Annotated in this window: 49 protein-coding genes, 1 other RNA gene and 1 pseudogene (1 of these 51 running past the window's edge); 32 read left to right on the top strand and 19 right to left on the bottom strand. The window is 60.1% G+C overall.

Translation table 11 applies throughout. The features are described 5' to 3' along the window. Positions 1-795: the 5' portion of an aldehyde dehydrogenase family protein gene (locus tag ASG35_RS09435; protein WP_056355885.1), read on the bottom strand. It extends 645 nt beyond the left edge of the window; 795 of the gene's 1440 nt are visible here — the first part of the coding sequence; it begins with the start codon at positions 793-795; its stop codon lies beyond the left edge, outside the window. A gap of 327 nt (positions 796-1122) precedes the next feature. Here ASG35_RS09435 and ppa point away from each other — a divergent pair, with 327 nt between their 5' ends. Further along, positions 1123-1650 carry an inorganic diphosphatase gene (ppa, locus tag ASG35_RS09430; protein ID WP_056355883.1) on the top strand — a complete coding sequence of 176 codons (528 nt, stop codon included), beginning with the start codon at positions 1123-1125 and terminating at the stop codon, positions 1648-1650. A gap of 70 nt (positions 1651-1720) precedes the next feature. Here the strand turns inward: ppa and ASG35_RS09425 are convergent, their stop codons facing one another. After that, positions 1721-2023 carry a GIY-YIG nuclease family protein gene (locus ASG35_RS09425; RefSeq protein ID WP_056355881.1) on the bottom strand — a complete coding sequence of 101 codons (303 nt, stop codon included), beginning with the start codon at positions 2021-2023 and terminating at the stop codon, positions 1721-1723. 167 nt (positions 2024-2190) lie between these two features. On the opposite strand from ASG35_RS09425, the gene ASG35_RS09420 reads away from it, so the two are divergent. The 5 genes from ASG35_RS09420 to ASG35_RS09400 all read left to right on the top strand — a co-directional run bounded on the left by ASG35_RS09420 (position 2191) and on the right by ASG35_RS09400 (position 9638). Then, on the top strand, positions 2191-3330 hold the full coding sequence (locus ASG35_RS09420) for a GNAT family N-acetyltransferase (protein ID WP_056355878.1): 1140 nt from the start codon (positions 2191-2193) through the stop codon (positions 3328-3330). Between the two features lie 174 nt (positions 3331-3504). Beyond that, the gene (locus ASG35_RS09415; RefSeq protein ID WP_056355971.1) at positions 3505-5556 is read left to right on the top strand and encodes an NAD(+) synthase; all 2052 of its coding nucleotides are present in this window, start codon (positions 3505-3507) and stop codon (positions 5554-5556) included. A gap of 194 nt (positions 5557-5750) precedes the next feature. Continuing rightward, positions 5751-6089 (top strand): P-II family nitrogen regulator, encoded by a 339-nt coding sequence (locus ASG35_RS09410; protein ID WP_056355876.1) that lies wholly within the window; start codon positions 5751-5753, stop codon positions 6087-6089. Between the two features lie 211 nt (positions 6090-6300). Continuing rightward, positions 6301-8058: a cation:proton antiporter gene (locus ASG35_RS09405; protein ID WP_056355874.1), complete on the top strand. Its 1758-nt coding sequence runs from the start codon at positions 6301-6303 to the stop codon at positions 8056-8058. Between the two features lie 122 nt (positions 8059-8180). Then, positions 8181-9638: a type 1 glutamine amidotransferase gene (locus ASG35_RS09400; protein WP_056355872.1), complete on the top strand. Its 1458-nt coding sequence runs from the start codon at positions 8181-8183 to the stop codon at positions 9636-9638. A gap of 88 nt (positions 9639-9726) precedes the next feature. On the opposite strand, the gene ASG35_RS09395 is transcribed toward ASG35_RS09400, so the two are convergent. From ASG35_RS09395 to ASG35_RS09385, 3 genes are all read right to left on the bottom strand, one after another. Beyond that, on the bottom strand, positions 9727-10275 hold the full coding sequence (locus tag ASG35_RS09395; protein ID WP_156393066.1) for a DUF2968 domain-containing protein: 549 nt from the start codon (positions 10273-10275) through the stop codon (positions 9727-9729). A gap of 256 nt (positions 10276-10531) precedes the next feature. After that, positions 10532-11782 carry a hypothetical protein gene (locus tag ASG35_RS09390; RefSeq protein WP_056355868.1) on the bottom strand — a complete coding sequence of 417 codons (1251 nt, stop codon included), beginning with the start codon at positions 11780-11782 and terminating at the stop codon, positions 10532-10534. Between the two features lie 356 nt (positions 11783-12138). Then, positions 12139-12633: a GNAT family N-acetyltransferase gene (locus tag ASG35_RS09385; RefSeq protein WP_235527497.1), complete on the bottom strand. Its 495-nt coding sequence runs from the start codon at positions 12631-12633 to the stop codon at positions 12139-12141. Between the two features lie 393 nt (positions 12634-13026). Between ASG35_RS09385 and ASG35_RS09380 the strand changes: the two genes are divergently transcribed. Next, on the top strand, positions 13027-14325 hold the full coding sequence (locus tag ASG35_RS09380) for an MFS transporter (protein WP_056355865.1): 1299 nt from the start codon (positions 13027-13029) through the stop codon (positions 14323-14325). A gap of 79 nt (positions 14326-14404) precedes the next feature. On the opposite strand, the gene ASG35_RS09375 is transcribed toward ASG35_RS09380, so the two are convergent. Then, on the bottom strand, positions 14405-16261 hold the full coding sequence (locus tag ASG35_RS09375) for a tetratricopeptide repeat protein (RefSeq protein WP_056355863.1): 1857 nt from the start codon (positions 16259-16261) through the stop codon (positions 14405-14407). 110 nt (positions 16262-16371) lie between these two features. Here ASG35_RS09375 and ASG35_RS09370 point away from each other — a divergent pair, with 110 nt between their 5' ends. The 3 genes from ASG35_RS09370 to ASG35_RS09360 all read left to right on the top strand — a co-directional run bounded on the left by ASG35_RS09370 (position 16372) and on the right by ASG35_RS09360 (position 19507). Next, positions 16372-16731, top strand: coding sequence for an ArsR/SmtB family transcription factor (locus ASG35_RS09370; RefSeq protein ID WP_056355861.1), 360 nt, complete (start codon positions 16372-16374; stop codon positions 16729-16731). Next, positions 16732-17739 carry a cation diffusion facilitator family transporter gene (locus ASG35_RS09365; RefSeq protein WP_056355859.1) on the top strand — a complete coding sequence of 336 codons (1008 nt, stop codon included), beginning with the start codon at positions 16732-16734 and terminating at the stop codon, positions 17737-17739. It begins immediately after the preceding gene. A gap of 61 nt (positions 17740-17800) precedes the next feature. Continuing rightward, entirely contained in the window at positions 17801-19507 is a 1707-nt protein-coding gene (locus tag ASG35_RS09360; RefSeq protein ID WP_056355968.1) for an FAD-dependent monooxygenase, read from the top strand. Positions 19508-19545: 38 nt separating this feature from the next. Here ASG35_RS09360 and ASG35_RS09355 read toward each other — a convergent pair whose 3' ends face one another. The 6 genes from ASG35_RS09355 to ASG35_RS09330 form a co-directional block, all read right to left on the bottom strand. Beyond that, a complete protein-coding gene (locus ASG35_RS09355) occupies positions 19546-19833 on the bottom strand; it encodes a type II toxin-antitoxin system RelE/ParE family toxin (protein WP_056355857.1) in 288 nt (95 codons plus the stop codon). Continuing rightward, a complete protein-coding gene (locus ASG35_RS09350; protein ID WP_235527498.1) occupies positions 19823-20083 on the bottom strand; it encodes a CopG family ribbon-helix-helix protein in 261 nt (86 codons plus the stop codon). The genes ASG35_RS09355 and ASG35_RS09350 overlap by 11 nt, the downstream gene beginning before the upstream one ends. A gap of 121 nt (positions 20084-20204) precedes the next feature. Beyond that, a complete protein-coding gene (locus ASG35_RS09345; RefSeq protein WP_056355854.1) occupies positions 20205-20447 on the bottom strand; it encodes a formate dehydrogenase subunit delta in 243 nt (80 codons plus the stop codon). A 2-nt stretch (positions 20448-20449) separates the two neighbouring features. Beyond that, positions 20450-23359 (bottom strand): formate dehydrogenase subunit alpha, encoded by a 2910-nt coding sequence (gene fdhF, locus ASG35_RS09340; RefSeq protein ID WP_056355852.1) that lies wholly within the window; start codon positions 23357-23359, stop codon positions 20450-20452. Between the two features lie 16 nt (positions 23360-23375). Further along, a complete protein-coding gene (locus ASG35_RS09335; protein WP_056355850.1) occupies positions 23376-24932 on the bottom strand; it encodes a formate dehydrogenase beta subunit in 1557 nt (518 codons plus the stop codon). Continuing rightward, entirely contained in the window at positions 24929-25426 is a 498-nt protein-coding gene (locus ASG35_RS09330) for an NAD(P)H-dependent oxidoreductase subunit E (RefSeq protein WP_056355848.1), read from the bottom strand. The genes ASG35_RS09335 and ASG35_RS09330 overlap by 4 nt, the downstream gene beginning before the upstream one ends. Before the next feature lie 127 nt (positions 25427-25553). Here ASG35_RS09330 and ASG35_RS09325 point away from each other — a divergent pair, with 127 nt between their 5' ends. The 3 genes from ASG35_RS09325 (at position 25554) to ASG35_RS09315 (ending at position 28642) form a co-directional block, all read left to right on the top strand. Next, the gene (locus ASG35_RS09325) at positions 25554-26636 is read left to right on the top strand and encodes a substrate-binding domain-containing protein (RefSeq protein ID WP_056355846.1); all 1083 of its coding nucleotides are present in this window, start codon (positions 25554-25556) and stop codon (positions 26634-26636) included. A gap of 196 nt (positions 26637-26832) precedes the next feature. After that, positions 26833-27096, top strand: coding sequence for a hypothetical protein (locus ASG35_RS09320; RefSeq protein WP_056355844.1), 264 nt, complete (start codon positions 26833-26835; stop codon positions 27094-27096). Positions 27097-27565: 469 nt separating this feature from the next. Then, positions 27566-28642, top strand: a complete 1077-nt coding sequence (locus ASG35_RS09315; RefSeq protein ID WP_056355841.1) for a glycosyltransferase family 4 protein — start codon at positions 27566-27568, stop codon at positions 28640-28642. A gap of 51 nt (positions 28643-28693) precedes the next feature. Here the strand turns inward: ASG35_RS09315 and ASG35_RS09310 are convergent, their stop codons facing one another. The 5 genes from ASG35_RS09310 to ompA form a co-directional block, all read right to left on the bottom strand. After that, positions 28694-31105, bottom strand: a complete 2412-nt coding sequence (locus ASG35_RS09310; protein ID WP_235527495.1) for a PIG-L family deacetylase — start codon at positions 31103-31105, stop codon at positions 28694-28696. 193 nt (positions 31106-31298) lie between these two features. Continuing rightward, positions 31299-31667, bottom strand: a transfer-messenger RNA (tmRNA) gene (ssrA, locus tag ASG35_RS30720). Between the two features lie 82 nt (positions 31668-31749). Continuing rightward, on the bottom strand, positions 31750-32466 hold the full coding sequence (gene gph / locus ASG35_RS09305; protein WP_056355967.1) for a phosphoglycolate phosphatase: 717 nt from the start codon (positions 32464-32466) through the stop codon (positions 31750-31752). A gap of 95 nt (positions 32467-32561) precedes the next feature. Next, positions 32562-33260, bottom strand: a complete 699-nt coding sequence (gene ubiG, locus ASG35_RS09300) for a bifunctional 2-polyprenyl-6-hydroxyphenol methylase/3-demethylubiquinol 3-O-methyltransferase UbiG (RefSeq protein ID WP_056355838.1) — start codon at positions 33258-33260, stop codon at positions 32562-32564. A gap of 170 nt (positions 33261-33430) precedes the next feature. Continuing rightward, positions 33431-34087: an outer membrane protein OmpA gene (gene ompA, locus ASG35_RS09295; RefSeq protein WP_056355836.1), complete on the bottom strand. Its 657-nt coding sequence runs from the start codon at positions 34085-34087 to the stop codon at positions 33431-33433. 676 nt (positions 34088-34763) lie between these two features. Between ompA and gyrA the strand changes: the two genes are divergently transcribed. The 17 genes from gyrA to cysM all read left to right on the top strand — a co-directional run bounded on the left by gyrA (position 34764) and on the right by cysM (position 53872). After that, positions 34764-37442: a DNA gyrase subunit A gene (gyrA, locus tag ASG35_RS09290; RefSeq protein ID WP_056355834.1), complete on the top strand. Its 2679-nt coding sequence runs from the start codon at positions 34764-34766 to the stop codon at positions 37440-37442. A 132-nt stretch (positions 37443-37574) separates the two neighbouring features. Beyond that, positions 37575-38180 (top strand): DUF2059 domain-containing protein, encoded by a 606-nt coding sequence (locus ASG35_RS09285; RefSeq protein ID WP_056355964.1) that lies wholly within the window; start codon positions 37575-37577, stop codon positions 38178-38180. Positions 38181-38351: 171 nt separating this feature from the next. Next, positions 38352-39434, top strand: coding sequence for a 3-phosphoserine/phosphohydroxythreonine transaminase (gene serC, locus ASG35_RS09280; protein ID WP_056355832.1), 1083 nt, complete (start codon positions 38352-38354; stop codon positions 39432-39434). Positions 39435-39484: 50 nt separating this feature from the next. Beyond that, a complete protein-coding gene (gene pheA / locus ASG35_RS09275; protein ID WP_056355830.1) occupies positions 39485-40567 on the top strand; it encodes a prephenate dehydratase in 1083 nt (360 codons plus the stop codon). A 27-nt stretch (positions 40568-40594) separates the two neighbouring features. Continuing rightward, the gene (gene hisC / locus ASG35_RS09270; RefSeq protein WP_056355829.1) at positions 40595-41710 is read left to right on the top strand and encodes a histidinol-phosphate transaminase; all 1116 of its coding nucleotides are present in this window, start codon (positions 40595-40597) and stop codon (positions 41708-41710) included. A 79-nt stretch (positions 41711-41789) separates the two neighbouring features. Continuing rightward, positions 41790-42728, top strand: coding sequence for a prephenate dehydrogenase (locus ASG35_RS09265; protein ID WP_056355827.1), 939 nt, complete (start codon positions 41790-41792; stop codon positions 42726-42728). A 16-nt stretch (positions 42729-42744) separates the two neighbouring features. Next, complete coding sequence (gene aroA / locus ASG35_RS09260) at positions 42745-44049, top strand: 3-phosphoshikimate 1-carboxyvinyltransferase (RefSeq protein WP_056355826.1); 1305 nt, start codon at positions 42745-42747, stop codon at positions 44047-44049. A gap of 55 nt (positions 44050-44104) precedes the next feature. Beyond that, positions 44105-44785 (top strand): (d)CMP kinase, encoded by a 681-nt coding sequence (gene cmk / locus ASG35_RS09255; RefSeq protein ID WP_056355825.1) that lies wholly within the window; start codon positions 44105-44107, stop codon positions 44783-44785. A gap of 183 nt (positions 44786-44968) precedes the next feature. After that, positions 44969-46684, top strand: coding sequence for a 30S ribosomal protein S1 (gene rpsA / locus ASG35_RS09250; RefSeq protein ID WP_047844853.1), 1716 nt, complete (start codon positions 44969-44971; stop codon positions 46682-46684). 20 nt (positions 46685-46704) lie between these two features. Further along, positions 46705-47043: an integration host factor subunit beta gene (locus ASG35_RS09245; protein WP_056355824.1), complete on the top strand. Its 339-nt coding sequence runs from the start codon at positions 46705-46707 to the stop codon at positions 47041-47043. 301 nt (positions 47044-47344) lie between these two features. Further along, a complete protein-coding gene (locus ASG35_RS09240; RefSeq protein WP_056355823.1) occupies positions 47345-47638 on the top strand; it encodes a LapA family protein in 294 nt (97 codons plus the stop codon). A gap of 70 nt (positions 47639-47708) precedes the next feature. After that, the gene (lapB, locus tag ASG35_RS09235; protein ID WP_056355820.1) at positions 47709-48884 is read left to right on the top strand and encodes a lipopolysaccharide assembly protein LapB; all 1176 of its coding nucleotides are present in this window, start codon (positions 47709-47711) and stop codon (positions 48882-48884) included. Between the two features lie 120 nt (positions 48885-49004). Then, positions 49005-50396: a UDP-glucose dehydrogenase family protein gene (locus ASG35_RS09230; protein ID WP_056355818.1), complete on the top strand. Its 1392-nt coding sequence runs from the start codon at positions 49005-49007 to the stop codon at positions 50394-50396. Beyond that, the gene (rfaE1, locus tag ASG35_RS09225) at positions 50374-51348 is read left to right on the top strand and encodes a D-glycero-beta-D-manno-heptose-7-phosphate kinase (protein ID WP_056355817.1); all 975 of its coding nucleotides are present in this window, start codon (positions 50374-50376) and stop codon (positions 51346-51348) included. Before ASG35_RS09230 ends, rfaE1 begins: the two co-directional genes overlap by 23 nt. A 19-nt stretch (positions 51349-51367) precedes the next feature. Further along, positions 51368-52360: an ADP-glyceromanno-heptose 6-epimerase gene (rfaD, locus tag ASG35_RS09220; RefSeq protein ID WP_056355815.1), complete on the top strand. Its 993-nt coding sequence runs from the start codon at positions 51368-51370 to the stop codon at positions 52358-52360. Between the two features lie 74 nt (positions 52361-52434). Next, on the top strand, positions 52435-52791 hold the full coding sequence (locus ASG35_RS09215) for a ComEA family DNA-binding protein (protein ID WP_056355813.1): 357 nt from the start codon (positions 52435-52437) through the stop codon (positions 52789-52791). A gap of 178 nt (positions 52792-52969) precedes the next feature. Next, positions 52970-53872, top strand: coding sequence for a cysteine synthase CysM (gene cysM / locus ASG35_RS09210; RefSeq protein ID WP_056355811.1), 903 nt, complete (start codon positions 52970-52972; stop codon positions 53870-53872). Positions 53873-53941: 69 nt separating this feature from the next. Here the strand turns inward: cysM and mltB are convergent, their stop codons facing one another. Then, positions 53942-55123: a lytic murein transglycosylase B gene (gene mltB, locus ASG35_RS09205; RefSeq protein ID WP_056355809.1), complete on the bottom strand. Its 1182-nt coding sequence runs from the start codon at positions 55121-55123 to the stop codon at positions 53942-53944. A gap of 298 nt (positions 55124-55421) precedes the next feature. Here mltB and ASG35_RS09195 point away from each other — a divergent pair, with 298 nt between their 5' ends. Next, positions 55422-56345, top strand: coding sequence for a histone deacetylase family protein (locus ASG35_RS09195; protein WP_056355805.1), 924 nt, complete (start codon positions 55422-55424; stop codon positions 56343-56345). Positions 56346-56351: 6 nt separating this feature from the next. On the opposite strand, the gene ASG35_RS09190 is transcribed toward ASG35_RS09195, so the two are convergent. Then, positions 56352-57209 (bottom strand): alpha/beta hydrolase, encoded by an 858-nt coding sequence (locus ASG35_RS09190; RefSeq protein ID WP_056355962.1) that lies wholly within the window; start codon positions 57207-57209, stop codon positions 56352-56354. Positions 57210-57512: 303 nt separating this feature from the next. Here ASG35_RS09190 and ASG35_RS30715 point away from each other — a divergent pair. Continuing rightward, positions 57513-57671: pseudogene (locus ASG35_RS30715) on the top strand (electron transfer flavoprotein subunit beta/FixA family protein); the annotation flags it as partial.

Here is a 57671-nt window from a genome sequence, read left to right as displayed (position 1 = left end):
GGCATCGAAATCGGCATCGGCGAAGACGATCTGCGGCGATTTCCCGCCGAGTTCGAGCGTGACAGGCACGTGGTTATCGGCGGCCATCTTGACAACGGCCGCGCCGGTCGTGGGAGATCCGGTGAACGAAATATGATCGATGCCCGGATGCCGCGCGAGCGCCGCGCCGGCCTCGTATCCATAACCCGTGACAATGTTGAGCGCGCCTTCCGGCAAGCCCGCCTCGGCGGCGAGTTCGGCGATCCGCAATATGGACAGACACGCGTCCTCCGCCGGTTTCACCACGCACGCGTTGCCCGCCGCGAGCGCCGCGCCGACGCTGCGCCCGAAGATCTGCAGCGGATAATTCCACGGCACGATGTGCCCGGTCACGCCGTGCGGTTCGCGGATGGTCAGCACGGTGAAGCCGTTTTGATACGGCAGGGTTTCGCCATGAAGCTTGTCGGCGGCGCCCGCGTAGAACTCGAAATAGCGCGCGATGCCCGCTGCATCGGCGTGCGCTTGCTTGAGCGGCTTGCCGGTATCGCGTGCTTCGAGGTGGGCGAGTTCGTCCTGATGGGCGGCGACGATCATCGATAACCGGTACAACACGCGTCCGCGATCCGCCGCGCTCGCATGGCCCCATTCGCCGTCGTAGGCGCGCCGTGCCGCCTGAACCGCCCGGTCGATATCCGCCGCATTGCCGCGGCCGAGTTGGGCGAAAACCTGGCCATCGGACGGATCGAGAACGGGAATCGTCTCGTTGCTCGCCGCCGCGATCCACTTGTTGCCGATGAAATGCTTTGCCTCTTCCATGCCTGACTCCTGTCTCCGTAGCTTGGTTGAATGGACGCGCGCGGTCCGCTCATTGTCCGGCGGCCATGCCACGCGCGATGTTTCGAGCCTGCTTCGCGCTGTTTTCCCCGGCGTTGCCGGCGCCGGATCGCGCGCTTCGATTGGCTATAATGACGTAAATATGCGGCTTGATGGGCGCGCATGCGGCACGAAATGAGCATTGCGGGCCGAGCGTTCAAGTTTTACGTGTATTGCCGCAACGCAGCAAAACCTGATTTCTGGCGTGTACGGATTCGTCCCGTTCGTCTAATCTCCCGACCCTGAATTTCCACATCGAAGAGAGTGCACATGAGCTTCAACAACGTACCCGCAGGCAAGGATCTTCCGCAGGACTTCAACGTGATCATCGAGATCCCGGCGCAAAGCGACCCGGTGAAGTACGAGGCGGACAAGGACATGGGCCTGCTCGTGGTCGACCGTTTTATCGGCACGGGCATGCGTTACCCGGCCAACTACGGTTTCATCCCGCAAACGCTTTCCGGCGACGGCGATCCGGTCGACGTGCTGGTGATCACGCCGTTCCCGCTGCTGGCAGGATCGGTGGTTCGCGCGCGCGCGTTGGGCATGTTGCAGATGACGGATGAATCGGGCGTGGATGCAAAGCTGGTCGCAGTCGCGCATGACAAGATCTGCCCGATGACAGCGCACATGAAGACGGTCGATGACGTGCCGGAATATTTGAAAGACCAGATCAAGCATTTCTTCGAGCAATACAAGGCGCTCGAGAAGGGCAAGTGGGTGAAGGTGGAAGGCTGGCAGGGCGTGGAAGCAGCCCATAAGGAAATTACGGAAGGCGTGGCTAGCTTCAAGAAGTAAAGCTGGACGCAAGCGCTCGAAGTACGGAAGACCGTCCGGTCTTGCCATGAGGCAGGACCGGGCGGTTTTTTTATGTCTCTATCGGCGGGACTTCGTCGGCCTCAGCAGGCATGATTTCCACGAGCGTCAATTCGCCCGCTACCAGCTTCCATTTTCTCGGCGTCGAAAGCCGTTTCACCCAATATTCCGCTCGCGAAGCTTCCGCCCGTCCGCTCAATTCAAACGAAGCCCGCACGGCCACCGGCTTGCGCGATCGCGTATATCGCGCGCCATCGCCGCTCAGATGTTTGGCAAAACGCGCCTCGACATCGGTGGCAATCCCGGTGTAGAGACTGCCGTCGGCGCATTCGATCAGGTATAAAAACCAGGGCATGAGTCAGAAGGTGAAAACCGGATGCCGCGCATTATCGCTTAAGCCCCGGCCACGAACGCCCGAACCCCGCTCCGACAAAATCCCGCGACATCGGCGAGAATAACCGTTCCGCGCTGCATCAAGCGCACGGCAGCAGCCACGAACAAGTCCGAAGCGAGGTAAGCCTGTTGAACCGCACGGTCGAAATACACGTAGTCGATTCACTCGACACCGTGAGCCCGGACGAATGGAATCGTCTGGCCGGCGACAACCCGTTCGTTCGCCACGAATTCCTTTCGGCATTGCAGGACACGGGCTGCGCGGTGGCCCGAACCGGTTGGCGTCCGCATTTCCTGCTGCTCAAACGCGACGGCCAGCTAGCCGGCGTCATGCCGCTTTATCTCAAGAAACATTCGCGCGGCGAATACGTATTCGATCACGCGTGGGCCGACGCCTTCGAGCGCAACGGCATTCCGTACTATCCGAAAGGCTTGTCGGCAGTGCCGTTTTCTCCGGTAACCGGTCCGCGCCTGATCGCGGCTACGCACGAGGAGCGCGTGATGCTGGCGCGCGGTGCGATCGAGTTGTCGAAGCAGTTGGAGCTTTCGTCGCTGCACGTGCTGTTTCCGCAGGAACAGGACCTCGAAGCGCTGACGGAAGCGGGCTACATGTTGCGTGAAGGCGTGCAGTTTCATTGGGAAAACGCGCCGGGCGGCTACGAAAGCTTCGATGCGTTTCTCGCCACCATGAGCCACGACAAGCGCAAAAAGGTGAAGCAGGACCGCCGCCGCGTGACCGACGCAGGCGTGAGCTACACCTGGCTGCGCGGCGCGCAAATCGATACGGACGCGCTCGATTTCTTCTACGCGTGTTATGAAAACACGTACCGCGAGCACTGGAATCCGCCGTATTTATCGCGCGAATTCTTCGGCCGGATTCACGCGGCCGCGCCCGAAAGCATGCTGCTCGTGATCGCCGAAGCCGATGGCAAACGCCTTGCGTGCGCGCTGAACATGATCGGCGGCGACGTGATGTTCGGGCGTTACTGGGGCACGAAAGAGTTCGTCTCGGGGCTTCATTTCGAGACTTGCTATATGCAGGGCATTGAATATTGCATCGTCAATGGCTTGGCGCGTTTCGAGGGCGGCGCGCAAGGCGTGCACAAGATGTCGCGCGGCATGCTGCCCACGCCCACGTGGTCGGCGCATTGGGTCGCGGACCCGCGGTTCGCGCATGCGATCAGCGAGTTTCTGGACGAAGAGACGGCCGCGATGGATCAGCACATCCAGGAGCTCGAAGCGCACACGCCTTTCCGGAAAAAGGTTTAAGAATTTGCACGATACCCGGCCAATCGGCCAACGTCAGACCCAATACACGCCCTGAAACCGCAACTCGACTTATCATCATGTCGAAATGCTTTCGCTCTTGCAGCGATAACCCTCAACCCGTCATGCGCCGGAACAGGACCCCCGAATGCGGGGCATCGTATGGACAAGCTCAAGATGAAAAACCGATTCTTCAACCTCTATAGCCACGATTTCGCGCGCGTGGCGGTGGGCGTGCCGCGTTGCAAGGTCGCCGATCCGGCGTTCAACGCAGCCGAAACCATCGAACTGGCGAAGCAGGCGGCGGCGAACGGCGCCGTGCTCGTGGCGTTCCCGGAACTCGGCATCTCGGCTTATACCTGCGACGACCTGTTCCACCAGCGCGCCCTGCTCGACGCTTGCGAGGAAGCGCTTGCAACGGTTGTGGCGGCATCGAAGAATTCGCCCATTGCCATGATCGTGGGCATGCCGTTGCGCGTGGAGCACACGCTATTCAACTGCGCGGTCGTGATCGCGGGCGGCCGGATTCAGGGCGTCGTGCCGAAGAGCTATCTGCCGAATTACGGCGAGTTCTACGAGGCACGGCAATTCAGCGCGGCCGAGAATGCATCGGTCGATAGGGTGAACTTGCTGGGATCGGACGTGCCGTTCGGCTCGTCGCTGCTGTTCGAAATCGCCGACCTGCCGCTTTTCCGCTTCCACGTGGAAATCTGCGAGGACGTCTGGGTGCCGATTCCCCCGTCATCGTTTGCCGCGCTCGCGGGCGCGACCGTGCTGGTGAATCTGTCGGCATCGAACGTGGTGGTGGGCAAAGCGGGTTACCGGCATCAACTGGTTTCGCAGCAATCCGCCCGATGCCTTTCCGCGTATCTGTACACATCGGCGGGACGGGGGGAATCGACGACTGATCTGGCCTGGGACGGTCAGGCGATCATCTATGAAAACGGCGAGCTGCTCGCCGAATCCGAGCGTTTCCTGGATACATCGCATCTCGTTTTCGCCGATATCGATCTCGAGCGGCTTTCGCGCGAACGCATGCGCCAGACTACGTTCGGCCAGTCGGTGCGACGTCACGCCGACGAAGTCTCCGCGTTCGAAACCATCCGCTTCGAGCTGGACCTGCCGGTCACCCGCGCGCTGCCGCTCGACCGCGTGGTCGAGCGGTTCCCTTACGTGCCGTCGGACGCGAAGCGACGCGACGAGCGCTGCAACGAGGTCTACAACATCCAGGTGCAGGCGCTCGTACAGCGTCTCTCGGCGAGCGGCATTTCGAAGGTGGTGATCGGTATCTCTGGCGGGCTTGATTCAACGCACGCATTGCTTGTCTGCGCAAAGGCGATGGACCGTCTCAAGCTGCCGCGCACGAACATTCTCGGCGTGACCATGCCGGGTTTTGCGACGAGTGACCGGACCTTGTCCCAGGCGCGGCAATTGATGGAAGTGGTCGGCTGTTCGGCAAGCGAAATCGATATCCGTCCGAGTTGCGAGCAGATGCTGAAGGACCTCGGTCATCCGTATGCATCGGGCAAGGAAGAGTACGACATCACGTTCGAGAACGTCCAGGCAGGGGAACGCACGAATCACCTGTTCCGGCTCGCGAACTTCAAGAGCGGCATCGTGATCGGCACGGGCGACCTGAGCGAGCTTGCGCTCGGGTGGTGCACCTACGGCGTGGGCGATCACATGTCGCACTACAACGTGAACGCGAGCGTCCCGAAGACGCTGATCACGCATCTGGTCCGCTGGGTCGCCGAAACGGGACAAATCGGCAATTCGGGTTCGGACGTTCTGATCAACATTCTGAACACGGACATCAGTCCCGAACTCGTTCCTGGAAAAGCGAACGGCGCGCCCGAGCAGAAGACCGAGAGCGTGATCGGACCGTATGAGTTGCAGGACTTCAACCTTTACTACACGCTGCGATTCGGGTTCTCGCCCTCGAAGGTTGCGTTCCTTGCGTATACGGCGTGGAAGGATCGCGATGCAGGCGACTGGCCTGAAGGAGCGCATGTTGCGCGCAACCAGTACGAACTGGGCGATATCAAGCGCAATCTTGGTATTTTCCTCGACCGTTTTTTCAGGACCAGCCAGTTCAAGCGTTCCTGCATTCCGAATGCGCCGAAGGTCGGGACTGGCGGTTCACTTTCTCCGCGTGGCGATTGGCGCGCGCCAAGCGATTCGGAATCTATCGTGTGGATGAACGACCTGAAGAACATTCCCACGGATTAAGCCGTTTGCACCAGATTTGCGCGTGAAATCCGCGTATATCGGTGAATTTCAGCGACTTCTTCAAGTGTTGACGCGAGATGCTTGCGGTGAACGGTGAAAACGCAGCTAGAATCAAAGCATCGATTTGAAATTTGTTATCTACCCATTCGCACATCTCGCCACGCACGTGGCGTCATCATTCAACGAGGCGCGCCATGAAACGCATTACCGCAGTCATCAAGCCGTTCAAGCTGGACGAAGTTCGTGAAGCGCTCGCCACGGCGGGTCTTACTGGCCTGACAGTGACCGAGGTCAAGGGTTTCGGCCGTCAAAAAGGCCATACGGAGTTGTATCGCGGGGCGGAATACGTCGTCGACTTTCTGCCGAAGGTGAAGATCGAAGTCGTCGTGGCGGACGCGCAGACAGATCAGGTGATCGACGCCATTATTGGTGCGGCTCGTACCGGCAAGATCGGCGATGGCAAGATCTTCGTGACTGACGTCGAGCGCGTGATCCGCATCCGTACCGGCGAGGAAGACGAAGCCGCGGTCTGATCGTGCTTCGCGCAAGATAGGCATGACGCAGCTTCAGGCCTTTATCCGCTTTAAAGCGCGACCGGTTGTCGGTCGCGCTTATCAATCGATCGTTATCGGCTTAGCCGAGAGCGCATCCCGTTTGCTCCCGTTCTGCACGTCCCCATCATCAATGTAAATATTCGTTGCGGTACTATCGGCGTTTCTGTGTGCTTTTTGTAAGGATTTGTGGATGCACCACGCGATAGGCTTCATTCAGGACTTAGCGGTAATCATGGCGATTGCGGGCGTCGTCACCGTGTTATTTCATCGCCTGAAGCAGCCGGTCGTGTTGGGATATATCGTGGCGGGCGTGATTATCGGGCCGTACACGCCGCCTTTTCAGCTTATCCACGACGAAGCCACCATTCAGACGCTGGGCGAACTCGGCGTCGTGTTCCTGATGTTTTCGCTTGGACTTGAATTCAGCCTGAAGAAGCTCTTCAAGGTCGGAGCAACGGCGTTCGTGGCGGCCGCGTCCGAGATCCTGCTGATGATCTGGATTGGCTATGAAATCGGTCAATGGTTCGGCTGGAACGCGATGGACTCGCTGTTTCTCGGCGCCATGCTCGCCATCTCCTCGACCACGATCATCGTCAAGGCGCTTTCCGAACTCGGCATGAAGGGCGAGCCGTTCGCGCAACTGATCTTCGGCATTTTGATCGTGGAGGACATTCTCGCGATCGCCATGCTCGTGCTGCTGTCGGGGATTGCGCAGACCGGATCGGTATCGGCGGGCGTGGCGTTCGTCACGCTGGGCAAATTGCTGCTGTTCATGACGGTATCGATGGTCGTCGGCATTCTGATCGTGCCGCGTGCACTGGATTACGTTGCCAAGGCCAAGAGCGACGAGATGCTGCTCGTCACGGTGCTTGGCTTCTGTTTCGGCTTCTGTTTGCTCGTCGTGAAGCTGGATTACAGCATCGCGCTCGGCGCGTTCCTGATCGGCGCGATCATGGCCGAATCGCGGAACCTGCAGCGGATCGAACATTTGATTGCGCCGGTCCGGGACATGTTCTCCGCCATCTTTTTCGTGACCATCGGGCTGATGCTGAATCCGACGGTGCTCGTCGATTACTGGTGGCCGATCACCGTCATCACCATTGCGGTCGTGTTCGGGAAGATCGTCTCGTGCGGGCTCGGGACATTTTTGGCGGGCAAGGACGGACGCACGTCGATGCGCGTTGGCATGAGCGTCGCGCAGATCGGCGAGTTCTCGTTCATCATCGCTTCGCTGGGTGTTTCGCTGAAAGTGACGAGCAGCTTTCTGTATCCGATCGCAGTCGCGGTTTCCGCGTTGACCACGCTGTTCACGCCCTATCTGATCAAGGCGGCCGATCCGATCACGCGGCGTATCGCCCGGTCCATGCCGGCTCCGGTCGCCAATACGTTCGGCTTGTATTCGCAATGGCTCGCGAGCCTTTCGCCCGATACCGCCGGCCCGACGATCTTCAGCATGACGCGGCGAATCGTGCTGCAGATAGCAGTCAACCTTGCGCTGGTCGCCGCCATTTTTCTTGCGGCTTCGTACTCTGCTCCGGTAGCAACGAGTTATCTGGCCCGCTGGCTGCCGTCCAACGACGCGCAGCGCGTTGCGATCTGGAGCGCGGCGTTGTTGATATCGATGCCGTTTCTCGTCGCGGTTTATCGAAAGCTCGAGTCGCTTGCATTGATGCTCGCCGAGGTCAGCGTCCAACCCGCGAAGGCGGGGCGCTTCACCAGCGCATTGCGCTCGGCGATCTCCGGCCTGATCCCGATCCTCGCCATGTTCGGCGTTTTCCTGCTGGTCACCGTATTGTCGGGCGGCATTCTTCCGCCGTTCGGCCTGATGATTGCGGTGCTCGTTTGCGCGGCGCTGTTGCTGACCGTGTTGTGGCGCTGGTGCGTGAAAATCCACGCGACGATGCAAATCGCGTTGCGAGAAACTTTTGAAGAGCCGCGAGATCATTGATTAGCATGAAATGTTTCTTTCCTCTGGTAATGTGAGCAATTGTTTGATGGTTTGCCGCCCCCGGACCAGAGGCGGATAATTGAACTCTGACCATTCTCAAAGCGCACAGCGCCTCTATCGGAATGAGCGAAAACAAGTCGTCAAACTCGGGCAAGCCCGAAAATACCTTGAGTTCTACGGGCTCAGTTGCACACTCAGGGACGCATATCCCCAATCCCGATCCGGCCGTCCCGTCCGCGTCATCCCAAAAAAGTACCGATATTCCCGCGGCCGCGCAGCCAGGCCCAAGTGTGAGCGCGGCGGAGCGGGCTTCGACGGATGCGCCATCGAGTGCGTCCACGGTTGAACCCGTCGATACAGCCAAGGCTCAGCGCGACGATGCAGCCGAAGCCCGCAAGTCAGCGGCGAGCGCAACGTCCGCGCAGGAAACTGCTGCGCATGTGTCATCCGCAAGCAAGCCGCTTGGCTTGAAGCCGGGTTTGGCCGCGGAGATCGAGTCGGCGACCGAAGCGCAAGCGAGTCTCGCGGAAGAAGTTGAAATCGCAACCGAAGCGCAGGCCGCTGAAACCGTCGAGATAAACTCGGAAACCGCGACGCCGCGCACCAGCGCCTTGCCTCCGGAATTCACGGCTGCGCCTGATTTCGGCACGTTTCATCCGCCGCCCATTCCGCCGGAACCGCCTCCTGGCAAGCAAGCGCCGCCCGCCTATTTGCGACAAAGCGATTCGGCGTGGTCGGTGTTCGGCCGCGTGATCAAGGCGCGTGCCCGGCAGATCTTCGATCGCGCCGGACAGCGCATTACGCAACGGACCTTGAGGATTGGTGTATCGGCGCGGATTTTCCATCCTGAACCGGGCGCCAAAGGTCTGCGCGGCAAGACACTTCAGTACCTGGAAGAATCGATTGCACATTGGGTCATGTCGCGCGACGTGCTCGTGTTCATGATTCCCACGGTCGGCCATCAGGGCATGCTGCATCCGAGCAATATCCGGCTGCGCGATTACGCGAAGCATCTCGACGGCCTGTTGCTCCAAGGTGGCGCGGATGTATCGCCGCAATCCTATGCGGAAGCGGCGACGCGTCACGAGTGGCCAGGCGACCGCGTCCGCGATATGTACGAGCTTGAGTTGCTGCACGAGTTTATCGAGTCAGGAAAGCCGGTCCTCGGCGTGTGCCGCGGTTGCCAGCTCATCAATGTGGCGTTCGGCGGCACGCTGTATCAGGACATTGCCACCGATGTCCCGACTGCCGGCATCCACGTCAATGAACAATACGACCAGCATCGGCATCCGATTCGTTTTCCCGATGGATCGACGCTCGTCAACATGTTCCCTGGCCGCCGCGACGCGCTCGTCAATTCGATCCACCATCAGGCAGTCAAGACGATTGGCCGCGATCTGAACATCGAGGCGGTATCGGCGGCGGATGGGATTATTGAGGCCGTGCGTTACAGGAAGGCGCCGTTCGTGATGGGCGTGCAATGGCATCCGGAGTTTCATCGCGCGGGTGGCGACGAATTGCTCGACTGCACGCCGTTGCTCGATACGTTCCTGCGCGTGGCGCGCGAGACGCGCTTCTGATTCAGCGCTCGAAACTAGCCAGCCACAATGACAAAGGCCGCTTCAACTCAAGTTGAAGCGGCCTTTGTCATTCGAGCGTCAATAGCAATTACTGCACGATCCCCGCTTCGTTCTGATCCTGAAGCTGTTTGACTTGCTGTTGCAACGCGCGCAAACGACGCTCGGCGTTGGATTTGTCGTTCTGAAGCGCCATGGATTCGGCCTGCATTTGCTGCTGCCGTTGTGACACTTCGCTTTCTTGCGCACGGGCGATAGACAGGTCCGCCGTCAGCCGCTGCGCCCGATCGTTCGAGACCGCGATCACGCGCTCCAGCAGCGCTTTTTGCGCCTGCAACTGCGTGCGCTGGATTTCGCCTTCGGCGAGCGAATAACTCTTCCGTGCGAACTGTGCATAAACCGTCTCGGCATGCATGTTGTCCTGCGACTTCACCACGCGCCAGAAATTCTTGTCCTGAAACAGCGCGACGTAATACACCATTTCTTGCGGATAAAAATAGAGCGCCGCACCGTAACTGCCGTTATACGTGACACGCAATTCGGTGAGCTTCTTTGCCTGCACCATCTGCCTGAGTTCGGACACGTTACCCGCGGCCTGGCCGCTGGCGGCGCCGTCGCTGCCATCCTTGAAATCATCCATGGAGCCATACGGTGGCACTGCACGGACCGGATCGGCAAGACCCGTTGCCGAGAGCAGGGTACCTACAGGCTGATAAGCATTGGCAACGGACGAGCCAAACCCGATGACAACAACGAACAACACTTGCAAAAGGGCGGAGGTAGAGCAGGACTTCATAGTGCGAGGCTTCTAGATTGATTGAGGATCGATGCAAAGCGTGACGCATTCAAAACGCGCCACCTCTTTGCCGCCACGAGACCGTCCGGTCGATGCGCAATTACTTCAGGAATTGCGATCCTGGATCGGTGACACGGCGTTGGTTGAGATCGGAACTCCAGTTCGATGAATCGCCCGAACCCGAGCGCGGCGCAGCGAGCGAAGTTGCGCGAACTGTCTGGCGGGTGGCGCCGCTGTTGTCGTCGAGGACGGCGGAGTGCGCGAGCATGTTGTACATCTCGGCTACGCTAAGCGACGAACCCGATGAACTCGACGAACCCGTGCGCATATCGTCGCGCGGCTGTGAGCGGCGGCCCGGCGACGCCAGCGGCGCGTCGAACCCGCTGCTGCGATAAACCGGCGTGCCTTGATATTCGTGACCGTGGCGTCGCTGTGCGACTTCGTAGCTGCGCGCTTCACGGTTCGCCACGGCAGAACGCTTGCTCTTCGTATGGGCCTTCAAGCGTTCACGCTCCGTCGTCTGTGCAACGACTTGCGGTTTCGTTTGCACGACCGGTGATTTTGCTCGCGCAGTCGCCTTGCTGGCGACAGTAGTGGTACGTGCTTGCGGTGTGGCGTTCGCGCTTGAAGTCACGCTGTCTGACGCTGCGACCGTTGGCGGCGAAGCCACTGCTGCAACAATCGAAGGCTTTGACGAAGCCACGACGGAAGGCTGGGCAGAAGCTTGAGCCGAAGAGGACGACGAAGCGGAAGAAGCCCCAGCAACTGCAGCAGATCCCGAAGGCGTGACAGAAGGCGCAGCTGCAACCGCGGCCGGCTTGTTCACCGGTGTTTCCTTCAGCGCAACGACAGCCGGCTGTGCTTCCGGATTCTGATGGCCGATCCGCGTACCGAACAACGCCCACGCGATAAACGCAGCGCAAGCCAGCGCAATCGCACCACCGGCAACCTGTTTGCGGCGATCGTGTGCCGGCTGCGTCCTGACCATGCGATCGTCAGGCGCGGTGAACGGCTCGAATGCGAAGGGCGCGGGTTCCGGTGCCGGCGGTTCGGCCAGGAAGGACTCGGCGGCGAGGGTGTGCTGCGCGGTTTGCAGCATTTCATCGTTGCGCCTGAACTTGCCCCAAAGGCTTGCCGGCGTGTACGGAAAGCGCTCGTTCGGAAGAGAGAGAGGACTGATATAAGCCGTGAGAAATCGCGCCGCGTAAAACGGAATTTCATATTCAGTCAAAGCCGGGCGCGCGATCGTCAGCGTCCACTCCTCGCCATATATGGCGTTAGGCATACCGGCGAGCGGGTACAAAGTTGGCAGAAGAAGATCGCCTTGTACAACGACCAGAGGAGCATTCATCTTTTTCTCATTTCCGAAAGCGGGCGTCAGGACTGCTCAACGAACAAACAAGCGGGGCAGCCGTGTGGACATCGCCCGGATATTGCTGCGAAGGTGACTAATACTTCACCTTGCCGGACCCGCCACAGAACAGCCCTCGATCATACCCAGCGGTAGCCTGGGCGTCGCTCAGAACCTTCTTAGTTCCACCTTTGGAAGGCGCTCGGAGAAGAAAAAAACCGCCGAACGATACGGACGCAACGTATGTTTCGACGAGCCATGCCAACACGTTCCGGATGCTTCGTGGATGATCCGGCGGGAGGCGTTGAGCGAGATTACGCCAGCGATTCCGCGAAGGCAAAGCAATCCCCGAGGCATCAGCCAATCGGCCGGGTATAGCGCAACGCAATGATAGGGATGCCGCCCATCGTGTCATCTTCACGTCCCGCCAAACGCCATCCACGCGATTCATAAAAGCCAATAGCTGCAACATTCGGTTCGAGCACATAGAGATGCATGTTCTTCGCGCCGCGATCCGCCGCCCATTTGGCAGCGGTATCGAGCATTGCGGTGCCGAGGCCCGTTCCCTTCGCTTCCGGCATGGCGTGCAGGTTGTCGACGAGCACGCTGCCGGTTTCGTCGGGCGCGATCACACATACGAACCCGGCCGGCCGCCCTTCGATGTACGCAATGAACACCTCGCCCGCGCCATGAGCGAGCTCGTTAAAACGCGTGCTCCAGTGCGCCGCGCGATCGCCGGCCAATTCGTGGTCGAGATACGTGTCCGGCAGGATTCCCCGATATGCCGTTGCCCAACTCCTTGCATGCATGTCGGCGATAAGCGCTGCTTCCTTTAGCGTCGCTGGTCGCAAATTGAAACTCTTTGGCAGTTTTGAGTTTGTAGGCTTATTGATATGCATATGTAAGGCAAAGTTAAGCTAAGTTAAGAGCAATTACGCGAAGTTCGAACAGGCGCGTTTCGCGTTCGCGTTGTAATATCGGCTTCGTGTACGAATGTTCGAATTTTGCTAAGCAAGCTTATTAACGTTCTGGTTAACCCTTAGTAACAGTTTTTTGGTCTTTTGCGCCGTTTCGAGAAGGTTTTGCCGGTTCGCAAGCGGCGAAGCTTACACAGGCATCCGGCGCTTTGCCATCGCGCCACTTCAAACCGGATGCAGTCAACTCCAGCGTTTCATGCCGCGTCGCGACACGCTTATGGCGTGCGAATCGGCCGGCATTTTTCGATACAGCTCTAAGAGATAGTCATGTCCAGCTCTTCACATGCAACGCCCGCGAACGAGTCGAAGGCGAAGTCGGTATTTCGCGTCGTCAGCGGCAACTTCCTCGAAATGTACGACTTCATGGTCTACGGCTATTACGCCTCGGCCATTGCGAAGACGTACTTTCCGAGCGGCAACGAGTTTGCGTCGCTGATGCTTGCGCTCTCGGTATTCGGCGCGGGTTTCCTGATGCGGCCGATCGGCGCCATCGTGCTCGGCGCGTATATCGATCATCACGGCCGCCGGAAGGGCCTGATTCTCACGCTGACCATGATGGCGATCGGCACGCTGCTGGTCGCGGTGATTCCGGGATACGCGACCATCGGGGTGCTTGCTCCGATCATCGTTTTGGCTGGACGCTTGCTGCAAGGCTTTTCCGCCGGCGTGGAGCTCGGCGGCGTCTCGGTGTATCTGTCCGAGATCGCGACCAAGGGCAACAAGGGCTTTTATTGTTCGTGGCAGTCGGGCAGCCAGCAAGTCGCGGTGGTGTTCGCGGCGTTGATCGGCGTGGTCATGAGCCGCATCTTGCCGCCCGACCAGATGACAGCGTGGGGATGGCGCGTCCCGTTTATCATCGGCTGCCTGATCGTGCCATTCCTGTTCATCATTCGCCGCTCGTTGCAGGAAACCGATGAATTTCTCGCGCGCAAGCACCGGCCGTCGATGAGCGAGATCATGAAGTCGATGGCGTCCAACTGGGGCATCGTGCTCGCGGGCATGGGCATGGTGATCATGACGACTGTGTCGTTCTACATGATCACCGCGTACACGCCGACGTTCGGCAAGGAAGTGCTGAAGCTTTCTTCCATCGATACATTGGTCGTGACGGTGTTCGTGGGTTTGTCGAATCTCGTGTGGCTGCCGCTTTCGGGTGCGGTGTCGGATCGCGTTGGTCGTCGGCCGGTGTTGCTGTTCTTCACGATCCTGACCATTCTGACGTCGTATCCGGCGGTGCAATGGCTTGTCGCCGATCCGTCGTTCCTGCGGTTGCTTGGCGTTGAGTTGTGGCTCTCGTTCCTGTACGGCAGCTATAACGGCGCAATGGTCGTCGCGCTGACCGAAGTCATGCCGGTCGAAGTGCGCACCACGGGTTTCTCGCTTGCCTATAGCCTTGCAACGACTATCGGCGGTTTCACGCCGGCCATCTCCACGTACCTGATCCACGCGACCGGCAACAAGGCGGCGCCGGGCGTGTGGATGGGACTCGCCGCCATCTGCGGGCTGATCGCGACGCTGGTGTTGTACCGGTCAACGGAAGCGCGGAATCAGTACAAGACGGCCTGACAATTCTTTTGCGATCGTCGAAATGAAATTCCCCTCGCCAAGGTGAACCGCGAGGGGATTTTTTCATTCGAAACGTGAATCAGGACGATGCCGCGACGTCCTTCGCCACCTGTTCGATAACCTCATCCCACGCGCCGGGTTTCGCCTGCCGGAACAAATGTGCTTTGGGATACCACGCGCTCGAAGGGGTATCGATACCCCAACGCCAGTCCGCGGCAAACGGCAACATCAGCCACAGCGGTTTTCCGAGCGCACCGGTCAGATGCGCGACGGCGGTATCGACGGAAACCACGCCGTCGAGACGATCGATGATCGCGGCGGTATCGGCGAAATTCTCCAGCTTGTCTTCGAGCCGCTGAATGAAACGTGCGCGCGGATGTTTGTCGAGCAGGACACGTTCTTCTGCGGTCAGCGTGGGCTGCAACACGATCCAGTCGATGCCTTCCAGCCTGAACAAAGGCTCCAGCAACGCGAGCGGCGCCGAACGCGTTTCGCCTGGCTGAATGCGTCCCGACCACGTAATGCCGAGCTTGCGTTTCGATTGGCCGCCGAGCGACCCGCGCCATTTCTTCCGATACGCCGCCGGCACCACGAGATACGGCGTGCGCGCCGGCACCATATCGGGATTCGATACCCCCAGCGCCAGCGGCAAGCTGAGCAAGGGAATGAAAGCGTGGGCATCGGCGGGTGAGGGTGTTGCCGTGCTTTTGAGCGTCACGCCTGCCGCGTGCGCCGCGGGTTCGAGCAACGCGATGAGCGCCGGCTGCACTTCGAGCACGATCTGGCCGACGAGCTTCGCGGCGAACGGCACGAAACGCACGAACTGCAAGGTATCGCCGAAACCTTGTTCTGCGCGGATCCACAGCGTCTGGCGCGGCATGGGCGCGCCTTTCCAGACGGGAAGCGCCGGCGCCGGGGCACTGGTCGGCGCACGCAGGCGCCACTCGTAAGCGCTCAAGCCGCGGGCATAATCGCCAAGCGAAAGCAACGTCAGCGCCCGGTTCAAATTCGCCGCGACGAGACCGGGATCGAGGCGCAATGCCTGATCGAAGGCACGCAGCGCCGGTTTGTGCGCGCCGAGCGCGAGATGCGCATTGCCGAGGCCGAGCCACGCGACGCCGTACTTGGGATCGAGCCCGACCGCGCGCTCGAATTGCGGCAACGCAGCTTCATGCTCGCCGATGCCCGCAAGCGCGTGCCCGAGCCCGAAATGCGCGGGCGCGAATTGCGGCTGCATGCGCAGCACTTTCTGCAGCACGGGGACGGCTTCGTGCGGGCGGCCGGCGGCATCGAGCAGATTGCCCAGGTTGAAATGCGCCGCGACATAGTTCGGCTCGGCGGCGATCGCTTCGCGAAATTGTTCGATGGCGCCGTGGGTATCGCCGAGCGCGTTGAGCGCCATGCCGAGATTGTTGTGCGCGCCTGCGTGGCCCGGACGGATGTGCAGCGCGCGCCGGAACGCCTTCGCGCCTTCCTCGAAACGGCGCATGCCGAGCAGCGCATTGCCGAAATTGTTCCAGGTGGCGGCGTCGCCGGGTTGCAGGCGCAGCGCTTTTTCGAAGGCATCGGCGGCGTCTTCGTGGCGACCCGCGGCCGCGTATGCGTTGCCCAAGTTGTATTGCGCGAGCGAAAAACCGGGCTCCAGATGCAGCGCGTTGCGAAACCGTTCGATGGCGTCATCGATCCGGCCAAGCGCCTTCAGCGCATTGCCGAGGTTCAGTTGCAGGGCGGGATCGGCGGGACGCAGGTCCACTGCGCGGCGCACCAGATCGGCCGCTTCCGCGTGCTGGCCTTGTTGATGGCGCAGCACGCCGAGCAGATGAAGTGCGTCGACGTGAGAAGGTTCAGCGGCGAGCGCGGCCTGATAGTCGCGTTCCGCTTCGGTGAGGCGGCCGTCGCGATGTGCCGCGAAGCCGCGCGCAAAAACTGTATCCATTGAGGGAAATCAAATGCGAACGCGCCATTTTCCCACACGTTCACTACTGATCCCGATTTTTGCATTGACGCCGCAGGTGCCGGATCAATAACATGTGAACGCCTGTTCAAATGTTGATTCGACCGATCTTGTCCTCCTCTTTGCTTCCGAACGAAGTTTCCACCGATGAGCGTGTCGTTCCGCTCGCCGATCTGTTCCGCCTGCTAGGCGATCCGACGCGCCTGCGCATTGTGTTGACGTGCGTGGAACGGCGTTCGTCGGTGGGCGCGATTGCCGAGTCGCTGGGTTTGTCGGCGTCGCTCGTCAGCCACCATTTGCGCTTGCTGCGGGCGGCGCGAATCGTGCGTGCCGAGCGTGAAGGCAAGCAGGTTTTCTATCTCGCCGCCGACAAACACATCAGCAGCATGCTGGCAGAACTGCTCGAGCATATTGCCGAGCCGCACGCCGATTTCAGACCGGATAACGAATAAATGGCACCTCAATCGACGCACCAGCACGAGCACCACGAGCATTCGCACGAAGGCCACGACGGTCATGATCACAAGGGTCACGATCACAAGGGTCATCATCACCATCACGCGCCGCAAGCCGGGCAGGGCCGGACCTTCGCCATCGCGGTCGGGCTGAACGTGGTGATCGTGATCGTGCAGGCGGTGTACGGTTTCCTCGCGCATTCCACCGCGCTGCTCGCCGATGCCGGCCACAATCTCTCCGATGTCCTCGGCCTTTTGCTCGCGTGGGGCGCGGTCTGGCTCGGCACGCGCAAGCCGTCCGAGCGATACACATTCGGCCTCGGCAGTTCGACGATCCTGGCTTCGCTCGCCAACGCCGCGCTGCTGCTGTTCGCGTGCGGCGCGATCGTGCTCGAAGCCGTCCAGCGCTTGCTCAACCCGGCGCCGGTCGCGGGACTCGACGTATTTATCGTGGCAACGATCGGACTGGTGGTCAACGGTTTCTCCGCCTGGCTCTTCATGCGCGGCAGCAAGGAGGACCTGAACATCCGCGGCGCGTTCCTGCACATGGCGGGCGACGCCGGCATCTCGGCCGCGGTCGCCATCAGCGGCCTCGTGATCCTCTATACCGGCGCGAGCTGGATCGATCCGGTGATGAGCATTGTCGTGGTCGCGGTGATCGTGGCCGGAACGTGGGGACTCGGCCGCGACGCCATGCGCCTTGCCATGGCCGCCGTGCCGCCGGGCGTGGACAAACCGCGGATCGAAAAGTATCTGGCGGATCTGCCGGGCGTCACCGATGTCCACGATCTCCACGTCTGGGCGCTTTCCACCACGGAAAACGCAATGACGGCGCATATCGTGATGCCGGCGGGTCATCCGGGCGATGTCTTCGTCGATGAAATCGTGGGAACGCTGCGCCGCGACTACGCCATGCACCATGCAACGCTGCAAGTGGAAATGGGCACGACGGAACATCATTGCGCGCTCGATGAAAAGTCGCACGCGAGGGCGCACGCGCATTGAGCGTCGTTGGCGCGATTCGACCGGCGTACACTTGGAGCAGTGACGTTTGATGGAGAAGCGCATGCACGCGCCGCAGCCGAACCGACACAAAACGCTCGACGTATCGCCGGTGCTCATTGCAGGCGCCGGTCCAACGGGCCTCGCCGCCGCCATGAGCCTTTCGCGCGCCGGCATTCCCGTGCGTCTTATCGATAAAGCGCCTGAGCCGTTGCCATGGTCGCGCGCCATCGGCATTCAAGCGCGAACGCTCGAGTTATTCGAGCAGCACAGACTGGTTGAACCGTTTCTGGAACTTGGCCACCGGGCGCGAATCGGCAACCTTTATTCGAACGGGCAGCGTCTTACGCAACTCGATTTCGATCCCTTGCAAACGCGTTATCCCTACCTTCTTTTTCTCGATCAATCCGTCACCGAACGCCTGATGACGGAACATCTCGAAACGTTCGACGTGCGCGTTGAGCGCGGCGTCGAGTTGACGCATTTCAATCAGGGATCGGCGGGTCTGGAAACCACGCTGCGCTACGCCAATGGAGCCGAGGAACACTTGCGGCCGTCGTATCTGATTGGAGCCGACGGCGCGCACAGCATGGTGCGTCATGGTTTGAATATCGAGTTCACGGGAAAGACCTTCGAGCAGACTTTCCTGCTCGCCGATCTCCAGGCCGATACCGAATGGCCCGACGACGAATTCCATATTTTTGCATCAGGCGAGGGCATTGCCACGTTGTTCCCCATGGGCGGCGGACGCACGCGTTTGATCGCCGATCAGCGTGTCGCGGCGCAATCCCCGGACGCGCCGGAGAGCCTGCAAAAAAGCGCGGCACCCACGCTCGATGAATGCCGTGAAATCGTCGCGCGCCGCATTCATCATCGGGTGACGGTGTCGAGTCTCGCGTGGTCATCGTATTTCCGGCTGAACAACCGCATGGCGGACCGGATGCGTTCCGGGCGTGTATTTCTCTCAGGCGATGCCGCGCATGTCCACAGTCCGGCCGGCGCGCAAGGCATGAACACGGGCATTCAGGAAGCGCTGAATCTCGGCTGGAAGATCGCGCGGATTCTGGCGGGCGTGGCGCCGGATCGATTGCTCGATACGTATCACACCGAGCGTCATCCTATTGAACGCGAAGTGTTGCGGACATCGAGTTTCATGACGCAGATGGCAGCCGCCGAGCATGGCCCGATGAAGCTGATTCGCGACCACGTGATGCCGGCGTTATCGGCGATTGGTCCTTTACGCGATGCCGCGCGGCGCACGGTCAGCGAGTTGTCGGTGCAGTATCGGAAAAGTCCGTTGACGCTCGATCGCGGGCTCGATGGCGGTCCGCGCGCCGGCGACCGTGCGCCGGATGCGTGGGTGCATGTCGTCGATGGACCGCTCGGACGCGCGCCGGGAGTCGGTTGTCTTTTCGATCTTCACGATCCCGCGTATTTCTCGCTGTTCCTGATGGTGAAGCCATCGGACGAAGATGACATTGCGCTCGCGCCCGCGACGATCACGGTCGCGCACGCGTTGCGCGACAAGGATCTCGATGAACTCGCGAAATCGGTGGAAGAGGCGTTGCCGAACACGGTGCGCGTATGGCGTATCACCGATAAAGGCGATGACGGCGCGCGTTCGTTGACCGAAGCGTACGGGCGCACGCGGCCGTGTTTTTATCTGGTGAGGCCGGATGGGTATATTGCGGCGCGCGGACGCGCACCGTCGGATACGCAGGGCTTGTTGAGGCACTGCGAGATGTGGTTCGGGGCGGGGCGGGAGGAGTGAGGGACTACGATATAACTCGTCGGAAACAGCGTAGGCAATCAGCGGTCTTCTCTCTGACTGAATATACGCACCACGTCAATCTGGTCGAGTTGCAGATCAAAGGCGAAGCGAATCTCGTAACGGCTTACAAATGCTCTGCGAATGTCGTCCGGCGCAAACTGCGGCAACTTGACGGCAAGCCCGGGATTGTTCACAACGAACTCAACACCTTCGATCAGATCGAGAGTGCTTCGGGCCGCAGCGGCCGCGTCGTTCGGCACAAGAAAGTCATACAGGCGTTTCAGATCGTCCAGCGCTTCCTGGGACCACGTAGCATTAAGCGCCACGCTTCGCTTTCGGGAAAGGCAGGGGCTTTTTAGTGTTCAGACTTTCCGCCCAAGTCCGAACGTCCGTGTGCGGAACGCTCGCGCCTGCGCGCAGACTCGCAATGCCCTCACGTGTCAATCGATCCCTCGTGTCTTCCAGTTCGACAAACTGCTCAAGCGCTTTACTTATCAACCAACCCCTTGGCCGATCCAGTCTCTTGGCGATTTCGTCTACGCGTTCTGCTAACGCGTCTTCCACGTGTGCGGTCATCGTGCGCGGCATGAAAGAGCTCCAATCAAAGTTAATCAAAAAGATTATAGCTGATTGAATGTTCAAGACGGCAAAAAAAGGACCGCACTCAGCGGTCCTTCCAGCAACAAAATCCCAACCCCTAAACCGCCACCGCCGGCGTCAGCGCCTCCCGATGCTTAGTCAGCGCCTCCAGCACAATCGGGTGAAGCTTCGCGCTCATCTCGGGATCATCCAGCGTTTCAAGGATCGGCGTGCGCATCCGCGGCGCCCAGTACTTGTGAATATGATTGGCGATGCCATCGAGCGCTTCCTCGCGATCCGGCATCGAATCGAAGAATTCGCCAATCTGGTTTGCCATGTCCATCAGGCTGTTCACATCCATGATTATTTCCCCGATGTAACCGGCAATTCACGCAAGTTCAGAAACTCCAGCTGCTGAACATTGAACGCCGAATAATCCTTCTGCCATTGCGAAGGCTGCTCCACCGGCATTACCTGCACCGCCGTCACCTTGTACTCGGGACAATTCGTGGCCCAATCGGAGGAATCGGTCGTGATCACGTTCGCGCCGGATTCCGGGAAGTGGAAAGTCGTATAAACCACGCCCGGTTGCATGCGCTCGGTGATCTTCGCGCGCAGCACAGTCTGTCCCGCCCGCGATTCGATGCCGACCCAATCGTCCGCCTTGATCCCGCGTTCCTCGGCGTCGTGCGGATGAATCTCCAGCCGGTCCTCGTCGTGCCAGCGCGAATTCTCCGTGCGCCGCGTCTGCGCGCCCACGTTGTACTGCGACAGAATCCGTCCCGTCGTCAGCAGCAGCGGATATTTGCGCGTGACTTTCTCCGGCGTCGCAATGAACTTCGTGATCACGAAGTGTCCCTTGCCGCGCACGAATTCATCGATATGCATGGTCGGCGTGCCATCCGGCGCCTGCGCGTTGCAAGGCCACTGGATGCTGCCGAGTTCATCGAGACGCTTGTACGAAACACCCGTGAACGTCGGCGTAAGGCTTGCGATCTCGTCCATGATCTGCGACGGATGCGTGTAGCCCATTTCATAACCCAGCGCACGCGCGAGCTTGATCGTGACTTCCCAATCGGCGAGACCCGGCAGCGGCGGCATGACTTTGCGGACGCGCGAGATGCGGCGTTCGGCGTTCGTGAACGTGCCGTCCTTTTCGAGGAACGACGAACCCGGCAGGAACACGTGTGCGTACTTGGCGGTTTCGTTCAGGAAAATATCCTGCACGACGATACATTCCATCGACGACAACGCCTTCGACACATGCTGCGTATTCGGATCCGACTGGACGATGTCCTCGCCCTGGCAATACAGGCCGAGGAAACTGCCGTGAACGGCGGCATCGAACATGTTCGGAATGCGCAGGCCCGGTTCCGATTGCAGCTTCACGCTCCACGCTTCTTCGAACAACGCGCGCACAGCCGCGTCGCTGATGTGGCGATAACCCGGCAACTCGTGCGGGAACGAACCCATGTCGCACGAACCTTGCACGTTGTTCTGACCACGCAGCGGATTCACGCCGACGCCTTCGCGGCCGATATTGCCCGTTGCCATCGCGAGATTCGCGATGCCCATCACGGTCGTCGAGCCTTGCGCGTGTTCCGTCACGCCGAGACCGTAATAGATCGCGCCGTTTTCCGCGGCAGCGTAAATGCGCGCGGCTTCGCGCACGGCTTGCGCCGGCACGCCCGTGACTGCTTCCATGGCTTCAGGCGAGTTTTCTTCCAGCGATACGAAATCGCGCCATTGCTGGAACGCGCGCGCCTCGCAGCGCTCGGCAACAAACGCTTCGTCGACCAGACCTTCGGTGACGATCACATGCGCGAGCGAGTTGACCACGGCCACGTTCGTTCCCGGGCGCAGCGCCAGATGATGCGACGCCTTCACGTGCGGCGTATCGACGATATCGATGCGGCGCGGATCCACCACGAGCAATTGCGCGCCTTCACGAACGCGCCGTTTGAGACGCGATGCGAACACCGGATGGCCATCGGTCGGATTCGCGCCGATCACCATGATCACGTCGGCTTTCTCGACCGATGCGAACGTCTGCGTTCCCGCCGATTCACCCAGCGTCGTCTTCAGGCCGTAACCCGTCGGCGAATGGCAAACGCGGGCGCAGGTATCGACGTTGTTGTTGCCGAACGCCGCGCGCACGAGTTTCTGCACGAGGTAGGTTTCCTCGTTCGTGCATCGTGACGACGTAATCCCGCCAATCGAATCCACGCCGTACTTGTCCTGGATGCGGCGGAATTCGCTGGCCGCGTACGAAAGCGCTTCTTCCCAGCTCACTTCGCGCCACGGATCGGTGATCTTCGCGCGGATCATCGGCTTGGTGATACGGTCCTTGTGCGTGGCGTAACCCCAGGCAAAGCGGCCCTTGACGCAGGCGTGGCCGTCGTTTGCATCGCCATTTTTGTTCGGCACCATGCGCACGACCTGACTGCCTTTCATCTCGGCCTTCAGCGAGCAGCCGACGCCGCAATACGCGCATGTGGTCGTGACCGAATGTTCGGGCTGACCCAGCATGATCACGGTTTTTTCCTGCAGCGTCGCGGTCGGGCAAGCCGCCACGCACGCGCCGCACGAGACACATTCCGATTCCATGAACGGCTGGTTTTCGCTGGCCGCCACGCGCGATTCGAAACCGCGTCCCGCGATGGTCAGCGCGAACGTGCCTTGCGTTTCTTCGCACGCGCGCACGCATCGATTACACACGATGCACTTCGACGCGTCGTACGTGAAATACGGATTCGATTCGTCCTTCTTGTCCTTCAGGTGGTTCGCGCCTTCGTAGCCGTAGCGCACTTCGCGCAATCCGACAACGCCGGCCATGTCCTGCAATTCGCAGTCGCCGTTGGCCGGGCAGGTCAGGCAATCGAGCGGGTGATCGGAGATGTACAGCTCCATCACGTTCTTGCGCAGCGACTGCAGCTTGTCCGTTTGCGTGCGCACTTTCATGCCTGCTTCGACAGGCGTCGTGCACGATGCCGGATAACCGCGTTTCCCTTCAATTTCCACGAGGCACAAACGGCACGAACCGAACGGCTCGAGCGAATCGGTCGCGCAGAGTTTCGGCACGTTCACGCCGGCTTCGATGGCCGCGCGCATCACCGACGTTCCGGCCGGAACCGTGACCGGCGTGCCATCGATATCGAGCGTCACGTCAATGTCGGCATGACGCAGCGGCGTGCCGTAGTCGGTATCGTCGAAGGGATCGCGCATCTTGGTCTTGCAGGCGCAATTGCCGGAACCGCAGGAAGAACTGGACATATGAGTGCTCCTTCTTTTAAGCCGCTTTCTGCGACGGCTTGCGCGAAAGACCGAAGTCTTCGGGGAAATGATCGAGGGCGGACATCACCGGATAAGGCGTCATGCCGCCCATCGCGCAAAGCGATCCGGCAAGCATGGTGTCGCAAAGTTCGCGCAGCAGCGTGACCTGTTTCGGCGATGTATCGCCGGCGCGGATCTTTTCGATGACTTCCACGCCGCGCGTCGAACCAATCCGGCACGGCGTGCATTTGCCGCACGATTCGACGGCGCAGAAGTGCATCGCGTACTGGGCGAGGTCGGCAAGGTTCGAGGTGTCGTCGTGAATCACGATACCGCCGTGGCCGACCACCGCGCCGACCGCCGCGTACGCCTCGTAATCCATGGGAATGTCCCACTGGCTTTCGGGCAAATAAGTGCCGAGCGGACCGCCGACTTGCACGGCGCGCGCCGGCCGCCCGGTTGCCGTGCCGCCGCCGTATTCGTAGATCAGTTCGCGCAACGTGACGCCGAACGCCAGTTCCACGAGACCGCCTTGCTTGACGTTTCCGGCGATCTGGAACGGCAGCGTGCCGCGTGAACGGCCCATGCCGAAGTCGCGATAAAACGCCGCGCCCTTTGCAAAAATGATGGGCACGGTCGCGAGCGTAATGACGTTGTTGATCACCGTCGGCTGACCGAACAAACCGACCAGCGCGGGCACTGGCGGCTTCGCGCGCACCACGCCGCGCTTGCCTTCAAGCGACTCCAGCAGCGCGGTTTCCTCGCCGCAGACGTACGAACCCGCGCCCTTGGCGACTTCGAGTTCGAAGACCTTGCCGCTGCCGAGCACGTTCGCGCCGAGCCAGCCGGCTTCGCGCGCTTTATCGATGGCGCGGTTCAGTGTCGTGATCGCGTGCGGATATTCGCTTCGCACATAGATATAGCCTTTCGTCGCGTTCGTCACGATCCCCGCGATGATCATCCCTTCAATCAACATGTACGGATCGCTTTCCATCACGAGCCGGTCGGAGAACGTGCCGGAATCGCCTTCGTCGGCGTTGCAGACCACGTATTTTTGCGGCGCCACGGCGGCGCGGACCGTGCGCCATTTGATGCCGGCCGGGAACGCCGCGCCGCCGCGACCGCGCAAGCCTGATTCGAGCAGCGCTTCGCAGGCGGCGTCGCCATCGGTTTCCAGCGCGCGACGCAAACCTTCCAGGCCGCCGTGGGCGACGTAGTCATCGGTGGAAAACGGGTCCGTGATGCCGATGCGCGCAAACGTCAGGCGTTGCTGTTTGGCGAGCCAGGGAAGGGTATCGACCACGCCGATGCTTTTTTCATGCGCGCCGCCATTGATGAAATCGGCGTCGAAGAGCGCGGGGATATCGTCTTCATCCACGTTCGTATAGCCGATCCGGCCTTCCGCCGTTTCCACTTCCACGAGCGGTTCGAACCACAACATGCCGCGCGAACCGTTACGCACGATCTCGACTTCGATGCCGCGTTTCTGAGCTTCCGAAGCGACAGCCAACGCAACGCGATTGGCGCCGAGCGCCAGCGCCGACGAATCGCAGGGGACGTAGATGCGTGTCATACCAGGTCCTCCGCGCTCGTGTGAACGCGCGCTTCTTCGTAAAGCCGATCGAATTTCTGCGGCGTGACGCGGGCATACAACTCGCCGTTGATCGTCATGGCCGGCGACAACGCGCATTGCCCGAGGCAATACACGGTTTCCAGCTCGGTATCGGGTTGATGACCGGAGTCGAACTTGCAGCCCGTATGTCCTTCGATATGCGCCGCCAACGCCTCCGTTCCCATGCTTTTGCACGCTTCGGCGCGGCAAAGCTGCACGGTCACGCGTGCCGGCGGTTCGGAGCGAAAGTGGTGGTAATAGGTAATCACGCCATGCACTTCAGCGCGCGAAAGCGACATCGCCTGGGCAAGCGGGCCGATGACATCGGCGGGAATATAGCCGGCTTCATCCTGAATCGAATGCAGCACGGCGATCAGCGACGCGCCCGGTTTCAAATGACGCGCAATCCGCGCTTCGGCGGATTCGTGCGGGGTAGTACTGGCAATCTGGCTCATGGGGAGTCTCCGTCGCTCGGCATATGTTTTATAAATGCATATATCGGTCTTATAATCGCTTTACCGAGCCTCTGATATGCAAGATACGAGGCTATCCTGTCGATGGCAATAGGAACAACAACTGCATATGATCGACGTCGAATGCCGGACCGAACTCGTATTGCGCGATGCAGCAGGCCGCGAAGCCAGTCTCAGCGCGGCAGTGCCGCTTTTGCTGCTCGTTTCGCAGACCGGAAGTATTGCGCAGGCAGCATCGGCTAAGGGTTTGTCCTATCGGCACGCGTGGGGCCTGTTGCGCGAAATTGAGACACGGTTGGGCGGCGCGCTGATCACCAAGTCGCGCGGGCGCGGCTCGGTGTTGTCGGAATTGGGCGAAGCCGTATTGCGAGCGCAGCGTTTGTCGAACGAGCGCCTCGATGGTCCGCTTCAAGCGGTAGCGAGCGAAGTAGCCAGCGAGTTGAACCGGCGTTTATCGCGCACGCTCAGCGAGATTCGCATTCACGCGTCGCACGGTTATGCGGTCGCCGCGCTCGTCGGCGCGCTGGCCGCAAAACGAATCCCCGCCGATATCAAATACCGCGAAAGCGCCGAAGCCGTGAGCGCGCTCGCGCGCGGCGAGTGCGAGCTGGCGGGCTTCCATTTGCCGATCGGCGAGTTTCGCGCGAGCTGCGCGGAGATTTATCGGCCATGGCTGGATGCGCAACGGCACGGGCTGATCCATCTGACCCGTCGCACGCAGGGACTGTTTCTGCCGAAGGGCAATCCCAAAGGCATACGCGGTCTGCGCGACCTTGCTCGCGACGACATCCGCTTCGTCAATCGCCAGCCGGGCTCGGGCACACGCATGCTGCTCGACCTGGCGCTACGCCAGATCGGCGTCAATCCGGCGACCATCAATGGCTACGCGACTGCCGAACTGACGCATTCGGCGATTGCCGCGTTTGTGGCGAGCGGCATGGCCGATCTCGGCTTCGGCGTGCAACCGGCCGCGCAGCAGTTCGCGCTCGATTTCATCCCGATCATCGACGAGGATTATCTGTTTGCCTGCGACCGCGAAAAGCTCGCCGATGCCAGTCTTGCCGGCGTGCTCGACGTTCTTCGCAGCGAAGGATTCAAGGGCAGCGTGGCGCAGCTCGAAGGTTATGACCCGCTGCATTGCGGCGCGCTAGTCGATCTCGATGCGGCACTCGGCGGCGGCACGGAGACGTGAGCGAAGACAGCGCGTTTTAAGCTAATGTAATACGCCGATACAAGCGCAAAGGCCGCGCAACCGGCCGAGTGCGGAGCTTGAGTTTAGAATCAGGTTTCGCGGTCAGGAGTTCCGATGGACGCTTTGCCGGAACAACGCCTGACCGAACGTTTAACCGAAGTCTGTTCATCGACTTGCTACTGACTGTACTGCTGCCATGAAACTGCTTTTAAGTGTTGCCGCGTCGATTGCGTTTGTTGCCGGCGCCGTCTCCTTCGTACCCGTTGCGTTTGCGCAGAATTCACCCGGCATTCCGGGCGGCATCCTGCAAGACCAGTTCCGGTTGAAAGAGCATCCGCAAATGCAATTTGCGGCTTCCGCGCCTTCCGACAAGTACCAGAACAAAGAGACGGCCAAGCGTCGCCGCGGCGATCTGGGCGACCCGAACGGTTGCAACCTGCAGTGCCCGAAGGACGAATGATCGGCAACTAGCGCGTTACGACGCGGCCTTTAACGCATGCGGCTTCGCTTGGGCACTGTTGGCGAAGCGTGCGTGCGATGGATCAGCCGCGTTCCTCTCCGGTCGCTGCAATTGCTCGGCAAGGCCGCGACGGCAGCGTGTTAACCCTGCTTCCTTTTTTCGGTTTCCTTTCAGATTTCCCCTCGCTGAGCGCTTCATTTTCCTCAGCGTCTGTTACCACTCATTACCGACCGATTAATGCTACTTGATGGCGGCGTGCACGGCATCCGCTCGGGTATCTTATCGTTGCGTGCGTTGAACGGTCTTTTACGACAGACGCACCAGGATTTCATAAAAAACAATTAATCGAGCCAGCTTGGTGGTCGCACGCATACGAGGCGTGCCGGGAGGGCCACGTGGACAGGCAATGTCCATTTGACGGCATGGGCCAGCAGGATACGCTTTAGAAAGGCGAGGGGAAGATAACCAAATGAGAATTCTTCAAGTCGTTCTTGCACCCCGTTTATCAGGGGCCGAGGTACTCGCGAAAGGCGTGGCGATCGGGCACCAGCAAGGCGGTCACGATGTATGCATTACTTCGCTAATGCCGGAGCACGACGATTTCGAGCACATCAGCGCCGAGTTGCGCGCGAACAATGTCTTGTGCCTGTTTCCGCAGCGTTCGCTCGGCAAGGTCGGACGGCTGCTGTTCCTGCATCGTGCGATCCGCCGCTTCAAACCCGACATCATCTTTGCGCACGCGACCATTCCCGCGCTGTACGTCCGGGCGCTGCCAACACGAGTGCCGATAGTCTGGGTCATGCACTCCGGCGCCAATGACTTCGCGAACAACGCGCTGCTGTTTGCCGAGCGTCTGCTCTCGGGACGGGCGAAGGCGGTGATCGGGGTATCGCAGAAGAATATCGATGATTACGTGAAGGAAGTCGGTTCGCATCCTTCCATGATCGTGGTGCCGAATGGCGTCGATATCTCGCGATTCACGCAAACGAGCGAGCCGTTGCCATCGACGGGAATCAGGCAGATTGTCCAGATCGGCCGGTACATTCCCGAGAAGAACCAGTTGCAGACCGTCCAGGCGTTCGCGCGCGTGGCCGCAGTCGATCCCGATGTGCAGTTGCTGCTATGCGGCGTGATCGAGAATCTGGCGTATCACGCGTCAATCGTGAAACTCGTGGACGATTTGGGATTGAACGATCGCGTGATGATCGTCGGACCGCAGTCCAACGTCGCTGAAATCCTGCGCGAGTCGCGCGCCTTCGCAATGCCTTCGAGTTTCGAGGCGCATAGCATCGGCTTTCTCGAGGCATTGGCGTCGGGGATTCCGGTGGTGGGAAACGCGATTCCGTCGTTCGCGTTCGCGGATAGTTTCGCAGGCGTCGCGCTGCTCGATACCAGCGATGCCGATGCCTACGGCCGCGCGCTGCTCGCCGCGCTGTCCCAGCCGCGCGCGACGCGTCCGCTGAACGGGCTCACGTTGCAAAGCACGGCTGACAGGTATCTCGCGATTGCATCGGATGTGCTCAACCTGCAAGTGCGGATGGGTTGATTTCCAGCGCATTAAAAAACGCGCCGCCGAGGGTATCGGCGGCGCGTTTTTTTATTGCAGATTCCTGAGCCACAGCGACTCGGAAAAGAGCCCCGGCATTTCGCTCCAGATTTGCGCCGGACCCAGCTTCTGCGCGTTGTCGAAGTCATAACCGATCAACATCGGCGCGCCGCCCGTGTAATAAAACGGCCCGAGCTTCGCGTTCGCGCGCTTGAACAGCACGAGGGACGGCCGCTTTTCACGCTGCACGATGTGCGGCAAAGCATCGGCATACGACGCTTCCTTCAGCTTTCCGGCTAGCGCGGGCGCGCCGAGCGTGGCTGCGCGTTTGATCGTCCATACATCGATGTCCGGGCCGTCGCCGCGAGGTTGCAGCAAGACGATGTCATCGGTTCCATTGCCGTCCAGGTCGCCGACGGCCACTTTTGTCATCACCGATGAAAACTGCGGATAGCTATTGCCGCGCAACGTTCCGGCGAACGCGCCGCCTGAACTCGAAATCTGCGTGATGGCCATCGCGTTGTCCACGGTTTCGATTGCGACAAGTCCGGCGCGCGGTGACCCCGATGTACGCACCGGAAGGAAACGCGCATTCGTGCTCATGTCGTGAGCTTGCATCCACAACGCAGGCGCGCGGCCGGTTTTGCCCGCGCTCGCGATCACCCACAAGTTCAGGCCGCCGTCGCCGCGTTTGTGCGCGATCATCACGTCGGCGCGGCTGCTTCCTGTGAAATTACCCGCCACATATTGCTGCGCATTCGCGGGCGTCCATGCCGCGCTCGTCTGATACCAGAGCTTTGGCGCGTCGAAGTGCGTGCCCGTGCTGCGCATCAGCCAGAACGCCGTGCCGCCGTTGCGCGGCGAGATCACCATCAGGTCGTCGCGGCCGTCGCCATCGAAATCACCGAGCAGAAAACGCACGCTGTCAAAGCATAGTGTGTCGGCCGAACAGGTGGGCGCCGTGGCATTTGCGTTGAAGGGAACGGCGTTCAGATACCACGATTCCGCCGTTTCCAGCCGCGACATATCCGCGACCCACACGTTAAAGCCCGGACCGTCCTTGCGGCGCTGAACATAGACCGCGCTCGACCGATGATCTTCGTCATCACCGCCGCGCACGTCGCCGAAGAGCGCGCCTTCCTCGCGGTTATCGGTCCATTGCGTTTTCGCCGATGGCGCCCAGCGCGACTCGGTCGTAAGCCCGGAACAACTGCCGGCCGAAAGCACACCGTTTCGCCCCGCCAGGCAATGGCCGAGCGGCGTGTACACGTAGCCGAAATCCCAGGGCGTCCATTTCTGGGCGGTCTCGGCCGAAGCGGGCGGCGAGCACGCTTCCTCCGTCAACTTGCCGTCGCGTTCGGCGACGCACTGCCGGGTGGTTTCATCGACGAGCTGCGCCGTGTTTTTTGTCCCCGGCGCCGCCGATACCTCCTGCCAATGCCAGTTCTGCGTCGCGGCGCCCGTGCACGCGGCGAGCGTCGGCGCAGCGCCGGCTCCTGCCGACGTCACGCATTGGCTCGAATATTCGTTCACGATCTGCATGGAGCGCGGCTGGAAATCCGGGCCCGGATCGCTCGCATGCGCGCGTGTCCAGTAGCGGCGCGCGACCCAGTTGCCGTCCCATTGATATTCGCCGAAGACATGGCCGCCGTTGTCGTCGCCATCGATGGCGAAATACGACGCTACGTCGTCGCGTTTCTTCTGGGTATCGGCGGCGGCGAGGTTCTTGGGCAGACCGCCGGTCGGATATGTGACGTGATAGCCGATCGGGATATCGCGCCCGAGCCCTTGCGCTGCGATCCGCGTGATGCGCGCGGCGTAGATATGATCCGGATGTTCGATAAACGGCACCGTATCCGGGTTGAGCGTATAGATTTCGGTCGCGGGCGCGAGCATGGCGCGCACCGTCGCGATCAACGCGGAGCGGTCGTATTTGGTCGTATTGGAACCGTCGGCGTTCAACGGATACGTTTCAATGCTCTCGCCCTTGTCCCACAACAAGCCGAGCGGCACACGCCCGCCGCGCACGCCGCCGCCGGGCAGCCGTACTTCGAGCAGCTTCACGCGCGGCTGTTGCCTGAGCAGCATTTGGTGCACAGGTTTGCCGGCGAAATCGACCGTCGACTCGATCCAGTCGTCCGGCACGCCCGCCATGCGTGCGTAGGCGAGTCGCGTGCCTTTTTCGCGGAGTTTGACGTAATCGAAATTCGCGCCGTTCGCGCCGCCGATCAGATGGACCGTGGTCACACACCAGCCGGCCGCGAGCTTGTCGCTGATGCCTGGATTGACGAAGAGCAGGTCATCGTCCAGATGCGCAACGACCGTGATGAGCGAGCCAGCATGGCAATCGGCGGTTGGCGAAGATGTTTGCGCGATGGCTGGCGAGAGCAGGGCGCTGACGGCCCACAGCATGATCGATAAGCACGCAACAGCCAATCTCCGCATGGAACGGCTTTCTTGCATGATTCCCCCGTATGGCATTTTTGTCTGCTGAATCTGTGAATCTGGCAGCTTGAAGTGTAGCGGCGGTACGCTCCGTTGCCGAGCGAACATGGAGTGAGGGAATGGCGGATTGTGGGGAGCCGAAAAGCAAAACCCCGCCATGCCGTTAGGCACGCGGGGTTTTGTTCATCCGGCACGAGACCGGAAGCGATATTGGTGGAGGCGGCGGGAATCGAACCCGCGTCCAGTAGCGCTCTACGACCAGTTCTACATACTTAGTTCTATCGTTTGATTTAACCTGGCGACGCGGACGAACACGCTTCGCTTCGGCGATTCACTAAATTTTCGACCTTGGCGTCGTGACACCGACAAGGCTTATCTGACGTATATGACCTCTCTCGGTATTGCTACCGGTCTTGCGACTCTAGTCCGTCAGTAAACTAGGGAGAGGCAGGCGGCCCTTAGGCTGCCAGTGCGAACGTTTCGTCGTTTGCAGTTACGTTTTTCCCATTGATTTACGAGGTGACGGGTCCTCGGTATGCCCTAGCCGCTTCGCAACCCCTGTCGAAACCAGGTCGCCCCCGAAGCATTGCGTATTATCTCACAGATCGAATCGCCAATCGCGCCGGCGAAAGCAGTCTGAAGGAGACCGCGACGCATTACAGCTACTGCACGTCCCTCAACAACTGCTGCAATTCGATAGTCGTTTCCACCACGTGATCGGCGTGCCAACGCTCAGGCGGCAAGTCCGTGCCGCAGTATCCATACGCTGCCGCCACGGTGACCATGCCGGCGGCGAAGCCCGCCTGGACGTCACGAAGATCGTCGCCCACATAAACGACCTGTTCGGGCTTTTCTTCCATCAGCTCGGCAGCGTGCAACAACGGCGCCGGATGCGGCTTCGAATGCGACGTGGTGTCGCCGCAAACCAGGCACGCGGCCCGTTCGGCCAGACCAAGCAACGCCACGAGCGGTTCGGCCAGCCGCGTGACCTTGTTCGTCACGATGCCCCAGCGCACGCCGCGAGCGTCGAGCTGGTCGAGTAGTTCATCGATACCTGGAAACAATGTGGTTTCAATGCACAGATCCGCTTCATAGTTCGCGAGGAACTCCTCGCGCATGGCGGCGTAATCCGGATGCTCGGGACTAATCTCGAACGCGCCGCCGAGCAAACCGCGCGCGCCCGCCGATGCCAGTGGCCGCAACGTCTCCAGCGGCCGCATTTCCAGCCCTCGGTCGTGGCGCATCTTGTTGACGGCGGCGACCAGGTCGGGTGCGGTATCGGCAATCGTGCCGTCGAGGTCGAACAACACCGCCTGGCATAGCTTCAGCCGGTCCTTGTCCGATTCGTGCTGCGGCAAGGGCGTCGGGTCATCGCTCATGGAAGTCCGTGCTGGTTCTATGACGCTGGGCGGCGCCGGGTCCGCGTCTGTGGAATTCGAGATGTCCTTCGTGCGATCGTTCATGTTCGCTCCCGTCATGCCGCGCGACGGCAGGCCATCAGGTAGTTGATGCTGGTGTCGTCGGAGAGGCCGAAGCGTTTGGCGAGCGGCCGATACGTAATGCCTTTGATCTCGACGATATCTAATTGCGCCGAACGCACATGTTGCGCAAGTTCTGACGGCTTGATGAAACGCGCATAGTCGTGCGTGCCGCGCGGCAGCATCCGGGCGATGTACTCCGCTCCGATCACCGCGAACAGGTAGGCCTTCGCGTTCCGGTTCAACGTGGAGAAGAACACCCAGCCGCCCGGCTTCACCAGCGTGGCGCAAGCCTCGACGATACCCGCGGGATCCGGAACGTGTTCCAGCATTTCCATACAGGTGACGACGTCGTAGCTACCCGGTTCGCGCGCAGCGAGCGCTTCGGCCGCGATTTCCTCGTATTCCACCTCAACGCCGCTTTCCAGGCTGTGCAGGTCGGCCACGCCCAATGCACTCGACGACAGATCCACGCCTTTCACCTTCGCGCCGCGCACAGCCATGGATTCGGAGAGGATCCCTCCGCCGCAACCAATATCCAGCGCGCGTTTGCCGGGCAGGTGCGCAAGGCCATCGATCCAGTCGAGCCGCACCGGGTTCAGCTCATGCAGCGGTTTGAACTCGGCGTTCGGGTCCCACCAGCGATGAGCCAGCTCGCTGAATTTCTGAAGCTCGTGGGGATCGGCGTTGATCATGTGCGGATAGCCTTGGAACAAAAGTCGTGAACAGTCAGGCACCAAGTATATAGGCGGTGACGGGACAGGGTAAAACGGGGCGGGGAGAGAAGCTCGGCTTGGGCTGGCGCGCGCCCATAAAAAAAGCCCCGCCGAAGCGGGGCTTTGATCCTGCGGCAATCAGTCGCGAATTATTGCGGCTGACGCGAGGTTCCAACAACTTCCACTTCCACGCGACGATCCGGTGCGAGGCAAGCGATAAGCTGCTTGTGGTTCTTCTGGTTGCAACCGGTGGTAACCGGGTTGCGCTTGCCCTTGCCTTCCGTATAGATACGGTTGGCTTCGATGCCCTTGCTGACCAAGTATGCCTTGACCGCTTGTGCACGACGCAGGGACAGACGATCGTTGTACTTGTCCGAACCAATGCGGTCGGTGTAACCCGTAGCAACCACGACTTCCAGGTTCAGGTCGCCAATCTTCGATGCGAGATCGTCAAGCTTAGCCTTACCAGCCGGCTTCAGGATTGCCTTGTCGAAGTCGAACAGAGCGTCAGCTTGGTACGTAACCTTCTGGCTTTGGATGACCGGCGCAACCGGAGCGACCGGAGCCGGCGGCGTCGGTGCTTGCGCAACCAGCGCGCCATCGCACTTTGCGTTTGCCGTAGCCGGGGTCCAGAACGCATCGCGCCAGCAAAGCTCGTTCGTACCGTTCATCCACACATATTCGCCCGTGCCGTTCACCCAGTTGTCATTGACTGCCTGACGTGAAGCCGGGACCGATTGCGCCATAGCCGATGCAGCCATAACTGCGGTAGCTGCAATGAACGCGAGCTTTGAAAGTTTATTCATATTTCTCCTCTCGAAATTGAGATTACCGCAGGTTTACTGCGAGCCTTGTTGACAAAGACAAGTCATACATTGCTCGAAGTATAACATTACCGCGGAACAAAACGCTGTGTGTAGACTTCGAGCAGTGTCTAACTTTGTGCGTTGGCATTTTGCCATATCGTTCCCTTGCAACGATAAAAATATCCCCGGGGCCCCAACGCCCGCAACCTTATGTGGTGCATGCGCAACAAGACGGGGCATGGGAAAAGCAGGGTTTGATATGCGCGTCTTATGCGCATGATACGTGCCCACCCGGAACTTTTTCGCAAAACATCAATACATTTTTTTCCGTGGTTTTTCGCGCTAAATCGGCGACGTCCAAAACCCGGGAATCGCGATCATAGCGGGTTAGTCTGACGTTTTCACTGAGTCGCGCGAAGCAAATTGTAAGCTTGCGCTACAAATGCGTTGCAAACCCGTGAAAAAGTTCCCTTCGCGCTTTTACGTCCACGCCGTTCGCCCGCGTGCGCACTGTATGTATATACGCGCCACTGCCGGGCGCGGATGCCGCGCATGTTAGAATCGCGTGATGCGTTGCGTTCGCAATGCCGATGCTAAACGCCGGTGAATTGAGGGAAAACGTCGCGAAAGGGATGTTTATTCCGTGCCGGCGCCGCACAGTTCAAGACACGGATAAATGGATCAATTCGCCAAAGAGACCCTGCCAATCTCCCTCGAGGAGGAAATGCGCCGCTCATATCTCGATTACGCGATGAGCGTGATCGTGGGGCGAGCGCTGCCCGATGTCCGCGACGGCTTGAAGCCTGTCCACCGTCGCGCGCTGTATTCCATGCACGAGCTGAACAACGACTGGAATCGCGCATATAAGAAGTCGGCGCGTATTGTTGGCGACGTGATCGGTAAATATCACCCGCACGGCGACCAGTCGGTGTACGACACCATCGTGCGGATGGCGCAACCGTTTTCGCTCCGCTACATGCTGGTCGACGGTCAGGGCAATTTCGGTTCGGTCGACGGCGACAACGCCGCGGCCATGCGATACACCGAAATCCGCATGGCGAAGATCGGCCACGAACTGCTGGCGGATATCGACAAGGAAACGGTCGACTTCGGTCCGAACTACGACGGCAGCGAAAGCGAGCCGCTGGTTCTGCCGGCGCGGATTCCCAATCTGCTGATCAACGGCTCGGCCGGCATCGCGGTTGGCATGGCGACGAACATTCCGCCGCACAACCTGCGCGAAATCGTCGATGCCTGCATGCATCTGCTGAACAACCCTGACAGCACGATCGACGAACTGATGGAAATCGTTCCGGGGCCGGACTTCCCGACCTACGGCGTGATTTACGGTGTGTCGGGCGTGAAAGACGGGTATCGCACGGGGCGCGGACGCGTCGTGATGCGTGCAACCACGCACTTCGAGGAGATCGATCGCGGCCAGCGCATGGCGATCATCGTCGACGAAATCCCGTATCAGGTGAACAAACGCACGCTGCTCGAGCGCATCGCCGAGCTGGTGAACGAGAAGAAGATCGAAGGCATCTCGGACATCCGCGACGAATCCGACAAGAGCGGCATGCGCGTCGTGGTTGAGCTCAAGCGCGGCGAAGTGCCCGAAGTGGTGCTGAACAACCTGTACAAGCTGACGCAGCTTCAGGACACGTTCGGCATGAACATGGTCGCGCTGGTCGACGGCCAGCCGCGCCTGCTCAACCTGAAGCAAATGCTGGAGTGCTTCCTGTCGCATCGGCGGGAAGTGCTGACGCGGCGCACTGTATACGAACTGCGTAAAGCGCGGGATCGCGGACACGTGCTGGAAGGTCTGGCGGTAGCGCTCGCGAATATCGACGAATTCATTCGGATCATCAAGGCCGCTCCGACTCCGCCGATCGCGAAGCAGGACTTGATGAACAACGCCTGGGATTCGGAAATCGTCCGCGAAATGCTGTCGCGCGCGGAAACCGAAGCGTCAGGCGGACGTCAGGCGTATCGGCCGGAAGGTCTGAATCCGGCCTACGGCATGCAGGCCGATGGCTTGTACAAGCTTTCCGACGTTCAGGCGCAGGAAATTCTGCAAATGCGCTTGCAACGCCTGACCGGTCTGGAGCAGGACAAGATCGTCGGCGAGTACAAGGACGTCATGGCGCAGATCGCCGACTTGCTCGATATCCTCGCGCGGCCGGAGCGGATTCGGCAGATCATCGTTGATGAATTGGGTACGGTTCGCAACGAGTTTGGCGACGACCGCCGTTCGCGCATCGAACTGAATGCCACGGAGCTGAACACCGAAGACCTGATCACGCCGCAGGAAATGGTCGTGACCATGTCTCATACCGGCTACGTAAAATCGCAGCCGCTTTCCGAATATCGGGCGCAAAAGCGCGGCGGCCGCGGCAAGCAGGCCACGCAGATGAAGGAAGACGACTGGATCGACACGTTGTTCATCGCGAACACGCACGATCACATGTTGTGTTTCTCGAATCGCGGGCGCGTGTACTGGATCAAGGTCTACGAAGTCCCACAAGGTTCGCGGAATTCGCGCGGCCGTCCGATCGTCAATATGTTCCCGCTGCAGGACGGCGAGAAGATCAACGTCGTATTGCCGATCAAGGAATTCTCGGCTGATAAGTACGTCTTCATGGCGACGTCTTTGGGTACGGTCAAGAAGACGCCGCTGGAAGCTTTCAGCCGGCCGCTGCGCAAGGGCATTATCGCGGTCGGACTGGACGAGGGTGATTTCCTGATCGGCGCCGCGATCACGGATGGTGAACACGACGTGATGCTGTTTTCGGATTCGGGCAAGGCAGTTCGCTTCGACGAAAACGATGTTCGCGCCATGGGCCGTGAAGCGCGCGGCGTGCGCGGCATGCAGCTGGAAGACGGGCAACAGGTTATCGCGCTGCTGGTTGCGGGCGGCGAGAACCAGTCTGTGCTGACCGCGACCGAGAACGGTTTCGGCAAGCGCACGCCGATTGGCGAGTACACGCGTCATGGTCGTGGCACGAAGGGCATGATCGCGATCCAGACATCGGAACGTAACGGCAAGGTGGTTGCCGCAACGCTCGTCGAGCCGGAAAGCGAGATCATGCTGATCACCAATACGGGTGTGCTGATCCGCACGCGCGTGTCCGAGATCCGTGAGATGGGCCGTGCAACCCAAGGTGTTACACTCATCAGTCTTGACGACGGCACGAAGTTATCCGGCCTGCAGCACATCGCCGAGGCGGAAGTGGCGGTCGAACTCGACGCGGATCTGGAAGGTGACGCGTCTGACACACTCGACACACCATCGGCCAGCGACGCTGGCGACAGTCCCGACGACACGTCCGAGGGCGGCGAAGACACAACGTCCTGATCGCTGCCTGCCGACGAGCACTCGTTCTGTTTCTGAAAGCTTGAATCTATAAGCTGCGCGAATCCGAGCATGTCCCACGTGACATGCCGACTCGCGCAGCGGTAGAAACGAAAATTTTTTAAGGGAGTAATGATGCAAAAACAGTTTAAACAATGGATCTTGCTGGCTGCTTTGGTACCGGCTTTCGCATCGGCTCAATCGCTCCAGAGCCAATCGGCAGCGCCGGCACCGGCTGCGGCTACAGCGGCTCCGGATCCGGCGAAGCAAGCTGCGATCAAGAGCCTGCTGGACGCAATCGACGCGCAAAAGCTCGTCGGCGCCATTGGTAACAGCGCGCAAATGCAGTCGAAGCAACTGGTTCCGGCCATCCTGTCCGACGCTTTGAGCGAAAACAAGACGCTGAACGACAAGCAGAAACAAGCTGCCGTTCCTCAGCTCCAGAAGGACACGGTACCGAAGCTGGTCGACTCTGCTGGTCAAGTGTTCGCAACGGACTCGTTCCGCCAGGACGCCATGCAAGCTCAGTACGACGCATACGCGAAGTACTACACCACGGCTGAAATCAACGACCTGACGACGTTCTACAAGAGCCCGACAGGACGCAAGTTCATCCAGGTTCAGGACCAGGTTGGTCGTGACGTGGTGAACGGCCTGATGCAAAAGTACATGCCGCAAGCCATTAAGGCGACGCGTACGCAAGCAGACAAGGAAGTGGCGTCGGTCAAGCCGGCCAAGTAAGCTCAAGCCGGGCCGCTGAAACCCGCGGCCGCTAACGCGGCTCTAGTTTGGCGGGTTTTCGGGACGGTGCGATAATGGCTGTTTGCGTGCATACGCAAACAGCCATTTCTTTTTCAGGCGCGGTTTTGATCTCTTCCTGACCGCGTCCGGCTTTTCGGGGTCTCTATTCTTATGCGCGTATTCAATTTCTCCGCTGGTCCTGCTGCAATGCCCGAAGAAGTACTCCGTCAAGCTGCCGACGAAATGCTCGACTGGAACGGCAGCGGCATGAGCGTGATGGAAATGAGTCATCGCGGCGCCGAGTTCATGTCGATCCACGAAGCGGCGCTGACCGATCTCCGCGACTTGCTCAAGGTTCCGGCATCGCACAGGATCCTGTTTTTGCAGGGCGGCGGGATTGGCGAAAACGCGATTGTGCCGCTGAACTTGCTCGGATCGCGCAAGACGGCGGATTTCGTGGTGACTGGTTCATGGTCGCAGAAATCGTTCAAGGAAGCGCAGAAATACGGCACGCCGCACATCGCGGCAAACGGGAAGACGGAGGAAGGTTTCACCCACGTTCCGAAGATCGCCGAATGGCATCTTTCCGAGGATCCCGCGTACGTCCACCTTTGCACGAACGAAACCATCGATGGCGTGGAGACCTTCGAGATTCCGGATCTCGGTTCCGTGCCGCTGGTTGCCGACGCTTCGTCGCATATTCTTTCGCGGCCAATGGACATCGCCAAGTACGGCGTGCTCTTTGGCGGCGCGCAGAAGAACATTGGCATGGCGGGCGTGACGGTCGTGATCGTGCGCGAGGATCTGCTCGATCGCGCACTGGCCATCTGCCCTTCGGCGTTCGAATGGAAGACCATTGCCGCGAACAATTCGATGTACAACACGCCGCCTACCTACGCCATTTATATTGCCGGCCTCGTTTTCAAGTGGCTGAAAAAGCAGGGCGGGCTCGAAGCCATGGAAGCGCGCAGCATCGAAAAATCGTCGATGCTGTATGACACCATCGACTCGAGCAGCTTCTATTTGAACAAAGTTGAGCGTCAGTCGCGTTCGAGAATGAACGTACCGTTTTTTCTCGCCGACGAAACCCGTAACGAAGCATTCCTGGCCGGCGCGAGAGCGCGGGGCCTGCTGCAGCTGAAAGGCCACAAGTCGGTCGGCGGCATGCGAGCGTCCATCTATAACGCCGTGCCGCTCGAAGCGGTGAAGACGCTTGTCGAGTATATGAAGGATTTCGAGCAGACCAGCGCCTGATTTGTCCTCCAATGCTTCACCACGCTTATCCGACTTGAACCAGACATCGCATGGACGACGACCTTAATTCTCAACTCAAACCGCTGCGTGAGCGCATCGATGCGCTCGACGCGCAGCTCATCGCGCTCCTGAATCAGCGCGCCGCGGTCGCGCTCGAAGTGGGCGAGGTGAAGAAGCATTTCAACGCGCCCGTGTTCCGCCCGGAGCGCGAACTGCAGGTGATCGCGCGGCTTCAGGACATGAGCGAAGGCCCGCTTGCCGACGATCACATCAGCTCGATCTGGCGCGAAATCATGGCGGCGAGCCGCGCGCTCGAACAAACGCTGCGTGCCGCGTTTCTCGGACCGGTCGGCACGTACAGCGAGCAGGCGATGTTCGAATATTTCGGACATTCCATTGAAGGTTTGCCGTGTCCTTCCATCGACGAAGTGTTTCGCTCCGTTGAAGCGGGCGCAGCCGAATTTGGCGTTGTGCCGGTCGAGAATTCGGCGGAAGGCGCGGTATCGCGGACGCTCGATTTGTTGTTGCAGACGTCGCTTGTGATTGGCGGCGAGCTGGCTTTGCCGATTCACCATAATTTGCTGACGGCGTCCGGCACGCTCGACGGCGTGACGCGCGTGTTCGCGCATCCGCAAGCGCTCGCGCAATGTCAACATTGGCTGACCGCTAACGCGCCTACTTTGGCGCGTCAGGCGGTATCGAGCAACGCGGAAGCGGCGCGGTTGGCTGTTGGCGACCCGAGCATCGCGGCAATCGCGGGCGATCGCGCGGCGACACATTACGGCTTAGGCGTAGTGCGATCCATGATTCAGGACGATCCGCACAACCGCACGCGCTTCGTAATGATCGGCAAGGAACGCACGGGCGTGAGCGGCTTCGACCAGACGTCGCTGATTGTTTCGGTGGCGAACGAGCCGGGCGCATTGCTCAAGCTGCTTGAACCGCTGGCGCGGTTTGGTGTGTCGATGACGCGTTTCGAGTCGCGTCCGGCGCGCGTCGGCACATGGGAGTACTACTTTTATATCGATGTGGAAGGCCATCGCGACGATACGGCCGTGGCCGGCGCGCTCGCCGAACTCGGCGAAAAGGCCGAATTTCTCAAGGTTCTCGGGTCATACCCGCGCGCTCGCTGATTCCCTGATAAAAACGCTGGAGAAACTATGACATCGCAATTCGGCCCTTCCTACGTGCGCGCGATCGCGCCCTATATTGCCGGTAAGCCGATCTCGGAAGTGGCGCGTGAATTCGGGCTGAACGAAGCAGATATCGTGAAGCTCGCGTCGAACGAAAATCCACTGGGCATGCCCGAATCCGCCAAGCGCGCGATGGCGGAAGCCATGGCTGAACTCGGTCGTTATCCGGATTCGAACGGCTTCGAGTTGAAGGCTGCGCTCGGCGAACGTTATGGCGTGCCGCCGGAATGGATCACGCTTGGCAACGGCAGCAACGACATTCTCGAAATCGCCGCGCATGCGCTGGTGGAAAAGGGCCAGTCGGTCGTGTATTCGCAGTACTCGTTCGCCGTCTACGCGCTTGCCACGCAAGGTCTGGGCGCGCGCGCGATTGTCGTCCCGGCTGTGAAATACGGTCACGATCTCGACGCGATGCTCGCGGCAATCGCCGACGATACACGCCTTGTGTTCGTCGCGAATCCGAACAATCCGACTGGCACGTTTATCGAAGGTCCCGCGCTCGAGGCGTTTATCTCGCGTGTTCCGCGCCACGTCGCCGTTGTGCTGGACGAGGCGTACACGGAATATCTCGCGAAGGACAAACGCTACGATTCAATTGAATGGGTGCGTCGATATCCGAACCTGATCGTGTCGCGCACGTTCTCCAAGGCGTTTGGCCTGGCCGGATTGCGCGTGGGTTTTGCCATCGCCCAGCCGGAACAAACCGATTTGCTGAACCGACTGCGTCAGCCGTTCAACGTGAATTCGCTGGCGCAAGCCGCCGCGATTGCCGCGCTGAAAGATACGGCGTTTCTCGCGAAAAGCGCGGAGATCAACGCGGCGGGTTATCGCCGGCTCACCGAAGCGTTCGATAATCTGGGCCTCGAATATGTTCCGTCCGATGGCAACTTCGTGATGGTGCGCGTGGGCAATGACGACGCCGCCGGGCAGCGCGTGAATCTCGCGTTGCTCAAGCAAGGCGTGATCGTACGGCCCGTTGCAAATTATGGCTTGTTGCCGTGGCTGCGCATCACGATCGGTTTGCCGGAAGAAAACCAGGCGTTTATTGCCGCGCTCGAAAAGGCGCTGTCGGCGACGGCCTGATTGTTTGCCATGGGCTTGAGTCATAAAGCCCTCGATTGTTCACCCTTCGCGCCTTCGGGCGCGTTTTTATCGATGTCTCGTGGCCGCGTTCTCATTCAATAAACTCGTGATTTTCGGCGTCGGTCTGATCGGCGGATCGCTCGCGCGCGCGTTGCGTGTACACGCCGTGCGCGTTCACGCTGGCGCGACGGGCGAAATCATCGGCGTTGGCCGTTCGGCGAAATCCGTCGAGCGCGCGCTGGAACTCGGCGTGATCGATTCGGCCGTGTTTCTCGACGACGACAACGCGCTCAAGCAAGCCTTGCACGATGCCGATTTCGTACTGATCGCTGCGCCCGTTGCGCAGACCGAGCCGTTGCTGCAAAGGATCGTGCCGTTCCTCGATGCACGCACTATAGTCACCGATGCCGGCAGCACAAAAAGCGACGCGGTTGTCGCAGCGCGTGCGGCGCTTGGCGCGCGGGCTGCGCAGTTCGTGCCGGGCCATCCAATAGCCGGCCGTGAATCGAGCGGCGTGGATGCCGCGCTGCCCGATCTTTACGTCGATAGAAACGTCGTGCTCTGTCCGTTGCCCGAAAACGCGCCGGAATCCGTCGAGCGCGTCGCCGAGATGTGGCGCGCGACCGGCGCTTCGGTGCACATGATGAGCGCTGAGCAGCATGACGGTGTGTTTGCATCGGTCAGCCATTTGCCGCATGTGTTGTCGTTCGCGCTCGTCGAGCAGATCCTGGAAGCGCCGGACGCCGCGCTGAAGTTTTCGTTCGCGGCAGGCGGGTTTCGCGATTTCACGCGCATCGCGGCGTCGAGCCCGGAAATGTGGCGCGACGTGTGCATCGCGAACCGGGCTGCGCTTCTGACTGAAATCGATGCTTACACCGCCGTGCTCGCGCGTTTTCGCCAGGCAATCGAGGACTCGGACGCAGCCGCGCTTGAAGCCGCATTCGAGCGCTCGCGAACGGCGCGCAGCCAATGGCAACAAGGCGGCGGGCTCAAAACCGCCGACGATTCCGCACAATAGTTAACTGGACCTGTACATGGAACACCTCGATCTCGGACCTTTTTCACGTGCGTCCGGCACGGTCCGGCTGCCCGGATCGAAGAGCATTTCGAACCGCGTCTTGCTGCTCGCGGCGTTGGCCGAAGGCGAAACGGTCATCACCAATCTGCTGGATTCCGACGATACCCGCGTGATGCTCGCCGCGCTCGACACGCTTGGCGTCGAAGTGAAAAACGATGGCGAGCGTTGCGTCGTGAAGGGAACGGGCGGCGGATTTCCGGTGAAATTGGCGGAGCTTTTCCTCGGCAACGCGGGAACGGCGGTGCGTCCGCTGACGGCGGCGCTGGCGCTGAACGGCGGCGAATATCGTGTGCACGGCGTGCCGCGCATGCATGAACGGCCGATCGGCGATCTCGTCGACGGCCTGCGTCAGATTGGCGCGTCGATCGATTACGAAGCGAATGCCGGTTTCCCGCCGTTGCGCATTCATCCGGCTGAGATTTCCGTCGATCAACCGATCAAGGTTCGCGGCGACGTTTCCAGCCAGTTCCTGACCGCTTTGCTGATGAGCTTGCCGCTCGCGAAAAATTCGCGCGGCCCGATTGTGATCGAAGTGGAAGGTGAGCTGATTTCGAAGCCGTACATCGATATCACGATCAAGCTGATGGAGCGTTTTGGCCTGACCGTAGAACGCGACGGCTGGTCGCGTTTCACGTTGCCGGCTGGCGCGCGTTATGCATCGCCGGGCACGATTGCAGTGGAAGGCGATGCGTCGTCGGCGTCATATTTCCTTGCGGCCGGCGCACTGGGCGGCGGTCCGCTGCGCGTTGAAGGCGTGGGCCGCGCGAGCATCCAGGGCGACGTGAATTTCGCCGACGCGCTGATCCGCATGGGCGCGAACGTGATGCTTGGCGACGACTGGATCGAAGTGCGCGGCGTGGAGTCCGACGACGGCAAGCTGATGCCCATCGACATGGATTTCAACCTGATCCCCGATGCCGCGATGACCATCGCGGTCGCCGCCTTGTTCGCGAACGGCACGACCACGCTGCGTAATATCGCGAGCTGGCGCGTCAAGGAAACGGACCGCATTGCCGCAATGGCCACGGAATTGCGCAAGGTCGGCGCAACGGTCGAGGAGGGCGCGGATTTCCTCGTAGTCACGCCGCCGGCGCAGTTGACCCCGAACGCCGCTATCGATACCTACGACGACCATCGCATGGCGATGTGTTTCTCGCTCGTCAGTCTGGGCGGCGTGCCGGTTCGCATCAACGATCCGAAATGCGTGGGGAAGACCTTCCCGGATTATTTCGAGCAATTTGCGAGGCTGGCGAAGGCGTGATGACCGTGACTACTATATATAAGCGCGCTTTTTTCGGCCGTCCGGTGTGTCTTCGATGAAACCGACACGTCCCTTTCATCAAACGCCGGTGATCACCATCGACGGCCCGACGGCGTCGGGCAAAGGCACCGTCGCTGCCGTGGTCGCCGCCACGCTGGGTTTCCATCTGCTCGACAGCGGTGCGTTGTATCGGCTGACGGCGTTGGCGAGCGCGCGCTACAGCGTTGAACCCGAAAACGGCGATGCGCTCGCGAAACTCGTCGCCGAGCTTCACATCACGTTTCGCGAAGGCTTGGCGCAGCTCGACGGCGTGGATGTGTCCACCGAAATCCGCGCCGAAGAAATCGGCAAACGCGCCTCGGCCATAGCGGTCCACAGCCAGGTTAGGACGGCGCTGATTGCCCGTCAGCGGGCGTTCCGCAAGCCTCCGGGGCTGGTTGCGGACGGTCGCGACATGGGAACCGTTATTTTCCCCGATGCAACGCTCAAGGTATTTCTCACGGCGAGTGCAGAAGCCCGCGCCGCGCGCCGGCATAAGCAATTGATACAAAAAGGCTTTTCTGCTAATATGGAAGACTTGCTGCGAGATTTGCGCGAGCGGGACGCACGGGACAGCAGCCGTGCAACCGCGCCGCTCAAGCCAGCAGTGGACGCGAAGACGCTGGACACCTCCGGGCTATCCATCGACCAGGCTGTCGATCAGATCATCGGTTGGTACAAGGCAATTCCCGTCTGAGTTGCGGTAACTCGTTGCAAAAAGCCGACAAGTTGGTTGGCTTTGCGTTGGAGCTCCATGAGAAACATGGAGCGTGTTTTAACCCCTCAACCCCGTGTGGTGCTCGCTTCTTTTGTTTCTTTGTAATTTGCCCGAATGGTTCGGGCAGGCAAACGCGAAGTAGCCGCGCAACTATAGATTTTTATGTCCGACCTGCAAACATCTACCCCGAATACCGAATCTTTTGCGGCTCTGTTCGAAGAGTCGTTGACCAAGCAGGACATGCGTGCGGGTGAAGTCATCTCCGCCGAAGTCGTGCGCGTCGACCACAATTTCGTGGTCGTCAACGCGGGTCTCAAGTCCGAAGCCTACATTCCGCTCGAAGAATTCCTGAACGACGCGGGCGAGGTAGAAGTGCAGGCGGGCGACTTTGTTTCCGTGGCTATCGACGCCCTGGAAAATGGTTATGGCGACACCATCCTGTCGCGTGACAAGGCGAAGCGTCTGGCTTCGTGGCTGTCGCTGGAAAAAGCGCTGGACAACAACGAACTCGTGACCGGCACGATCACGGGCAAAGTCAAGGGCGGCATGACCGTGATGGTCAACGGCATCCGCGCGTTCCTGCCGGGTTCGCTGGTCGACACGCGTCCGGTCAAGGACACGACCCCGTACGAAGGCAAGACACTCGAATTCCGCGTGATCAAGCTCGACCGCAAGCGCAACAACGTCGTGTTGTCGCGCCGCGCCGTGATCGAAGCCACACAAGGCGAAGAGCGCGCAAAGCTGCTCGAAACGCTGAAGGAAGGCGCGATCGTGGAAGGCGTGGTCAAGAACATCACGGACTACGGCGCATTCGTGGACCTCGGTGGTATCGACGGCCTGCTGCACATCACGGACATCGCCTGGCGTCGTGTGCGTCACCCGAGCGAAGTTTTGTCGGTTGGCCAGGAAGTCACCGCCAAGATCCTCAAGTTCGACCAAGAGAAGAACCGCGTTTCGCTCGGTATCAAGCAACTCGGCGACGATCCGTGGGAAGGCATTTCCCGCCGTTACCCGTCGGGCACGCGTCTGTTCGGCAAGGTCACGAACATCACTGACTACGGCGCATTCGTCGAAGTGGAATCGGGCATCGAAGGCTTGGTTCACGTGTCGGAAATGGACTGGACGAACAAGAACGTTGCACCGTCGAAAGTTGTGCAACTCGGTGACGAAGTCGAAGTCATGGTTCTCGAAATCGATGAAGACCGCCGCCGTATCAGCCTCGGCATGAAGCAGTGCAAGCCGAACCCGTGGGACGACTTCAGCCGCAACTTCAAGAAGGGCGACAAGCTGGAAGGCGCCATCAAGTCGATTACCGACTTCGGCGTGTTCATCGGTTTGCCGGGCGGTATCGACGGTCTGGTTCACCTCTCGGACCTGTCGTGGAGCGAAACGGGCGAAGAAGCTGTTCGCAAGTACAAGAAGGGCGACGAAGTTCAGGCAATCGTTCTGGGCATCGACGTGGAGAAGGAACGCATCTCGCTGGGCATCAAGCAGCTCGAAGGCGATCCGTTCAGCAACTTCGTGGCAATGAACGACAAGGGCGCGACGGTTGACGGCGTGGTCAAGTCGGTTGACGCGAAAGGCGCAGTCGTGACGTTGACGGCGGACGTGGAAGGTTATCTCCGCGCGTCGGAAATTGCTCAGGACCGCGTGGAAGATGCTCGCAACGTGCTGAAGGAAGGCGACAAGGTCAACGCGATGATCATCAACATTGATCGCAAGTCGCGTGGCATCAACCTGTCGATCAAGGCCAAGGATTCGGCCGAGCAACAGGAAGCCATCCGTGGTCTGGCTTCGGCTGACTCGAGCACGGCTGCAACCGGCACGACGAACCTTGGCGCGCTGTTGAAGGCCAAGCTCGACGGCCAGAACGGCTAAGCCGCAGGTATTGCTGCAGCATGACCAAATCGGAATTGGTCGCCCAACTGGCGCTGCGATTTCCGCAACTTGTACTTAAAGATGCGGATTTCGCGGTGAAGACGATGCTCGATGCAATGTCGGACGCTTTGGCGAACGGTCATCGTATTGAAATTCGCGGCTTTGGCAGTTTCGGCCTCAATCGCCGGCCATCGCGCGTTGGCCGCAATCCTAAGTCAGGTGAGAAAGTGCTGGTACCGGAGAAATTCGTACCGCACTTCAAACCAGGCAAGGAGTTGCGCGAACGTGTCGACGGCCGTGCGGGCGAACCGCTGAAACAGTCGAACGAACCGGATAGCGACGAAGACGACGATGTTTGACCAGCGTCCGGATTCCTTCTGGTTCAAGCGCCGCGCCGCCAGCGGCAAATGACCGAAAAAAGCACCCGTCAGGGTGCTTTTTTTATGCCCGTGTTTATGTTCATGCGGCAATCCGCAGCGGTATAAAAATAGACCGATCGGCCTACATCTCCGCGCCTTTGCGCTTTGCTCCATACGCATCAATTACAATACCGGACGCTCATGACTTCCGGCGATATGGCGTGCAATTTGCACATCTCATGTTCGCAGCCCCTTAAGTCGCAGGTCGCTTCATCCAGTTACCGCCGTCAAAGAGACCCATATGAAATTTTTTGTCTGGCTAATTCGTATCCTCGTTTTCATCGTATTGCTGGTGCTCGCGCTCGCCAACACGCAAACCGCGAGGCTCAATTTTCTCGCCGGATATTCGTGGGACGCACCGCTCATCCTGATTGGTCTGGCGTTTTTTGTGGTCGGCTTGCTGGCTGGATTGCTTTCTTCTTTGCCAACGGTGTTTCGCCTGAGGATGGAAAATGCCCGGCTCAAGCGGGAGTTGCGTACGGCGCGGGATATCCCCGTCGTACCGCAAGATCCGCCCATGCCGCCGCTGATTTGATCGGCATGCGCCGGGCGTCCGTCTCATGCAGCCCGCCGTGTCCGGCAATTAACCTCAAACAAGAAATCGCATGGATCTAGACTTCTGGTGGCTGCTTGTCATTCCGGTCGCATTTGCTCTTGGCTGGATGGCGTCCCGCTATGACCTGAAAACGTTGCTGTCCGAAAACGCCAACCTGCCGCGCTCGTACTTCCGCGGCCTCAATTTCCTGCTGAACGAGCAACACGACAAAGCCATCGATGCGTTCATCGAAGTGGCGAAGCTCGATCCCGAAACCATCGAACTGCACTTTGCGCTCGGCAACCTCTTTCGCCGGCGCGGTGAAACAGACCGCGCAATCCGCGTGCATCAGAATCTGCTGAGCCGTCCCGATTTGCCGGTCGCCGAGCGCGATCATGCGTTGTATGAACTCGGGCAGGACTTTTTGAAGGCAGGTCTGCTGGATCGCGCCGAAGAAACATTCCGGTCGCTCGAGGCGGGCGAATATGCGCTGGGCGCGCAGCGTGCGCTGTTGACCATTTATGAGATCGAGAAGGACTGGAACAAATCGATCGCCACGGCCGAACGTATCGAGCAGATGGGCGCCGCTTCGCTCGCAAAAGAAGTGGCGCAGTTTCACTGCGAACTCGCCCAGGAAGCGCTGCAACGAAAGAATCCCGCCGATGCACGCGCCGAGTTGAAACTCGCGCTCGCGGCAAATCCGGAAAACGTGCGCGCGACAATCCTGGTAGGCGATGTCGACGCAGCCGGCGGCGATCTTGAAGCGGCGATTGCATGCTGGCGTCGCGTGGAGGCGCAGAATGCCGCGTATCTGCCGCTGGTCGCCGAAAAGCTGGTGCAGGCTTATTCGCAACTTGGCCGGACGGCTGAGGGCGTGGATCTGCTGGTCGACTTCGTGAACCGTTACCCAACCAACGATCTGCTCGATGTAGCGTTCAAGCATGTCTCGGAATTGCGTGGACTCGACGCCGCGCACACGCTCGCGCGCCATCAGATGCAGACGTCGCCGAACCTTGCAGGCATGACGCGGCTGCTCGAAGCGCAGGTTGCAACCGCCGAGGAACCGCGCCGTAGCGAGCTCGAACTCATGCGTGCGCTGGTCAAGCAGCGGACCAAGAATTTGCCGCGCTACACGTGCCAGAATTGCGGTTTTCGCGCGCGTCTTTTTTATTGGCAATGTCCGGGCTGCAGTGGCTGGGAAACTTATGCACCGCGCCGGGTCGAGCCGATCACGGCCGCCGCTTGAACGCAGGTTGTATCCACCAGGGACTGCGATCACGGTAGTGCATGCATCGTTTAAATTGATCGGACATCGTGGCCCTTGTGGTCTGATGCCTCGACATTCACCGGATTCTCCGGAACGCATATGAAAATATCCATCATCGGAACGGGCTACGTCGGACTTGTGACCGGCGCTTGCCTCGCCGAAATCGGCAACGACGTACTGTGCCTCGACGTCGATCCGAACAAGATCGGCATCCTCAACAGCGGCGGCGTGCCGATCCACGAGCCGGGCCTCCACGAGATGCTCAAGCGCACGCGCGCGGCGGGCCGGATTCGCTTTTCGACTGACATTAAAGAAAGCGTGGAACATGGCGAAATCCAGTTCATCGCCGTAGGAACGCCGCCGGACGAAGACGGGTCGGCCGATCTGCAATACGTGCTGGAAGCGGCGCGCAATATCGGCCGGTACGCGAACGGCTTCAAGGTCATCGTCGATAAATCCACGGTTCCCGTCGGTACTGCGCAGCACGTTCGGCGCGTAGTCGAAGAGGAATTGCGTTCGCGCGGCATCGAGCCGACGGGGCAAAACGGCTTTTCCGTGCTGTCGAATCCGGAGTTCCTGAAAGAAGGCGCGGCGGTCGACGACTTCATGCGTCCCGACCGAATCGTGCTCGGCGTTGACGACGACGAAGCCGGCCAGCGCGCGCGAGAAAAGATCAAGCTTCTCTACGCGCCGTTCAACCGCAATCACGAACGCACGCTGTATATGGACGTGCGTTCGGCTGAATTCACGAAGTACGCGGCCAACGCCATGCTGGCCACGCGCATTTCGTTCATGAACGATCTGTCGAATCTCGCGGATGCAGTGGGCGCGGACATCGAGGCAGTGCGCCGCGGGATTGGCTCGGATCCGCGTATCGGCTATCACTTCTTGTATGCAGGTTGCGGTTACGGCGGTTCGTGTTTCCCGAAAGACGTGCAGGCGCTCGCGCAAACGGCGCGTGAAAACGGGCATCGGCTGAGGATTCTCGAAGCGGTCGAAGAAGTGAACGACCTGCAAAAGGAAGTGCTCGTCGCGAAGATCACGAAGCGCATGGGCGAGGACCTTCGCGGGCGCACATTCGCCGTGTGGGGTTTGGCGTTCAAGCCGAACACCGACGACATGCGCGAAGCATCGAGCCGCCGTCTGGTTGGCGCCTTGCTTGAGCGCGGCGCAACGGTGCGCGCCTACGACCCCGTGGCGCTGGCCGAAAGCCGTCGCGTTTTCGCGCTCGATCTCGCCGATAAACCCGATCAGCTCGAACGCCTGCATTTTGTCGATTCGCAAAAGGACGCGTTGCCGGGCGCGGATGCGCTCGTGATCGTGACCGAGTGGAAGGAGTTCAAGAGCCCGGATTTCGCGCATCTGAAGAGTGAGCTCAAGATGCCCGTCATCTTCGATGGCCGCAATCTGTATGAACCTGAAGCGATGGCGCAACTCGGCATCGATTATTTTGCAATAGGACGTCCTCATGTCGAACTCACTCACGTCTGACGTCGCGTCGGCGGCTCCCGTCACGCCGGTCCCGCGCGCGCGCATTGCCGCGGCGCGCGTGCTGGTCGTAGGCGACGTGATGCTCGACCGTTACTGGTTCGGCGACGTGAACCGCATCTCGCCGGAAGCGCCGGTGCCGGTCGTGCACGTGCAGCGCAAGGAAGACCGGCTAGGCGGCGCGGCCAACGTGGCGCGCAACGCGGCGGCGCTTGGCGCGCAAGCGGGCCTCCTGTGCGTGGTCGGGCACGATGAGCCGGGTGAATGCATCGTCCAGTTGCTCGACGAAAGCCGCGTCACCGCTCATCTGGAGCGCGATCCGTCGTTGCTTACGACCATCAAATTGCGTGTCTTGTCGCGCCAGCAACAATTGCTGCGCGTGGACTTCGAGAACTCGCCCACGCACGAAGTGCTGAGCGCGTGTCTCGCGCGCTTCGAAACCCTTTTGCCGCAACACGATGTGATCCTGATGTCGGATTACGCGAAGGGCGGTCTGACTCACGTCACGCAGATGATCGCCGACGCCCGCCGCGCTGGCAAAGCGGTTCTCGTCGATCCGAAGGGCGACGATTGGGACCGTTATCGCGGCGCCACGCTGATCACGCCGAACCGTGCCGAGTTGCGTGAAGTGGTCGGGCGCTGGAGTTCCGAAGAGGATTTGCTTCAACGAGTGACCGCGCTGCGTGAATCGCTGGAAATCAGCGCACTGCTGCTGACGCGCTCGGAGGAGGGCATGACGCTGTTCACGGCCGACCAGGTCGTCCACACGCAGGCCGATGCACGCGAAGTGTATGATGTTTCGGGTGCCGGAGACACGGTCATTGCAACCGTTGCAACCATGCTGGGCGCGGGCGTGCCGCTGATCGACTGTATCGCTTACGCCAACCGCGCGGCGGGAATTGTCGTCGGAAAACTAGGTACGGCGACCGTCGACTACAACGAACTTTTCGCCTGACCTTTCGGCTAAAACCACCATGACAATCATCGTTACCGGCGCGGCCGGGTTTATCGGCAGCAACATCGTCAAGGCGCTCAACGAGCGCGGCGAACAGCGGGTGATCGCGGTTGACAACCTCACGCGCGCCGACAAATTCAAGAACCTGGTCGATTGCGAGATCGACGATTACCTCGATAAAACCGAGTTCGTCGCGCGCTTTAAACGCGGTGATTTCGGCAAGGTCAAAGCGGTTTTCCATGAAGGCGCGTGCTCCGACACCATGGAGACCGACGGCCGTTACATGATGGAAAACAACTTCCGTTATAGCCGTGACGTGCTGGACACGTGCCTCACAAACGGCGTGCAGTTCCTGTATGCATCGTCGGCGGCCGTGTATGGCGGATCGAGCGAATTCGTGGAAAGCCGCGAACTCGAAAAGCCGCTGAATGTTTACGGCTATTCGAAATTCCTCTTCGATCAAATCATCCGCCAGCTCCTTCCTGCCGCGAAAAGCCAGATTGTTGGCTTCCGGTATTTCAACGTGTACGGTCAGCGCGAAACCCACAAGGGACGCATGGCATCCGTGGCGTTCCACAATTTCAACCAGTTCCGCGCCGAAGGAAAGGTCAAGTTGTTCGGCGAATACAACGGGTACGGCGCGGGTGAACAGACGCGCGATTTCGTATCCGTGGAAGACGTGACGAAGGTGAACCTGCATTTCTTCGATCATCCGGAGAAGTCGGGCATCTTCAATCTCGGCACAGGGCGTGCGCAGCCGTTCAACGACATTGCATCGACCGTCGTGAATTCGTTGCGCGCCATCAACGGCGAAGCGCCCTTGTCGCTGGCCGAGCTCGTGCAGCGCGGCTTGATCGAATACATTCCATTCCCCGACGCACTGCGCGGCAAGTATCAATGCTTCACGCAGGCAGATCAGTCGAAGCTGCGCGCAGCCGGATACGACGCGCCGTTTTTGACGGTGCAGGAAGGCGTCGACCGATACGTGCGTTGGCTATTCGGTCAGCTATAAAAGCGCTTGCCATTTTCCTACACTGGGTCTCCCGGTCAGCGATCAGCGCGGACCGGTTTTCAAGGGAGACTCACATGATCAAGAAGTTTATTGCGGCATTCACGCTGGCTGTTTCCATGGCGTCGGCATTCGCAGCCGTCGATATCAACGCAGCCAATTCCGACGCATTGCGCGGTATCAAGGGCATTGGTCCGGCCAAAGCGAAAGCCATTCTCGATGAACGCGAGGCACATGGTCCATTCAAAGATGCGGCTGAGCTCAGCAAGCGCGTAAAGGGAATGGGCGGCAAGACGGTCGAGCGTTTGCAAGCCGAAGGGCTGACTATAGGCAAAGGCTCGGGCGCTGCCGTGGCTACCGTCAACGGAGCAGGAAAGCCTGCCACGGGTGCCGTCGCCAAGCCGGCCGCCGGCGCGGTCGTCGTCAAGAAGTAGCGCGGTAAAACGCATTGGCTGGCGCGCCTGGCCGGCCGATGCGCTTCCGGCTTCCAAGCCGCGAAATCGAAGCCGTGATTTCAAAGCCTGTACATCCCCTTGCCCAATAGGGCCGGGCGGCATCAAAAAGACCTGTGGGCTACAATCAAAAGCTCTACGCTTCGCAACGAACCCGGCTATGGCTTACAAAACTATCGAAGACACCATCGGCAATACGCCGCTGGTTCAACTGGTCCGGATTCCGGACGACGAGATTCGCGCGCGAAACAACGTGATCCTCGGCAAGCTCGAGGGTAATAATCCGGCGGGTTCTGTGAAGGATCGCCCGGCTTTATCGATGATCAAGAAGGCGGAAGAGCGCGGGCGCATAAAACCCGGCGACACGCTGATTGAATCGACCAGCGGCAATACCGGCATTGCGCTCGCCATGGCTGCCGCCATTCGCGGCTACAAAATGGTCCTGCTGATGCCGGAAGATTTGTCGATCGAGCGTCGTCAGAGCATGGCCGCATATGGCGCGGAAATCGTGCTGACGCCTGTGACCGGTGGCATGGAATACGCGCGCGATCTGGCCGAACAAATGCAGCGCGACGGCAAAGGCATCATCCTGGATCAGTTTGCCAATCCCGATAACCCGCTTGCCCACTACGAGACTACGGGTCCGGAATTGTGGCAGGACACCGAAGGGCGCATCACTCACTTCGTTTCCGCGATGGGCACGACCGGCACGATCATGGGCGTGTCGCAGTATCTGAAGGAAAAGAACGAGAAGATCGAAATCGTCGGCGCGCAGCCGGAAGAAGGTTCGCGCATTCCAGGCATTCGCAAATGGCCAGAGGCTTACTTGCCGAAGATCTTCGTTCGAAGCCGCGTGGATCGTACTGAAAGTGTGAGCCAGGCGGCGTCCGAAGCCATGGCGCGGCGATTGGCATCGGTGGAAGGCATTTTTTGCGGCATCTCCGCCGCCGGCGCGTGCGAAGTGGCGTTGCGCGTTGCACGTCAGGTCGAGAACGCGACCATCGTCTTCGTGGTCTGCGATCGTGGCGACCGCTATCTGTCGACGGGCGTGTTTCCAGCTTGATATCGGCAAACGCCGGACGTTAAAAAGCCCGGAAGTTCCGGGCTTTTTAACGTCTGAGTAAAACGTGGTTTATCGCGAAGCTACTGATCCGCCGGCGTTCATCTGCGCTTTCACCGCTTCGCCCAGCTGATACACAGCGAGCGCATAGAAGAAACTGCGGTTGTACCGGGTCAGCACGTAGAAGTTGTTCAAGCCAAGCGTGTACTCGGTGGCCCGGCCCGGCGTTGGCAGATCGACGACCGTCACCGGCGTGCCCGCTTCAGCCGCGGTGTTGAGTCCCGGCCCGCCCATCAGCATGCCCGCCTTGAGTAGCTGCGCGAGGGACCAGTGCGGTTCGGGCTGACCGTCGGCGGCAGCTTGCGCAATGCCCTGGCTGCCAACGTCGCCCGCGATTTTCCAGACCACCGGACGCCCGGACTCCCAGCCATGCTGCTTCAGGTAGTTCGCCACGCTGCCGATGGCGTCCGCCGTGCTCGTGCGCAAATCGATATGGCCATTGCCGTCGAAGTCCACCGCGTATTTAACGATGCTGCTAGGCAGGAATTGTGGAATGCCGATAGCGCCCGTGTACGAGCCCAGCACGGTAGTCGGATCGATCTGTTGATCGTGCGTCCAGACCAGCAGGTCTTCGAGGTTCTTGCGGAACGTCGCCTGACGTTCTTCGCGATTCGGCGTGTTCGGATAGTCGAAGGTCAGCGTAGTCAACGCGTCGAGCGCGCGGAAATTGCCCATGTATCGGCCATAAATGGTCTCCACGCCAATGATCCCGACAATCGCTTCCGGCGGCACGCCATATTGATCCGATGCCCGTTGCAACGCGGCCTGATTCGCGCGCCAGAACTTCACGCCGGCGGCAATCCGCACCGGCTCTATGAAACGCGACTGATATGCACGCCAGTTCTTGGTGGCGGGCGTAGGTGAAGGCAGGACGAGCTTGACGGCCGTTGCGGAATAACTCACGCGATTGAACAGCGCGTGCAGCGAGCCGGAATCGAAGTCATAACGCGCGACGAGATCGTTGATGAACGCGTCCACATTGGGATTATTCGCGTAGCGCTGCGGCACGATCTCTTCTTCGAAGTCTTGCCCCTGCGGCACCGCCGGTTGAGGCGAGCCTTGCGCCGCTGCCCGGCCGATGCCGACTGTGCCGATCACGCCAACGAAGCAGGCGATAGAGGCGAGGCGCAGTGTTGCGAGTTGCGCGGATCGCGCCGAAAAAGGCAAGACGGACAAAGCAAACTTAAAGTTCATAGTGTGCGAAATTATGGCGGTGTACCGCGAGGCGCGCTGGAAATACGCGCAGGGCATACAAGAGTCGGATCAGTATAACCGACGTGTTTTCGTGGCTATCCCGAAAGCCACGCAATAGGCGTGCAAGCTCACAAAAGCGCTGTTCATCTGCGGATCGATTTCAGTGTGGTAACTTAACGAGAACCCGCGCGATGCGCCTTTCGGCCATGCTGATGGCAATGAAACGGCATCGCGTACGACAAAAACACCCGAACGATTCGAGACACGCGCGAGATGCTCAGCTTGCGCGGCAAAAACCATGGCTACCGGTTTCTATACCCATCCAGATTGCCTTCTTCACGACATGGGGCCGTGGCATCCCGAGTGTCCGGCGCGCCTGCAGGCCATTGAAGATCAGTTGATTGCGAGTCGTATCGATTCCGGGATCGAGCGCGAAGAAGCGCCGCTCGCGAGCGTCGAGGATCTGGCGCGGGTTCATACGCGGGCGCATATCGACTTTGTGAAACAAACCGCGCCATTGACGGGACGCGCTGAAATCGATCCCGACACGCTAATGTCGCCCGGCTCCTATCAGGCGGCATTGCGCGCGGCGGGCGCGACTATCGCGGCAACGGACGCCGTGATCGCCGGCACGTATGACAACGCGTTCTGCAGCGTGCGTCCGCCAGGACATCACGCCGAACCGGCGCGCGCGATGGGCTTCTGCTTTTTCAACAATATCGCCATTGCCGCGCGGCATGCGCTCGAAGTGCATGGGCTGCAGCGCGTGGCGATAATCGATTTCGATGTACATCACGGCAACGGCACCGAAGCCGCGTTTTCCGGCGACCCACGCGTGCTGATGTGCAGCTTTTTCCAGCATCCGTTTTATCCATACAGCGGCGCCGACAATCACGCGCCGAACATGGTCAATCTGCCAATGCCCGCGCGCACGAAGGGCATGGCCGTGCGTGAAGCCGTCGACATGATGTGGTTGCCGAAGCTCGACGAATTCAAGCCCGAGATGATCTTCGTCTCGGCAGGTTTCGATGCACATCGCGAAGATGATCTCGGCAATATGGGTCTGGTCGAGGACGACTATACGTGGCTCACCGAGCAGATCCGCGCGGTGGCGAAGCGGCATGCGAAGGGGCGCATCGTGAGTTCGCTCGAGGGCGGTTATAACCTGTCGGCGCTCGGTCGCAGCGTGGTCGCGCACGTGCGCGCGCTGGCCGAGATTTGAAGCGCGCTACATCCGCATTCTTTGCAGATCGGCGCGCACGAGCGTCCAGTCGATCAACGCCTTGATCACGCGGTCACGGTCCAGGTCGTTGAGCGTCTCGTGATAACTGCCTTCCAGCATCAGCAGCGTCTTGTCCGTGGAACCGGCATGGGCTTCGAACTCGCGAGCGCCATCGGGATTGGTCAGCGCGTCCTGCGTGCCGTGAAAGACGAACAACGGTAATTTGATCGATGCCCGTTTCGCCTCGATGCGCGCCATTGCTTCTCCGATTTGAGCAACCGTCCGCGCGGGGATCGCCTGATGATGCACGAGCGGATCGCGCCGGTTCGCTTCGACCACGCCATTTGCGCGCGACAACGCGGCCGGGTCGATGGTCATCGCGGGAAAGCGCGGCATGAAGCGGCTGATCGTGCCGCCCATCGCGAGTTTCCATCGCGACGCACTGGCCGGCATTTTCAGCGCAGCGCTCGACAGAATCAGACCTGCGAGCTTCGAGCCGCTATCCGCCAACCGCTCGGCCGCATACAACGCCGCGATGGCGCCGCCCATGCTGTGACCCATCAACAGCAACGGCACGTCCGCAGGCGTGGTCGTCTTTGCGGCGGCGAGCAGGGCGTCGGTATCGAGCAGATACTCATCGAACGAGTTGATCCACACACGTTCGCCCGGCGATTTGCCGTGACCGCGCAGATCCATCGCGATCAATTCAATGCCCGCCGCGTTCAACCGCAGCGCCAGCGCCTCGTATCGCCGCGCGTGTTCGGCCAGACCGTGAACCAGCGCAATTCTCGCAAGCGGCTTCGCGAACGACGGAGCGGCTTCCCATCGATGAAGATAAAGATCGATGCCATCGCGCGTGGCAATGCTGCTGGTTGAATACGTGCTGCGCTCGACTTTTGGCATGGCGGATCTGCAATATCAGGATGGCGCCGATGATAGCGCCTGCGCCGCGCGCAATGCTTTTAGAGCAATTCCCCGATTGTCCTGGACTGCAGATCGCGCGTAAAATAGAACGATCGTTCTGTAATAAATCAGCATTTACTGATTGCTTAAAGTTTAGGGGATTCTCCGGCGGCCGGTCGTCACCGATCCGTCGTTGGCGTTCGGTGACTTGAGTCACTCGTTATAATGGGATTGGTGACGTATTCGTAACTCAGGAGCGTGTGCATGAAAATCTTGGTACCAGTCAAACGCGTGGTCGACTACAACGTGAAAGTCCGGGTAAAGCCGGATGGCAGTGCAGTCGATATCGCGAACGTAAAGATGTCAATGAACCCGTTCGATGAAATCGCCGTCGAAGAAGCCGTGCGTCTGCGTGAAGCGGGC

This window comes from Burkholderia sp. Leaf177, from assembly GCF_001424345.1.
Classification (GTDB): domain Bacteria; phylum Pseudomonadota; class Gammaproteobacteria; order Burkholderiales; family Burkholderiaceae; genus Caballeronia.
Note: the sequence above shows the minus strand (reverse complement) of the source record. Positions and strands in the feature narration are given on the sequence as shown.

Coding starts and splice junctions, on each gene's coding strand:
- ASG35_RS09400 (WP_056355872.1), top strand. CDS start 8,181: ATGAGCGAAAACAAGTCGTCAAACTCGGGCAAGCCCGAAAATACCTTG.
- ASG35_RS09365 (WP_056355859.1), top strand. CDS start 16,732: ATGGCACCTCAATCGACGCACCAGCACGAGCACCACGAGCATTCGCAC.
- gph (WP_056355967.1), bottom strand. CDS start 32,466: ATGAGCGATGACCCGACGCCCTTGCCGCAGCACGAATCGGACAAGGAC.
- ASG35_RS09405 (WP_056355874.1), top strand. CDS start 6,301: ATGCACCACGCGATAGGCTTCATTCAGGACTTAGCGGTAATCATGGCG.
- ASG35_RS09195 (WP_056355805.1), top strand. CDS start 55,422: ATGGCTACCGGTTTCTATACCCATCCAGATTGCCTTCTTCACGACATG.
- ppa (WP_056355883.1), top strand. CDS start 1,123: ATGAGCTTCAACAACGTACCCGCAGGCAAGGATCTTCCGCAGGACTTC.
- aroA (WP_056355826.1), top strand. CDS start 42,745: ATGGAACACCTCGATCTCGGACCTTTTTCACGTGCGTCCGGCACGGTC.
- ASG35_RS09240 (WP_056355823.1), top strand. CDS start 47,345: ATGAAATTTTTTGTCTGGCTAATTCGTATCCTCGTTTTCATCGTATTG.
- rfaD (WP_056355815.1), top strand. CDS start 51,368: ATGACAATCATCGTTACCGGCGCGGCCGGGTTTATCGGCAGCAACATC.
- mltB (WP_056355809.1), bottom strand. CDS start 55,123: ATGAACTTTAAGTTTGCTTTGTCCGTCTTGCCTTTTTCGGCGCGATCC.
- lapB (WP_056355820.1), top strand. CDS start 47,709: ATGGATCTAGACTTCTGGTGGCTGCTTGTCATTCCGGTCGCATTTGCT.
- ASG35_RS09345 (WP_056355854.1), bottom strand. CDS start 20,447: ATGGATGTGAACAGCCTGATGGACATGGCAAACCAGATTGGCGAATTC.
- ASG35_RS09315 (WP_056355841.1), top strand. CDS start 27,566: ATGAGAATTCTTCAAGTCGTTCTTGCACCCCGTTTATCAGGGGCCGAG.
- ASG35_RS09350 (WP_235527498.1), bottom strand. CDS start 20,083: ATGACCGCACACGTGGAAGACGCGTTAGCAGAACGCGTAGACGAAATC.
- serC (WP_056355832.1), top strand. CDS start 38,352: ATGCGCGTATTCAATTTCTCCGCTGGTCCTGCTGCAATGCCCGAAGAA.
- ubiG (WP_056355838.1), bottom strand. CDS start 33,260: ATGATCAACGCCGATCCCCACGAGCTTCAGAAATTCAGCGAGCTGGCT.
- ASG35_RS09215 (WP_056355813.1), top strand. CDS start 52,435: ATGATCAAGAAGTTTATTGCGGCATTCACGCTGGCTGTTTCCATGGCG.
- ASG35_RS09410 (WP_056355876.1), top strand. CDS start 5,751: ATGAAACGCATTACCGCAGTCATCAAGCCGTTCAAGCTGGACGAAGTT.
- rfaE1 (WP_056355817.1), top strand. CDS start 50,374: ATGTCGAACTCACTCACGTCTGACGTCGCGTCGGCGGCTCCCGTCACG.
- ASG35_RS09360 (WP_056355968.1), top strand. CDS start 17,801: ATGCACGCGCCGCAGCCGAACCGACACAAAACGCTCGACGTATCGCCG.
- ASG35_RS09395 (WP_156393066.1), bottom strand. CDS start 10,275: ATGGATGATTTCAAGGATGGCAGCGACGGCGCCGCCAGCGGCCAGGCC.
- ASG35_RS09245 (WP_056355824.1), top strand. CDS start 46,705: ATGACCAAATCGGAATTGGTCGCCCAACTGGCGCTGCGATTTCCGCAA.
- rpsA (WP_047844853.1), top strand. CDS start 44,969: ATGTCCGACCTGCAAACATCTACCCCGAATACCGAATCTTTTGCGGCT.
- pheA (WP_056355830.1), top strand. CDS start 39,485: ATGGACGACGACCTTAATTCTCAACTCAAACCGCTGCGTGAGCGCATC.
- ASG35_RS09380 (WP_056355865.1), top strand. CDS start 13,027: ATGTCCAGCTCTTCACATGCAACGCCCGCGAACGAGTCGAAGGCGAAG.
- ASG35_RS09390 (WP_056355868.1), bottom strand. CDS start 11,782: ATGAATGCTCCTCTGGTCGTTGTACAAGGCGATCTTCTTCTGCCAACT.
- gyrA (WP_056355834.1), top strand. CDS start 34,764: ATGGATCAATTCGCCAAAGAGACCCTGCCAATCTCCCTCGAGGAGGAA.
- ASG35_RS09370 (WP_056355861.1), top strand. CDS start 16,372: ATGTTGATTCGACCGATCTTGTCCTCCTCTTTGCTTCCGAACGAAGTT.
- ASG35_RS09415 (WP_056355971.1), top strand. CDS start 3,505: ATGAAAAACCGATTCTTCAACCTCTATAGCCACGATTTCGCGCGCGTG.
- ASG35_RS09335 (WP_056355850.1), bottom strand. CDS start 24,932: ATGACACGCATCTACGTCCCCTGCGATTCGTCGGCGCTGGCGCTCGGC.
- fdhF (WP_056355852.1), bottom strand. CDS start 23,359: ATGTCCAGTTCTTCCTGCGGTTCCGGCAATTGCGCCTGCAAGACCAAG.
- ASG35_RS09325 (WP_056355846.1), top strand. CDS start 25,554: ATGATCGACGTCGAATGCCGGACCGAACTCGTATTGCGCGATGCAGCA.
- ompA (WP_056355836.1), bottom strand. CDS start 34,087: ATGAATAAACTTTCAAAGCTCGCGTTCATTGCAGCTACCGCAGTTATG.
- ASG35_RS09230 (WP_056355818.1), top strand. CDS start 49,005: ATGAAAATATCCATCATCGGAACGGGCTACGTCGGACTTGTGACCGGC.
- ASG35_RS09330 (WP_056355848.1), bottom strand. CDS start 25,426: ATGAGCCAGATTGCCAGTACTACCCCGCACGAATCCGCCGAAGCGCGG.
- cmk (WP_056355825.1), top strand. CDS start 44,105: ATGAAACCGACACGTCCCTTTCATCAAACGCCGGTGATCACCATCGAC.
- ASG35_RS09310 (WP_235527495.1), bottom strand. CDS start 31,105: ATGCAAGAAAGCCGTTCCATGCGGAGATTGGCTGTTGCGTGCTTATCG.
- ASG35_RS09320 (WP_056355844.1), top strand. CDS start 26,833: ATGAAACTGCTTTTAAGTGTTGCCGCGTCGATTGCGTTTGTTGCCGGC.
- hisC (WP_056355829.1), top strand. CDS start 40,595: ATGACATCGCAATTCGGCCCTTCCTACGTGCGCGCGATCGCGCCCTAT.
- ASG35_RS09425 (WP_056355881.1), bottom strand. CDS start 2,023: ATGCCCTGGTTTTTATACCTGATCGAATGCGCCGACGGCAGTCTCTAC.
- ASG35_RS09375 (WP_056355863.1), bottom strand. CDS start 16,261: ATGGATACAGTTTTTGCGCGCGGCTTCGCGGCACATCGCGACGGCCGC.
- cysM (WP_056355811.1), top strand. CDS start 52,970: ATGGCTTACAAAACTATCGAAGACACCATCGGCAATACGCCGCTGGTT.
- ASG35_RS09285 (WP_056355964.1), top strand. CDS start 37,575: ATGCAAAAACAGTTTAAACAATGGATCTTGCTGGCTGCTTTGGTACCG.